This window comes from Jeotgalicoccus meleagridis (assembly GCF_903994045.1).
Lineage (GTDB): Bacteria > Bacillota > Bacilli > Staphylococcales > Salinicoccaceae > Jeotgalicoccus > Jeotgalicoccus meleagridis.
Map to the genome: position 1 here is coordinate 1 of NZ_CAJEWD010000006.1, position 57,083 is coordinate 57,083.

Sequence of the window (57,083 nt, forward strand, 5' to 3'; positions counted from 1 at the left end):
GCCAGGATCAAACTCTCCATGATTGGAAAACTTGTCTAAGCTCTCGTGTGATAATTCAATATCACTGTTTTGCGTTTGTCTTGTGCGCCTCAAGTAACTTCTTAAAGAAGTCTGTTTTTATCGGAATTAAACGTTGACATATTGTCATTCAGTTTTCAATGTTCTGTTGAAACTTTATTTCGTATTACTGTTATTACTATACACTATGCTTTTTAAAAATGCAAGTGTTTATTTAACATTTTTTAATATTTTTTAACACGTCTGTAATGGTAAGTCCGATTACATTATGTTAGGCGCTCTTGAAACAAGCGACTTTTATATAATACCAAGCATTTCATTTTCCGTCAACACTTTTTGTAAAGATTTTTAAAATTAATTTTACAATGCATAAACGTTTTGAAAGTGTTTAGTTCTATAAAATGAATACTTGATATATACTATCATATTTCATTAATAAAGTATAGAATAATTTTAGAGGTGACATATATGAGAAAACCCGGCAATAAAATAATGCGTATACGTGGTTGGGCTCTTGCTATGGTATTCATTGGTATGGCAGTCATGTATCTCGGTATCTTCTTTCGAGAAACTCCATGGGCTATGTTAATATTCCTTATATTAGGAACAATTCCTATCCTAATTAGTTTCGTTATTTACTTCTGGGTAGGAATGATTAGTGCTAGAACTGTTACTGTCCAATGTCCCAACTGTGAAAAATATACTAAAATTCTAGGTAGAGTTGACTATTGTCAGCATTGTAAAGAACCTTTGACTTTAGATAAAGAGCTTGAGGGAGAGGAATTTTCACTCGACTACAATGTTAAACATCGCCGAGAGAAGAAAATAGCAGAATTAAAAGAAGATCAGAAAGAGAAATAAAAAGGATTCGCACATCTGTGCGAATCCTTTTTAATTGAAATCCATCTAAGTTTTTATAATTCCTCTATTATATAGTAGAAACTATTTTTCTTTTTGACATTCTGGGCATACACCATAGATTTCTAACCGGTGATGACTAACTTCGTAATCCGTAACTAATCCTGCTAAATGCTCAACTTCTTCTAGAGCGGGATATTGAAAATCTGTGATCTTTCCGCATTCACTACAAATGATATGATAATGTGGCACAGAATTAAAATCAAAGCGACTTGAAGCATCCCCATAAGTTAATTCTTTAACAAGACCAGTCTGCTTAAATAATTTTAAATTATTGTAAACTGTCGCAACGCTCATGTTTGGGAAGTCGCTAGACAGTGATTGAAATATATCATCAGCAGTAGGATGCACTTCACTCTCAACCAAATAATTGAGCACAGCTTTACGCTGCGGAGTAATTCTCACGCCAGTCTTCTTAAGCGTTTCGAGCGACTCACTGAATAGGTCATGATGATCATCTACCATCTTCATATGACTGATCCTTCCTTCTATATTTTTATACTAATATTAATATTGTACTTGCAAATAGAAAAGATTGTCAAATTAATCTTTTAGTAACCCTTGTTATAGTCAATTAAATTGATCAGTTCGGTTGAAGTTTTAAATATTCCCAAATTCTCTTTAAAGATATCAAAGGCTCTATATAAGTACATATCAGTCTTAGCAGAACAATGTGGAGTAATTGTAAGATTGTCAAAATCATAGAATGGACTATCACTCGGAAGTGGTTCTTCATTAAATACATCGCTCATCACATGTGCAATATATTTTTCTGTTAATATTTCCTTCAAAGTATCATCAGTCATAATATCTCCTCTACCGATATTGATGAAGATAGCATTACTTTTCATCACTTTAAAAATATCTGCTGTTAAGAGATTTTTCGTCTTGTTAGTAGATGGTAAGATATTGACTAAAATATCAGCGGTCACTACTTTCTCATTTAATTCATTCATACTATGAACAAGATCGAAGCCTTCAATACTTCGGCCATTAGTATTATAACCCACCGTTTTAACACCTAGAACTTGTAATACCTCTGCAAGTCTACTTCCAATATTGCCAGTCCCTAAAATATGTGCTTCTTTACCATATAATTCTTCTGATTTTGAGTAATTAATCCACTCGCGATTTTCCTGAGCTCTGTTTAAATACGAAAGATTTTTATAGTAATCTAAAATGTATCCTAAGGCAAACTCAGACATTGGAACTTTATGAATGCCAGAAGAATTTGTGACTAAAGCTTCATTAAAGAATTCTTCAGGTATCTCATCGACACCAGCACTCATCACATGCAACCATTTCAAATTGGGAAAAGCGTCCGCTTCTCCATCTTTTAAATCCCCACCGTAAGTAACAAAAATCTCAGTATTAATCTTATCGTCATCAGTTAGTTCGTCTTTTTTCTTAAAAGTATATTCGTGAGACTCTGTTAACTCTTCGACCATGTCATCTTTTAATCTTACTGTCGATGTTATCTTCATATCTTAACCCTCTTTTAAGAAGCTTTTTAGATCATCCGCATGTTCTTTGGCATTGACTTGGTCAAAACGTTTAAGAATATTAGAATCTTTATCTACAACAAAAGTTGTTCTACTTATACCCATAAATTCTTTACCAAATGCTTTTTTAAGACCATAAATACCTAGTTCTTCTGATAGTTTAAAATCTTCATCCACTAAAAGATCGAAGTTTAAATTGTTTTTTTCGATAAAGTTCTTATGTTTTGTTTTACTATCACCGCTGACTCCGTATACTGTCACACCTAAGTCATTTAATTCAGACATATTGTCTCTTAAATCACACGCTTGAGTGGTACACCCTGGTGTATTATCTTTAGGATAAAAATAAATTACTGTTGTTGATGTTAATGAATCATTAGTGATGACTTCCCCGTCTTGATTCTCTAATTCAAATTTAGGAAATTTCTCCATTTATAATCATTCCTTCATATATTTATTGTCTTACTATTTAATTACCCTCTATAACATTAACTTTAAACCATTCTTGCAACTTAAACAAATAGCCGAATTATGTTATTATATTGAATGAATAAATCTGATGTAAAGTAAGGATGACAATATGTATAAACATACTAAATCTCAACAGTTAAAAGCACAATCCGAAGCCGTAATACTCGGAGGTGTCAATTCTCCATCAAGATCTTATAAAGCCGTTGGTGGTGGTGCTCCCCTTGTAATGGAAAGAGCTGAGGGGGCATATTTTTATGATGTTGATGGCAATAAATATATCGACTATCTAGCGGCTTATGGTCCAATTATTACAGGTCATGCTCACCCTAGAATTCATGAAGCAATCACCGAGCAATCTAGTAAAGGGATTCTTTATGGAACTGGAACAACCTTAGAAATTGATTTTGCTAAAAAGTTAAAAGCTGCAATTCCAAGTTTAGACCGTGTTCGTTTTGTCAACTCTGGGACTGAAGCAGTGATGACAACTATTAGGGTTGCACGCGCCTACACTGGCCGTAACAAAATTATTAAATTTGAGGGCTGTTACCATGGTCACTCTGACCTTGTCTTAGTTGCAGCAGGAAGTGGACCTTCTCAACTAGGTACACCTGATTCTGCAGGGGTTCCAACAGGAGTTGCCGAAGATGTTATCACTGTTCCTTTTAATAATATCGATGACTTTAAAACTGCAATCGAGCACTTTGGTGATGAAATTGCTGGTGTTTTAGTTGAGCCAATTGTTGGTAACTTCGGTATAGTTGAAGCAGAAGATGGCTTTTTACAAGCTGTTAATGATATTGCTCATGATAATGGATCACTCGTTATTTACGATGAAGTTATTACTGCCTTCCGTTTCTCATACGGTTCAGCTACTAATCTCGTCGGTGTGACTCCCGATTTAATTGCAATGGGTAAAATTATCGGTGGCGGTACGCCAATCGGTGCTTACGGTGGACGCTTAGATATCATGGAAAAAGTTGCACCACTTGGAGCTGCCTATCAAGCTGGTACTATGGCAGGTAATCCTTTATCTATGGCAGCAGGGATCGCTTGTTTAGAAGTACTTGAAAAGCCTGGTGTCTATGAAGAACTAGACCGTTTGGGTGAGAAGTTAGAAGAAGGATTATTACACTTAATAGAAAAGTATCAAGTTAAAGCTACAATTAATAGATTAGTTGGTGCCCTGACAATTTACTTTACAGATGAAAAAGTGAAAAATTATAAGCAAGCTGAAAATAGTGATGGTGAAGTATTCGCTAAATTCTTCAGAGGTTTGATTAGCCGTGGTATCAATATCGCACCATCAAAATATGAAGCTTGGTTCTTAACGACTGAACATACCGACAAAGATATAGAAGATACTCTCCAAATAGTAGAAGAAGTATTCAAAAATGACCTTTAGGAGTTGGTACCATGCGATTTGGTGCTAGAGTTTTAAAAACAGGTATTGCTGTCGTACTAACATTTTTTCTTGCAAATTATATTGGCTTAACACCGGCACTTATTGCCGGTATTGCCTCTGTTAACGCCTTACAACCTAACGTTTATCGTTCACTAGAAACGACTTGGAACCAATTTAGAGGGAATACAATCGGGGCTATCTCCGCTATTATAATGGTTCTTTTGTTCGGTAGTAACACTTTGATTATCGGTCTAACAGTCATTCTAGTTTTAGCAATGCTGTTATTTTTTAATTTACAGAGTGTATCCACTCTAGGCGTAATCACAGTTGTCGCTATCATGGATGTACCTATAGGTGAAGAAATGGGAACGGGAGATTTCTTAACTGTTGCTGCGACACGTTTCTCACTTGTTATGATTGGTGTCTTAGTATCTCTCCTTGTAAATTTAGTCTTTATTCCACCACGTTATGAAACCAAGATGTATCATAATTGTTTTAATATTACTAATGATATTTTTAAATGGGTCCGTCTAGAATTCAATGCAGTGAGTGAATCACAAGTTGTAAAAAAAGACCTTGCTCAATTACAAACAAGAGTTACTAAGTTAGAGACAATGTATTCATGGTATAAGGAAGAGCGTAACATTTTTAAAAAGCAGAGCTTTCAAAATTATCGTCAAAAAGTACTGTTTAAGCATTTAATTGCCTCAACAAGACAAGCTTATAATTTTTTAAATCGACTGAACAGACATGAAAACGACTATTATCATTTAGATGAAGATTTAAAAAACCACATGAGATTAGAAATGGATGAACTCATGGCTTACCACGAACAAGTTTTCATGAAGTTTACAGAAAAGATTAAACCAGAGACTTCTGAAATCTACATTGAAACTACACATCAATACGATGATAGTTTAATGTCTCACTTCTTACAAAATTACTCTCGCTTAACTAATGAAAACGATAAAATTCAATACGAAAATATTTTAGAGGTTATTACAAGCCTCCATGAGTATTCACGATCCGTTGAACGTGTTGACCGCTTAACAAACAGTTTCTTCTCTTATCACAATGATGAGAATAAGATTGATATCCAAGATGAAACTTTAGATATATAAAAAAACGCAATCTATAAACGAAGTGTATCCCTTAACTTTAAAAAAGGATTTCACTCATTATAGATTGCGTTTTTTACTTTTAACTTATTTCCAACCGTTATCAGCGACTGGCTTGCCCTTAAACTTACTAACATGAGGATTACCTGACACTATAAAGCGATATAAATAATCTACCGCTTCTTCTTTATTATCAATGCCGATTCTAGGAGTTTCCGCAATTGTATCAGGTGTTTTACCTGGCATTATACATAAGGTGTCACCATTGATTTTTAAACCATTATGCAAATTCCTTTGAATTCCTAGAGCTTTTGTAAGTTTCCCAGGTCCATCTGTTAAATGATCAGTTCTTCCCCGTCTTTTTTCCATAACTTCTATTCCTCTAGACGGTTCTATACCACGAATTAAAACTCCTTCAGGTCTATCCACTGTCGTCACAAAGTTCATGCAACTATGACCATGCATAGTATAAACATAAATATGGCCATAAGGTTCGAACATCATATCGTTTTTCTTAGTCACCTTACCTGAAAAAGTATGAGCTGCCTTATCCTCTAAACCTAGATAAGCTTCTACTTCTGTAATATAACCACCGGTTTCTTCTCCATCAATATAAGTAACGATCTCTTTACCGAGTAAATATTTTGCAGCTGATAAAGTATCATCACTTAAGAAATCGAGTTCTAATAGTTTCATATCACACCTACAATCCCTGTATGTCATACAGATTTCTGTACACACCATCTTTAATCATCAAGTCACTATGACTTCCCGTTTCTACTATCTCACCATTTTCAATCACAACAATCTTATCTGCGTGAGTCACTGTTGATAGTCGATGCGCAACAATTAAAGTCGTTCTATCGCTCGATAGTTCTTCGATAGTTTCCTGAATGATTGCTTCACTTTCTAAATCAAGTGCAGATGTTGCTTCATCTAAAATTAAGATTGGTGGATTTTTTAAGAAGACACGCGCGATTGCAATTCTTTGTTTTTGCCCACCTGAGAGCTTCACTCCACGCTCTCCAACAGTAGTTTCATATCCATCTTCTAAGTTCATTATAAAATCATGAGCATTGGCACGCTTCGCTGCTAAGATGACTTCATCTTCAGTAGCTCCTGGTTTTGCTAACATAATATTTTCTTTAATAGAATCCGAAAATAATATGTTATCCTGCATAACAATACCAAGCTTATCTCTTAATGAACGTACTGTGACATCTCTGACATCCTTACCATCAATCTTAATACTGCCACTTGTCACATCGTAAAATCTAGGTATTAAAGAGACTAGTGTCGATTTTCCTCCTCCACTCATCCCAACAAAAGCAACAGTTTCACCGACATTTATATCTAAGTTAATATTATTTAATATTTTATGGTCATTTTCGCTGTATTGAAACTCTACGTCTTCTAAGCGTATATGTCCTTCAACATAACCAATCTCTTTTGCACCAGGCTCATCCTTAACATCATAAGGTACATCAAATAAATGGAATACCCTGTCCATTGAAGCCACACTTTGTGTCAGTGCTGTCGATGATGATACTAAACGTCTCAGTGGACCGTATAGTCTTTCTAAGTAAGCGACGAAAGCTGCTAAGACACCGACTGAAATATTATCATTCAGTACTAAGAAAGTACCATACCCCACAACAATCAGTGGTCCAATATCTGTAATCGTATTAACCACCATGAAACTGTAGGCTGTCCAACGTGAGTGGTCTAAGGCTTTAGTTAAAAAGTTGTTGTTTGTTTTATCGAATCTTTCTTCTTCATGATCCTCAATCGCAAAACTTTTTACTACGTTAATACCCTGGACTCTTTCATGTAAGAAACCTTGAACTTCGGCAAGTGCCTGTGAACGATTTCTAGTTTTTCTTCTCAGTCTGCCAAAGAAGAACCAAACTCCAAAAATATAAATTGGGAAAATAACTATAGAAGCTAGAGTTAGCTGAACATCGAGGTTAAACATGATAACCAAGGCAATAATGATCGTTACTAAGTCCAACCAGACATTCATCAGTCCGGTCATGATAAAATCCTTAGTCTGCTCAACATCATTAATGACCCGGGAGATAACCTCTCCTACCTTGTTATTAGCATAAAATTTAGCACTCAACATTTGCAAATGGCCGTATAGTTTCTTTCTAATATCGTATAATATTTTATTACTAGTGCGCTGTGCCAAATATTGGCGTAAGTATTCAACAGGTGGTCTTAACACCACAAAAATTAGACCAAATATGATGAGTACTTGAATTAACATAGAAATTCTTTCATCATATGGTATGCCATCAGCCAGTATAATATCATCGATAGCATATGCCACAAATAAAGGAATCAATAAGGGAATTCCAAATTTTAAAATTCCTATTAATATGGTTAATGCAATAATACCGTAATAAGGTTTAACAAATTGCATATACCTTCTAATCATCTAATTACCTCCATAAGATAGTAAAACCAATCAGCTATCACCGATTGGTTAGTGTTCATTATTAAATCTTTGTTGCCAAACCTTAATAAAATCTGGAGCAAAAGGTCCTTTTTTTCTTTCAATCCACTGTTGTAGCTCATCGACGTTATGCCTTAGAATTTTGTCTATGTCATTTGAATAATTCATGCGATTGCGATGTAATTTATACTCATCTTCATCCAAGAGATGATATTTACCATCAGGATATACTTTAATATCTAAATCATAGTCGATGTATTTGATCGCTTCTTCATCGGCAACATAGGGTGAGGACAAATTACAATAGTAATATACCCCATCTTCTCTAAACATACAGATGACATTGAACCAAAATTCCTTATGGAAATAAACGATAGCTGGTTCACGAGTCACCCATTTCCGCCCATCACTTTCTGTGACAAGGGTTCGGTTATTACCTCCGATGACGACGTGGTCAGTACCTTTTAATATCGTCGTTTCACTCCAAACGCGGTGGATGCTCCCATCATGCTTATAGCTTTGAATCCTCATTTTCGACCCTTCAACTGGGATGGATTCTTGCACCATAATACTGCCACCACCTTTTATATTTACGTAAATAGTATAGCATAGCAGAATACTATTGAAAAATTTATGAACCCTTTATAAACCATCTATCATCTTGAACATTTTTTGCATGGCGACACTCATCGGTAAGTCACGAACTTTATCGAGCGAGATAAAGTTTTCATGTTGATCTGTTGTACGAACGACATAGCCTTCCATAAACCAAATCTTGTGTGTGAAAACATGTTTATGTTCACCGATTGCATCTGATGGCTGACTCAAAGATAGGCCGTACTTTTCTTCAATTGATTCAAGTGATGTATCAACATCAAAACGCGGTAATTCATACATTCCTTTTAATAAATCACCTTCTTGTTTAAAGAGTAGAACTTCATTTTTATCGTTTAAAATAAAGAATACATTGTAATAGTACTCTGCTTTTTTCTTAGCTTTTTTCTTAACAGGATAGTTCATCACTTCCCCCTTTTTAAATGCTTCACAATGTTCCCTAACAGGACACACTACACATTTAGGGGTGCGCGGCGTACAGATTGTTGCACCGAGTTCCATTAAAGCTTGATTGAAATCACCCGCTTCTAATGGCATATCACTTTCGATAAAGTTTTTAATATCTTTTTGAACACTGACTTTAGTCGTATCTCTATTATCACGATTTAAACGAGTCATAACCCTTAATACATTACCATCGACTGCTGCCAACTGGTTGTTAAATGCAATACTTTGTACCGCTCCACCAATGTATGGTCCTACACCTTTTAAGGAAAAGAATTCTTCTGGTTTACTCGGAACTTTCGAATCATATTTTTCTTGAACTTCTTTTACAGCATGATGAAAATTTCTTATTCTATTGTAATAACCAAGACCTTCCCAGTCCTTTAAAAGTGCTTCTTCATCAGCATTTGCAAGCGCATCTAGGTCCTTATATTTTGTTATAAATTTCTCGAAATAGGGTATAACAGTAATAACTTGAGTTTGTTGTAACATGACTTCACTTAGCCAAATTTTAAATGGATCGCTAGTTTCTCTCCATGGTAATTGTCTTTTGTTTGCCTGATACCAATTTAGTAATGTATCATTAAATTTTGTCCTTTTAAACATGAAAACATCCTTACTTATTATAATAAACGTTCATCATTCGATAGGAAGTGGAAACATGGATACCTTAACACACACTTTAATGGGTGGAACCATCGTAGGTCTAGCTCACCTTGATCCGAGTATTGAACCAGTCTCGGCAGGTTTCATTACAGTGGCAGTCGGTGCATCCTTGATACCCGATATAGATACAGTAATGAAACTTAAAAATAATGCTGTTTACATTAAACATCACAGAGGTATTACACACTCATTGCCATTTACTTTTATTATCTGGCCACTCCTAATCGCGACACTTAGTCATTTTATTTTTAATTTGCCTTTTATAAATATGTATTTTTGGTCCTTATTTGCAGTCTTCCTGCATGTTTTTTCCGATATCTTTAATGCTTATGGCACACAAGCCTTGAGGCCATTTAACCATAAGTGGATTCAACTGGGTTATATAAATACCATCGATATTCCAATTATCGTCATGCATATATTGTACTTTATCTTATGGTTTGTAGGCTTCGATCCAGTCAAGCTGTTTATACTGTTATACGCAGTAATAATCATCTACTATATTAGCAGATTTATATATCAAAAATACTTAATCACAAAAATTGTTAAACAACTACCAAATGATGATATTAGCAGAGTCTTTGTCATGCCTACTATAAGATATAATGAATGGCGTGTCGTTGTTGTTGCCGAAGAGTACTACTATGTTGGGCGTACTTTTAAAGGCCAAATTGTTTTTTATGACCGCTTTGAAAAAATTAGACCTTTAGAAGGCGAATTATACGAAGCAGTCAAAGATGATGAAAACTTCAAGTCCTTTACTTTCTTTTCTTCAATTTACAGATATGAAGTTAAGGACATTGATAGTAACACTATAGAGGTAAGATATATTGATTTAAGATATCTTAAAGATGGCCATTATCCTTTTGTCTGTATTATGCTCTTAGACAAGGATGACTACGATGTCCAATCAAGTTATACAGGTTGGGTCTTTACGGAAAGTAAATTACAAGAAAAAATCACTTAAAAAGACAGCATGCCTAACTTTTCGGCATGCTGTCTTTATTGTTGTATAACTGAATCTTCATCTTGTTATATGCTTCAAACATCCATAAATATAAAATAAAGACTTGCGTAAAGTACAGTACATCGTATGGCAGTCTGTTCAAGGACCAAGCCTGACTAATTGTATTGTTTTGAATGCCGTTAATAACATAGTAAAAAGGATTTAAACTCAGTAAATTTAAGAGCCAGCCTGGTAATTGCTCAGGTAGATAAAATATTGGCACTACAATTAGCACAATAGCAAATAGTAAAATATTAATCTTGTTTGTATTCAAGCGCATTGAAACACCTAAAAACAGCATAGTAAATGGAATAGTAAGTATTAGCCCTAGCGAAATGTAATAGATGAAAGTATAAATATTTAATAACCAATCATCTACGAATAAACCTGTCACAGCACTATACAGCGTGAGAAATATAATAAAGATAATCGTCTGATAAATCATAGCAGGTAATATTCTTAAGTAGAGCGGAATATAATTCACCTTTAAAATAGAGTCCTTTACATACGCATCGTTCTTATTTAAAATTACCATGCTAAATATCCAGACCGTTGCCATAAAGCCTGTCAGACTGTACAACAGACGTATCATTGTTGGTTCTTCAAGTGATAAAAAGCCGATAATCAAAACAAGTAATCCGACAATATATATTAATAAGGGTGATAGATTGTACAGAGTAAATCTATCAGCTTGTCGGAAGACTCTTCTTAACAAGTATTTAAATCTATAGTCCATGTCCGACACCTACCTCATCATATAATTCCATTTATTTGCTTGACTATCATATATCATGAATCCACCATCAACTCTAAAAATAGTCACATCGCTTGAAAGCTTTTTATCTTCTACAATACTATTATTTTCGATACCATCAAATTCCATAGAAAATACTGTATTGCCACGGAAATGATATGTAATTGGAATGCCGGCCACTTTGCCCTGGTATTCATCAAGACTGTCGAAAGTAATGTTTTGCTCTAAAAACTCACGGTCTCCATTTAAGTAATTAGAATAGAACAGATAGTTATTTTGAATGACAGGATCTGTATATTGTAAGAGATCCATAAAATCACCTTCAGTATAAAGACTAGCAGGGTTAAAGTATATGACTTCATCGCGTCCTACTGTTTCCTTCTGATCTTTATTCTGTATTGTATAGGTGTCCTCTGTTGAAGATACGACCTCAACTAGAGTATATGGTGGTAACTCTTCTCCACCGATGGTTAGCCCGTCTCGATCACTAAAAGCATATGCTAGTCTTTCAGAGTCACTGACGTCTTCAAATTGGTTCTCTTCTGTAAAAGTGGGTTCTTCCTTGATAAAAGTAATATTCATAAAAATGACTAAAATCGCAACCAACATTATAAAAACTAAAACCATAGTCACAATAATTTTTTGGATATTCACATTATCTAAGATGGAGGCCTGCTTTCTGCCTAACCTCTTATATTGATCGCTAAAATCACCATCTTCAAAAATACGACGCTTCCACTCTAAATCAAATAAAGCTTCTTCGTCTACATTTTTTATCTTACTTTTATCTTTTAAGTATTTGCTGTATATTTCAACACCGCGTTCGACACTGCCTTCAAAGCGAATTTGACCATAACTCACCCATGTAAAGTAGTTTGCCATCTTTTCAATTGCTTCTATAGAACTTTCTAAGAGCAGCACACCACGACCATTTTTTTCATGTTCATTTACGACACTTTGAAATTTCTCTGGATCATCTAAATCCTGATAAAAATCATTGTAAATGATGACATTAACATTTACGTGAGAAGATATTTCCAAAAGTATATGTGCAAGTTGTTTTCGACTTAAATCTTTAACTGCTTTTTTTAAATTATTTCTGATTATCGCTTTACTAAGCAGCTTATCAATCACTACTGTATATTCTTTACCGCCGAGGTATTCCTCAAACATTTCTTCTATAAACAGACCAAGTTCAAAATGATTATGAGTATGATCATTGACATCCAAACTTAGGACACTGGTGTATCTAGTTATCTTACCTTTACTTGGATTGAGCGTTCCTGTTAATACTTCTTTTATATAAAATAGAGTCTCTTTTTCTGAAAGAAGGCCGAGCACTTCACCCGAGTAGAGGTGAATATTAAGATCTTTTAAATAGATCGTTCCCGCATTGCCAAGCATGCGTTTTTTAAAATCTCCAGCTTCTTTACTATAGGATATGTCTAAGCCTTTAAGCAGTATATTATTCTTCATTAGCCAACCTTTTTAGGAAGTTGTAGTAAGCTAACAGGGATACCAGTCTCTTTTTCATCACCATTAACAAAAAAGCCCCAAGCAAAAATACCTTTAACATACTCAACTTTGAAGTAGTGATCCTCTTGGCTAATCACTTTATAGATCTTTCCTTTTTCGATTAATGACAAATCGATTAAATAACATTCAGCAATAAGTACTTGTCGCTCCAACACACGGTATTCATTTTCTATACCCATCATTTCCGCACGTCTCATCTTTTCACGTTTTGTCTGAATATAGTGATTTAATTCTTTTCTGGTCATTTGTCCAAGAGATTCATTCATCATCTATTCCGCCTAACTTTTCACTGATTTTATCATAAGAGTAACCTTTACTCATCATTGCTGCAATCATTTTCTGTTTGAGTTTAAGACCGCTTTCTCTTCTCTGATATTTATTATAATATTTTTCAAAATCTTTCTCAAAATAAGTATCTTCATCAAAGTCATCATCAAAAACTATTAGCTCTAGATGATGTTTTTGATAGCCTCTTGTAATCAACTTCTCTTTAAGTTTTTCTTTAAATTGCCTGTAAGAACCTCGATGAGACCTAAGAAATTTATCTTTCAATTTATTCATTCTGTCACTGTCAATCATATTATCCAGAACTTCACGCTCTTTTTCGATTAAATCATTACTAATTCCCTGTTTTTTTAATTCTCTAACAAGGTGCATTGGTCCTTTGTCACTTGTATTGAATACAGTGTTTCTAAAAGCCTCTGCATAGGCTTTATCATTCAAATAACCTTCATCTTGTAATCGATAAACTGTCTGACGAACCAACTTTTGTTCGTAATATTCACTTAAGTGTGTTTCCAGTTCTTTAACCGAGCGTAACTTATAGCTTATATATTTGAGTGCACTAGTGTATGCCCGGTCGTATTCTAGACTTTCCTTTAATGTTTCGAATTCATCTTCTGTTAGTTCTTTACCGGGAACAAGCAAATAACGTACAAGTGATTCCTCATGAACTTTTAAGCTTTGTCCGTCATCAAAATACACCTGATACATTTCTTTTTTTGATTTAACAATGCGTTTAATTTCCATTACATTCACTCCAGTAAATCAGAGGAAAAGAAGCTCGACAGTGATTGACTTTGCTCTTTTCTTTCTAAGCGTCTCTTGGCTCTTTCTTCACCTGTATCTTTTAGCCATTGCAATCTATCATTATCCGCTTCAATCTTAGGAACTTCAATGGTTTGATTGTCTTCTCCAATAGCTACAAAAGTTAAAAATGAAAAAGCGGCTAAAGTTTTCCCAGACTCTCTTGTCAGATCCTCTTTTGAAATTTTAACCATCACTTCCATTGAACTACGACCTGTATAGGTTACCATTGCTTCTAGAATAACAATTTCACCAATGTTAATCGGTTTTAAAAAGTCCATTGAATCAATGGATGCAGTTACAACACTTTCTCTACAATGACGTCTTGCACTAATAGCAGCAATATCATCTACGTATTGCAAGAGACGTCCTCCAAATAAAGTGCCATGTGAATTGGAATCCGGCGGTAATACATTTGCAGTTTTAACTGCGTATGATTCTGACATTAATTTTTTCATTATAATTTATCCCCTTATGAAAAAAATAGAGGAGATAATTATCTCCTCTACCTCCGATGATTTATATTTTGCGTTCAAGTGCTTCCTCAGGTGTGTCAATTACAAGTGCATCTTTACCACGGAATGCTTGTGACAAGAAGTAGTAAAGTACCGCAGCAAAGCCAAGAATTGCAAACATAAATGATAGTACAACCAAGAGCATGAGCCAACTACCCATGAGACCCCTCCTCATTTAATCTATTAGTCTAGTTAATTACTTAAATTGTATCATATTTCAAAAGTCTTTGTGGTAATTTTTTAAAAAGCCCAGTTTCCTTGTTTGAATACTAACGATTCATTTCCTTCGGCATCCAGTCCATAGATATTCAGGTCCTCTGAACCAATCATAAAGTCTACATGAGTAATTGAATCATTAAGCCCCTTTTGATCTAGTTCTTCTCTGGACATATTTTTACCATCCTGGATTGAGAAGGCATAGGCTGAACCTAAAGCAATATGACAAGATGCATTTTCATCGAATAAAGTGTTATAGAAAAGAATACCTTTATTAGATATTGGAGAATCATGTGGTACAAGTGCGACTTCTCCTAATCGTCTTGCACCTTCATCTGTGTCCATAATATTTTTTAAGATGTCGTAACCTCTTTCCGCCTCATAGTCTACGACTTCCCCATCTTTAAAAGTTAATTTGAAGTTGTCTATGATATTACCACCATGACTGAGCGGTAAAGTATTTGAAACATAGCCATCGACTCTGTTTTTGTCAGGTGCTGTAAATACTTCTTCAGTTGGCATATTAGCCATAAAACTTACTCCGTTTGAATCTGTGCTCGATGCACCAGCCCATAGATGATTCTCTGGTAAACCGATTGTTAAGTCTGTTCCTGGTCCCTCATAACGAAGGGCTGTAAATTGTTTGTCATTTAAGTAATCTACTTTTTCATGGAGTGTTTTATCGTGTTCAATCCAAGCTTCAACTGGATTATCTACATCAGCACGTACAGTATAAAGAATGAGATCTAATAGAGCATCCACCGCTTCATCGTCGGATTTCTCAGGGTAGACTAGTCTTGCCCATTCGACAGATGGGTAACCAGCTACACACCATGAATGATAGTCGCTTTGAGTTCTTGCAGAAAATTCTTTAAAGGCTTTACCTGATGCGACTTGCATGGCCATCAGTTTATCACTAGCTATATCTTTAAGTAGTTCTGGTGAGCTCGAGATAATACTTAAGAAACCTGCTTTTTCATCGCTGTAATACATGCGCTCAGCTACATCAAAATCATGGATGGAAGATAACTCACCTTTAGACTTGTACTGTGCATTTAAGCGTGATAAAGTATCATCTCCTAAGGATACTCTTACATCTTCAGAGCCTCTTTCATAGGCAATCTTAGTCACTAGTCTAACAAGCGGTAGAGCGTCCGATGTTGCTCTAATATAAAGTTTCTTACCGTCTTTAACATTAATACCTACATCTACTAGGAGTTCTGCATATTTGTATAATTTTTCTTCAAGATTAGTCATTTTTTCACTACTTTCTTAATTTTGATAGTTCTTCAATAATTGCAGATTGTTCAATGGCAGAGATTTGTTTACGAGACTCTAACATATTTTTAATGTCATTAAGTTCTTCTACTTTATTGTCGCTATAATCATCTGCTTTAAAAACACCTTTATTGACTACATTTAAATGTTTAACTATATCATTTAAGATCTGTTCCTTATCCATGCAATTCCCCTTTCACTATGTCATAGTCTATAATAACAAAGTTTAAAATAAATATATATTATCTTAACAAGTATATAAAAGATTCTTTTATTACTTATTAGCTTAAATTATGAGCTGAAAAAGTTTATAATGTGGGAAGATAGGATATAAAGAATACAAAGAAACTAAAGGAGAATCTGTTATGAAAAATAAACTTTTACCAGCTATAGTAATTGGTGCCGCAGTTGGCGGGGCTATCGCGCTCTTAGATAAGGGAACTCGTGAATCTGTAGTTTCAAATTCTAAATCTATTAAACACTATGCAACAAATCCTGATGATTTAAAAACTCGTTTTACTGAACCATCAACAGGACAACCTTCTAAAATTGACATGATCAAAGATGAAGTACTGTTCTGGAAAGACACTATCGAAGAAATTCGTCGCAACAATCCAGAATTGGAACAAGCAATTATGGATGCAAAAGATACTTTCCAAAACAATAGAGAGAAAAAATTAAATTAATAACATAAGGACTATTAAAAATAGTCCTTTTATTTTAGTAGAGGTGAGCGTATGTCAAAAGATGAAACATCCTCAAAATTACTCAATCAAATTAAATCAAAGACTGAGGAAGATAAGAAAAAAAGTGACATTTTTGTAGATAAAGTTAATTTCAAATCAAAAGATGCACCTAAGGATAATGAACATCTTTACGTATCTAAAATTAATAAACCGGCTAAAGTTAAAGATGATCCAAGCTTTATAAATTCATTACTATTTCGCTTTGGTTTAGATAATACATCAGGTATGGCAGCTCAATTAGCTTATTATTTTCTGTTAGCTATATTCCCAATGCTTATATTTTTACTATCTATCGTTCCGCTTTTTCAAATTGAGCCAGATGTCATTACGGGCTTTATTCAAGACTATGCCCCATCTGAAATATCTGGACTTTTAGAAGGTATCATTGGTGACGTGTTACAAAACTCTGGTGGTGGCACTTTATCACTTGGTTTAATTTTAACACTTTGGTCTGCCTCAAATGGGATGACCGCCTTAATGAATGCTTTTAATGTGGCTTATGATGTTGAAGATAACCGAAGTTTTATACACACTAAATCACTTTCAGTTTTCTTCACTTTAATTTTATCAGTGTCTATTATCTTAACCTTTGTGCTGATTGTTTTTGGAGGACAAATAGGTGATTTAATGTTTGGAGTCATTGGACTTGATGACGAATTCCAATACGTTTGGAATTTAGTGAGAAGCCTATTACCGTTACTACTAATATTTGTAGTATTTTTCATCATGTACATGACAGCACCGAATATCAAACTGAAAATTAAATCCGTAATTCCAGGAACCTTATTTACAACCATTGCCTTTCTATTAGCGTCATGGGGTTTTAGCTTCTATGTTTCTAATTTTAGTAACTACTCTGCAACGTATGGTTCAATTGCTGGGGTCATTATTTTAATCTTCTGGTTATATATAACTGGTGTTATAATTATCTTAGGCGCACAAATTAATTCTATCTTGCATAAGAGAGCTTTAAATCAAGAGCAAGAGGCCAATACTACAGAGGAAGTGTCAGTTTAAGTGACGTTACTAGAAGAATTTTTGAAAAGAAATGAAGATTTTGTTAATAACCAAGAATATAAAGCTTATGCTACCGATAAAACACCTAACAAAAAAGCTGTGTTTTTAACTTGTATGGATACAAGACTATCAGAACTGGCAACCAAGGCGTTTGGACTCAAAAATGGAGATATCAAACAACTTAAAAATGCCGGTGCGGTTGTGTCTCATCCTTATGGTAGTACAATGCGTAGTATCTTAGTCGCTGTTTATGCCCTTGGCGTAGATGAAGTGTTTATCATGGGGCATCACGACTGTGGTTTCGGAGCTTTAAAACCACAGCCAGTCATGGAAGAAATGAAAAAACGTGGAATCAGTGATGATACCTTCAATACACTTGAACACTCAGGTATTGATGTATCAGATTGGCTAAAAGGTTTCGACAGTGTAGAAGAAAGTGTTAAAGAAACAGTCAACAACGTTAAAAATCATCCACTACTTGCTAAAAGCATTCCTGTTCATGGTTTAATTATGGATCCAGAAACAGGAAAAGCAGAACTTGTCATTAACGGTTATCAAGCAACTGAAAATTAAATAAAAAAGGAGAAATCAAATTTGATTTCTCCTTTTTTAATCTTCAATTAAAGTTAAAAGTCTAGGACCATCGGCTGTTACTAAGATTGTATGTTCTTTTTGTGCAACATAACTGTTATCTTTCGTTTCAAATGCCCAGTCATTTTTACCATCTGTAACGATCGTTGCCTTAGAAGATATAAATGGTTCTACTGCAATCACCATACCTTCTTTAAGAATAGTTCGATCTGTAGGGTCATAATAATTCATAACGTGTTGAGGCTGGTCATGTAGACTCTTACCTACACCGTGACCTGTTAGATTTTTAATCACTGTTAAACCATTTTTACGTGCTGTGTTAAAGACTGCACGTCCAATTTGAGAGACTTTAGCACCTGGTTTTACTTTTTTCATTGCTTCATCAAAAGCCATTTCTGCAACATCGATGACTTTTTGTTTTAGTGGATCATCAACTTCACCCACGACAAAGGAAATTCCTGTGTCTGAATAGTAGCCGTCTTTCACTGCAGACACGTCAACATTGACGATATCTCCGTCTTTTAATTTCCTAGGACCAGGTATACCATGCGCAACCTCCTCATTAATGCTAATGCATGTATAGCCAGGGAAATCATACTCGCTAATTGGCGCGCTCTTCGCACCATGTTCTTCTAAAAGTTTACCGGCAAAATCGTCCAGCTCTTTAGTCGACATACCTACTTTGGCATGGGCAACAGTTTCTTTCAAAACTCGGCCACAAATCTGACCAATTTCTAATAATTTGTTAAGTTCTTCTTCTGTTTTTACAATCATTTTTATACCTTCTTACCTATAGTCTTCTTTTTCATTATAGCAATAGATACTACAATATAAAATCATAAATGGTTAGATTCCTATATAGTGGCTTAGTCAAATTCGATACAGATACTCCTATTAGCCGAATCGGAACATCTTGATCTTTAACTTCGTGATACAAATTATATGCATAATGGTAAATCTCTGGTCCACTTGAAATAGGATCAACAGTCATCATTTGTCGGGTATGAGTTTCAAAATCACCCGTCTTAATTTTCACTGTGACAACATTTGCTACCATACCTTTATCGAGTAATCTTTCACTGACCTTCTCAGATAAGTTTTCTAAGACTAAGAGAATTTCTTGGTCATCATTTCTGTCATAGTTAAAAGTAGTCTCCTTACCGATAGACTTTCTCTCTCTTTGAACAGTTAGCTCATTGGTACCTATACCACGCGCCTTATTATAAAGACTCGCGCCTCTTTTACCAAAAATAGCAGTCAGCTCACTCATACTCTTATCATACAAATCTTTACCAGTTTTTATATCAAGCTCAAACATTTTTTCTTCGGTCACTTTTCCTACACCTGGAAACTTCCCTATTGGTAATTGGTGTAGGATTTCTAAGACATTGGAATAGTCAATGACTGTCGTTCCTCTAGGCTTGTTCATGCCGGATGCTATTTTGGCTAAGTATTTATTATAAGAAATGCCAGAACTTGAAGTCAGCCCTGTCTTTTCAAAAATTTCACTTTGGATTGATAGTGCGATACTTCTAGCAGAATTTTGTCTGTCCACTAAATTTGTAATATCCAAATAGGCTTCATCCAAACTAAGCGGTTCAATTTCTTCAGTATATGATAAAAATATTTCTTTTATTTGATTTGAAATTTCCTTATACCGTTCAAATCTTGGATGCACAAATATACCTTCTGGGCATAACTTATGAGCAGTTTTTGTTGGCATAGCGGAATGGACACCGAACTTTCTAGCTTCGTATGATGCAGTCGCAACCACTCCTCTATTAAAGGATCGTCCACCAACAATAACTGGTTTACCTCTTAACTTTGGATTATCGTATTGTTCTACTTGTGCAAAAAAGGCATCCATATCTATATGAATGATTCTTCTTTCCATGATATTCACCCAAATCTATTATAACAATACACGAACAAATGTTCTACATATATTCTTCTCTTGGGTCATTTTCGTAAAGACTCATCCCTACTTCTGTATCCATGGCGTAGTCTAAATGTTTATGTTTCAATATTAAAAAGGCATAATATATATCACCTGCACAAGCACCAGTATGAAGTGCAATGTAATACTTATATGCAGGATTAGGATATAGAAACATTAAAACAACCATAAGGATAGTTAATATGAAGAAGGGCATTAAGATAATTACTAAAAACTGCTTTCGACTAAAAATCGTTCCCGGCGAGCTAGCGTAAGCCATACCCGCCTTAAATCCAAACTTCACTTTTCGTTTTGGATTAAAAATCTTAAAAAATAAACCGTGTATACCTTCATGCACAATGATAATTACAATAAATAGTGCGATAATAAATAGTACTGCACCTACAATACCAAAGTGCTCTCTACCAATTAAAGCACTGCCTGTCGGATGAATAATTAAGCCTTCCACTAAATAACAAACGATAAAAGCCACAAGTGCTAGTATTATTTGTAGCCAAGACATATGTTTTAGTGCAGTTTGATCTTTAAATATGTTTAATATTAATTTATCCACTTACGATTCCTCATTTCGATACATGAAACATATCATAATTATAAACTAATTCAAAAGGAGTTGAGTAGATGAAGTTTACGATTGTTGGAGGTGGTCTAGCAGGTGCAGCACTTGCTTACCATTTAAAAAAATTCGATTGTGACGTCACAGTCTATGATAGAAAAGATAAAGGGCAAGCAACAAAAGCTTCTGCGGGGATTATTTGTCCTTGGGTAAGTCAAAGAAGAAATAAAAAGTGGTATCGTTTAGTTTCTAAAAGCGCAGCTTTTTATCCAAGTTTTATAAAGACCTTAGAAAAAGATAGTCAAATGGACACTGGCTATAAGCAAAATGGCGCTATTTGCTTGTTTAAAGAGAATGCTTTTGAAAAAGCAACTAAAAGAATTCAGAAGAAAGCAGATGAAGATATAAATGTCGGCCAGGTCACTGCCTTATCTAAAAATGAGCTTAAAGATTTACATCCATTCTTAACAACAACTTATCCTGGTTTATTTGTCGAAGGTGGCGGACAAGTTAGAGGACAAAAGCTCCTTCTTGCCTTAAAAACCGCCTTCCTTAAACTTGGTGGTCAGTGGCTAGAGACTGATTATCCAGCCGATCAAGAGCATGACGGTTATACAATTTATACAACAGGTGCCTGGGGAATAGAACAGAATTTCCTCCCTAAAATCTCTCATCAAAGAGCAGAAATTATGCATTTTAATATAAAAGATAAAAGTAAAGAGACACCAGTCGTTATGGCCTTAGGCCCAACTTATATTGTTCACTTAGAAGATAATCGTTATGTCATTGGCACGACACACATTGATACAGACTCATTTCTTACAGAACCCACAGAAGAAAGCTACCAATATCTTAAAGAGGAATTGTATAAATACTTTCAAGAAGATGAGGTAGAAATCGTCAAGATGGACGTCGGTTTAAAACCTTATACAAGAGATTTTTTACCCTTCATTGGCTTTGTAGATCAACACACTTTTGTCATCAACGGCATGGGCTCGACTGGTCTTACTGCGAGTCCCTTTGTCGGTTCAGAAGTCGCAAAATTACTCTTAGGAAAAGAGACAAATTTAGACTTCAATGATTATAATTATATCAATAGTGAAACTTAAAAAAGAGTTTGAAAATCTTAGTGATTTTCAAACTCTTTTTTAGACGAAAAATATAATAATTGCTACTACATAATATAAAAAGATGAGCGTATTTATAAGAAAAACTACCAACCATACTTTCCCTTTTCTATATCTAAAATTAACATAAGAAAAAAGGGTGCCGAGACATGCGAACAAAATTTGCAAAAACAGGACAGCGGAACCATCTACAAATATTGCTAAAATGATAATCAATACTGGAATAAAAGCAGAGAAAAATCTTAACATAGCGTTCCCCCTCTATATTACCAACTTCTATGCAGCAATCTTGCTAGATGGTAATCTTCTCTTTTATATAATTTATACATAAAATACATCAATACTAAAAGACCTGTCTCTAAGTCACTGACTTCTTCAACATAAATATTACGATCATTCATAGTCGCAATTAAGTCATTATTTTTATACATAATTAAAGTGACCTCTTTGTCATCTTTAAAGACGTAAGATTGATCATTAATTACGCCATCAACTTGGAAGTTCATAAAGTTTCGTAATTTCTTTTCTTTTAGAGTAAAGTGCTCACCTTGGCATTCTACTGTATATTTAGCAACGTTTAAATCTTTAAACCGTCTCAGTTGTAACCCTAATATTACTTCTAGCCCATTAGCGTGCTTAAAGCCATAAGTATTTTTATCATCACAACCTGATACTGTTGCTTTAAATATATCTCCGACAAACTCATTATTACTATTTAGAATTTTGATGCCTTGATAATCTTCTTGATCGATAACTTTTGCGTACAACTGCTGCACAAAACACGCCTCCTGTCCCATCAATACGTTAATATTAGTTTACCACAACTATAAAAAAGAGTATCCCCCAAGACTTGGTGAGATACTCAAAAATATTCTAAATTTATTTAGCTTCTGCAGCTAAGATAGTGTCTCTAATATCTTCTTTTAAAAAGACTGTCTGGTCTTTGATATTCGATGGAATACGATAGGATTTCTGATTCATTACTACGTATAAGGCTTGATCATTCGATCTTGTTTCTCTCCAAAAAGGATGTTTAATGAATTGTGGTGTCGTATGACCCACTCCGATTTCTAAGAACAAGGTCTTATCTTTATTGTGTGTGTTAAGGAAGGCATTATAATTATCTCTACGTTTATTAAAATACGCGTCCTCTACCATACCTTTTTCTGCAGTTCTCTTATTTTTCTCCATTACTGCACCACATTTAGGACAGTGTGGAATCAATTCACTTGGGACTTTTAAGTCTTTTTGTTCTCTTACCATGCGTCTGATTAAATCATCATCACGGTAGGTTTGATCGTGACAAAATTCTGAGCACTGCATACGGCCATACTCACCTTGATAGTAGATGACTTTCGACATATCGTAACCAGCTTTATAAAATGCATTATCTGCATTTGTTGTAATCACGCGATGTGCTTTATTTGCTAGTAGATTTTTTAGTGCCAAGTAACTCGTTCCTGCTTCTTGGTCTAAGTAATTTAAGACGATGAATCTACTTTGAAAAGCCCAGTACTCTTCCCAAGTTGGGAATTTTTGAAGGCTTGCTTGTAACATATCTAGCCAACCATATTTTTCGATAAAATCCTCAAAGTTTTTAGTAAAACGCTCGCCGATATAAGTGAAGCCATCTGCAGCAGACATTCCTGCACCAATACCTACGACAACAGCATCTGCTTCTTCTATCAATGCTTTTAATAGATCACTCTCTTTTTTATCTTGTTCTAAAGACTTCCAAATTGCCATTTAAGTGCGCTCCTTATGCTAAAAGTTCTTGATATATATCATAATCTTCATCAGTAAAAACATTGAAGACAACTTTAATCTCTGACTGTGTCTCATCTATATAATCTCTAACCGCTTCAATAGCAGCAGTAGCCGCTTCTTTTTTAGGATAACCAAATACACCTGTTGATATACTACAAAACGCAAGCTCTGTCATGCCATACTCTTCTGCTTTTTCTAATGAAGCACGATAACATTTTTGTAGTAATTCTCTCTTCATTAAAGACACATGATTATTCTTTACTACAGGTCCAACTGTATGGATGACATAATTTGATGGTAGGTTGTAGGCTTTTGTAACTTTTGCTCTCCCTACTGCTTCTTTTCTCTTTTGCTCATCCATTATTTTTTTACAAGCTAAACGAAGTTGCAGTCCTGCTTTTGTATGGATGATGTTGTCTATACAGTTATGGTTTGGGATAAAACAACCCAAGAGCTCACTATTTGCAGCATTCACTATACCATCTATTTTTAAATGAGTGATGTCACCTTGCCATATATAAAGATTATCTTTAACTGGTTCTAGATCATCAAAAAATGTAATGTTTTTTGCATTCTCTTCTTGTAAAAATGCATCCTGAACATGCAAATATTCCTGACTAATCGGTCTCGCTTCTCTTTCATTGGCAAGGCCTCTATACATGGAGTAACGTTCTTCAAATGATTCAGGGATTCTTTTATCTATGCCCTGTTCTTGTAGCATATAAGATATCAAAAAATGTAATCTTTGTGTTTGGGTCATCATTTTATCACCTAGAAAAAAGGCCCGTATTCATTCTTGACTTGAATACAGGTCCTTTATTTATTATATTTAAGCGTCAGCTAAAGCGTTGAATTCGTCTTCGTTAACATTCGTTAATTTAACAACCCAGCTCTCTTCTGGTTTACTAGAGTTTAGTAAAGTTGGCTCATCACTTGCTTTGTCGTTAACTGCGACAACTTTTCCTGCAAGTGGTGATGCTAAGTCCAAGACAGTTTTTGAAGCTTCAAGTTCTAACAGTGAGTCATTCTTATTAACTTCTTCTGCTTTTGTAAATTCTACAAAACCAACAGTACCGATATCATCCTGAAGTTCAGGTGTCATGATTAATGTGTACTCATCTCCACTTTTTTCAACCCATAGATAATTTGCAACTTTTCTCATTATTCTATTCAATCCTTTACTTTAAGTTAAATTCTTTAGCAATCAATTCTAGAGCACGATGACGATTTTCAGCACCAGGCATTAAAGGAATTAACATCAGCTCATCTGGTTCTATTTTATCGACTAAAGCCATGAGCTGCTCTTTGACGCTCTTAGCATCACCAACCACCATGCGCGTACGATTTGATTTTATTTTCTCTACATCTTCTTTAGTATAGTTGTATTTTCTTGCAGTTTCAACCGAAGGAAAGCTCTTAAATTCACTAAAGTTATTCTTACCCAAGAGCCATACATCTAAAGCTTCAGCAAGTTCATAAGCTTCTTCATTCGTATCATGCACAACAACGAAAGGTGCAATCATTGTCCCTGGTTTAGACATTACTTTTGAAGGTGTGAAATTTTCACGATATATTTTAAGAGAACGCTTGCCTAAATCTGTCTTATCACTTGAAGCATAAGGAAAGAGACCGAACACATAACCAATTCCGAGTTGACCAGCCATCTTAGCTGATTTCATGCTTGTACTTAGTACCCACATTTCAGGATTACTATCTCCAGTTGGATTTGCTGTAACATGATTCAAGTGATGGTCTGGATCATCTTCATTGGTCACAAATTTCTTTATATCACTTATGTGAGTTTTATAAGGAAGAGGCGTATCTTGAGTGTGCATCGCCTCTTTTACTTGAGGTGTCCCACTATTATTTCCAATACCTAAGTCAATTCGCCCGGGATAAAGATTTTCCATCATTCTAAAATTTTCAGCGATCTTAAGTGCACTATAATGAGGAATCATTACTCCACCAGAGCCTAGTTTAATAGACTTTGTTTGACCTAATAGATGCATCATCATCATTTCTGGACTTGAACTTTGAAAGGCATAGACATCATGATGCTCTGCCATCCAAAATCTATGATATCCTAATGCTTCTGCTTTTTGAGCGAGTCTTACAGTTTCCTTTAAAGCATCTTCTGCTTTTTGGTTCTCATCAATCACCGCATAATCCAATACGTTAATTTTCACTAGTTTCACATATCCTTTATATACATAATATGTTAATCATTATTCATTATAGACATGCTAAATTTTATCGTCAATCTACTTGCTTTTCTCCTTGACGTCATGTAATTGACTTTGATTTGAACACTTGATAACTTTAAATTAAATGCTTAAATAAAAGTGCTTAAAGGAGTAACAAGATGAATAAAAAATATGCTCCACTTTTCGAAGATTTAACACTACCAAATGGCAGTGTTTTAAGTAACCGCTTTGTCCTATCTCCTATCATTACGAACTCTTCTACAATTGATGGGCATGTTACAAAAGAAGATGTACTTTATCATGAAAGACGGGCAAACTCTGCACCGATTCAAGTTACGGGTGCGGCTTATATCGAACCCTATGGTCAACTGTTTGAATATGGTTTTAGTGTTTCTGATGATAGTACAATTCCAGGCTTAAAAAAACTTGCAACAGCTATGAAAAAAGATGGTGCCAAGGCCATACTACAACTTACACATGCCGGTCGATTTGCTAACCAGGCAATACTTGATTTAGGTGTGGTCTACGGCCCAAGTTTTATGGAACTGAACACCCCAATTAAACATCAAGTACTCAGTATGACTAAAAGAAAAATTGACTTGGTCATTAAAGATTATGCTGATGCCACAAGACGAGCAATTAAAGCAGGTTTTGATGGTGTTGAAGTTTCTGCTGCACAGAGATTGCTCATACAAACTTTTTGGTCTAAGTTTTCTAACCAAAGAGACGATGAATATGGTGTGAACTCCTTAGAAGACCGCTCTCGTTTCGGCCTAGAAGTGATTCAAGCTGTAACTGATGTCATTAAAAATGAAGCACCAAAAGACTTCATCTTTGGTTTTAGAGGTACACCTGAAGAAACTAGAGGTTCAGAAGTTGGATATAGTGTAGATGACTTTCTGTATTTTGTAGATGAAATCGAAAAAATACATCGCCTCGACTATTTAGCAATCGCCAGTTGGGGACGAAATATTTACTTAAATGAAGTCAGAGCTGATGGGCCTTATAAAGGCAAAATCATAAATCAAGTGGTTTACGACCATGTAAAAGACAGAGTACCTATGATGGCAACAGGTGGGATTAACTCACCTGATAAAGCACTAGATGCTCTAAAACATGCTGACATGGTTGGTGCCTCAAGTCCCTTTATCACTGAACCAGACTTTGTAAATAAGTTAGCGGATGGTAGAGAAGATGAAATTACTTTACAGTTTACGGTTGATGAGATTGATGATTTAAAAATTCCTAAGTCTGCCTTTAAAGATATCGTGAAGATGATGGATTATGGTGAGGGCTTACCGAAAGAAACAAGAGACGAATTAAGACGACTCGCTGATGAAAAATGAGAAAAGGACCTCTATTTTTTGAGGTCCTTTTCTTATTACTTGTTATGTTGTGCTTCGATTTTCTTTTTCTGTGCTAATAAATTTTGAAATTCTTGTTCTAAGTCTGGAGTTACTTCCAAGCTTAACCTTGAGAGCACATCTGCTATCTTGTTTTCTATTAACATTAATTCCTCTTTGATTTTATCTCTTTTATGTTCTGTATTTCTATTTATAAATTCTTTAAACGTACCGTCAAATACTTCCACTTCTTGATCTTCAATAGAAAAAATCTGAGTTGCCACATTTTCTAAGAGCGTTCGGTCATGACTGACAAAGATTATGGTACCTTGATAAGTTTGCATTAATTCTTCCAGTGCTTGAAGTGAATTGATATCTAAGAAGTTAGTAGGTTCATCTAGCACTAAAACATTCACATCACTTAAGAACAGTTTCGCTAGAGCGAGTTTTACTTTTTCTCCCCCACTCAAGACATTAACTAATTTAAAAACATCATCATTAAAGAAATGCATTCTAGCGAGTACAGTCCGGATTGTGGTCTCATCCTGACTAGAACTCAACTTTACATTGTCTAAGATGGATAAATGGTCCTCTAAAATAGTCAATTGCTGTGTAAAGTAAGCTATTTTAACTGCAGGAGAAATTGTGATTCCTGGAGTCTGTTTTAGAATCTTCTCTAACAAAGTCGTCTTACCTGAACCATTAGGACCAATAATTCCTAGCTTTTCTCCACTTGAAATATTGAAGCTGAAAGCTTGCCATAAGGTTTTGTTGCCAATGGAACCTGATACTTCTTTCCCTCTAATGATAATTCGATTTTTCAAAGTCTCTTCCTTATAGACTTGCATTCTTATCGGTTCTTCCTTAGCTGGCTTCTCTACTTTTTCTAATTGTTCTAAACGTGTTTCTAAAGCAGATGCTGTCTTTCTTAGCTTTTTCTGTTTATTAGCATAATAAGGTTTAGCCCCTATTTGCCCTGTTTCAGATGCAGATTTTCTTGTCGGTGCCTTAGTTGCCCTAGTCGCTTTTTCTTCTTTAGCTTTTATTGCCTCTTGAAGTTGTCTCTTTTTCTTTTCGTACTTTTCGTATTCTAAATCATGATGTCGTTTCAATTTTTCTTTTTCTTCGATATAAGTTTGATAACCGCCTGCAAAGACTTTAATCTTTTTATCTGCTACTTCCCATATTTCATTACACATTGTTGATAAAAATTCACGGTCGTGAGACACGATAATCATTGCACCAGGAAATTCATTTAGTTTATCTTTTAACCAGTCGATATGCTTAAAATCTAAGTGGGTCGTAGGTTCATCTAAGAGTAGTAACCCAGCTGATTGATTAAGGGCATCTTGAATATAGCTTTGGGTAATTTCTCCTCCACTTTTTTCATCACTGATTCTCTTTAGTTGAGGTACAATTTCAATTTTTGTATTTCTCTCAATTACCCCTTCTTCAGGGATCACACTGCCTTCGATAATTTTTAATAAATTTGTCTTACCACTTCCGTTATCCCCTACTAAGCCAATAATCTGTTTATCACTTACATGAAGATGGTCTACTTCAAATAATAGGCGAGCACTGACATAGTGCTTGATGTTCGTTAGTTTTAATAATTGCATAATATCTACTCCTTTATTAGGAGGTAGAAAAAAACCTCCTATTTCTTTATAGAATAGGAGGTTTTATACGTAGAGATGAAAATATAAGGGCAGAATTTCCCCATATATCCAAACACATGTATGATTTCCAATCCTATTCTAAAAACATCCATAACAAATAAGCTATCTTTCATAGACTTATTAGTTTGTCTTGTTTTTGTGACTAGGATTAGAACTTCATGTGCTTAGCTCACCTCTTTCTTAGATTACACATAGACTAACATTCGGTGAAAAAGTTGTCAATTCAGCTTAAATATCAATACTCAAAAAAATAAAATCGAATTATTTGAATTAACTGAAATATCTTGATATACTTAATTTGAATAAAGTTAGTTCATTTTTTCACAATATATTATGAAGGAGATTTTTAAATGCAAAAAAGAGTATTTATTTCCCCCAAAAAATATATCCAAGGTGCTGGTATTCTCAGTACTATAGGTGAAGAAGTTGCGAAAATCGGCTCTAAAGCTTTAGTTTTATCAGATGAAAACGTATGGAATATCACAGGTGAAACGACTGAAAAAAGCCTTAAAGACGCTAATATAGATTTTCATTATGAAGCTTTCTCAGGAGAATCGTCTAACAATGAAATCGAGCGTCTTTCAAATGTAGGTAAAGAAAACAGTAGTGATGTGGTTATTGGAGTTGGCGGTGGGAAAACGATCGATACGGCCAAAGCTGTAAGTGACTCTATTGGTGTTCCTGTCATCATCGCACCTACAACAGCTTCGACTGATGCACCAACTAGTGCACTATCAGTTATTTATTCTGATGAAGGGGTTTTTGAAGGCTATAAATTCTATGACAAAAACCCTGATTTAGTTTTAGTAGACTCAAAAGTTATCGTCGGTGCACCAATTCTCTTGTTCGCTTCAGGTATGGGAGATGCTATGGCAACACTTGTTGAATCAAGAGCATCTAGAAAACGTAATTCTGTTACCATGGCTGGAGGTAAAGCGACACTTGCTGCTGAAGCAATTGCTGAAAAAGCTGAACAAACGCTCTTTGAACAAGGACCTGCAGCATATAAAGCAGCTAAAGAAGGCTTAGTCACACCTCAAGTTGAAGCAGTAATCGAAGCTAATACCTTACTGTCAGGATTAGGCTTTGAAAACGGTGGTATTGCTGCAGCTCACGCAGTCCACAATGGATTTACAGCTTTAAGTGGAGACATCCACCACTTAACTCACGGAGAAAAAGTGGCTTACGGTATTTTAACTCAACTCGTTTTAGAAGGTTATCCAGAAGAAGAAATCCTACGTTATGCTGACTTCTTTAAAGCAATTGAGTTACCAACAACATTAGCAGACTTACATCTAAAAGATGTAGCTTATGAAGATCTCTTGAAGATTGGAGAACTTGCAACTGCTGAAGGAGAAACTTCTCATAATATGAACCCTGAATTAACACCTGAACAAATTGCTGATGCAATCATCGCAGTTAATGCGATTACAACTTCTTAGATAATACACGAGCCCAGACTGAGATCAGTCCGTGCTCTTTTTTGTTTTATACTAATTTGAACTTACATTAACTGGCGCACCATGTTCAATGGTATTACCAATTGTACAACCGCGTTTTGCAATTAATACTAATTTTTCTTTAGTCGCATCATCGACATTACCTTTAAATTCAATCTCTACATCAATTTTCTCAAGTCTCGATGGACTTGTGTTTGCCTTTACAGCTGAAGTTTTGATTTCATAAGAGTCTACTTCGATATCTCCCCGATCTAATACAGCGTCAAGAGTCAATGCCATACACATAGCAACTGAACTTGTTATATAATCAATTGGACTAAAACCTTCTGTTGCACTATCCTGTGCAGCACCAATACTTGTAACATTTTTATCGTTGGTGATTTCATGAGCCTGATCTTTATTTTTTATGAGTTTAATCATGTTACCCCTCCACTTTCTTTTACAACTATTATAGAATGACTGCTAGTATTTAAAAAGCACAAGGCTCAAGACCCTGTGCTTTCATTTATTTCCCCACTCCTATAACTAATTGAATTTCTACTGGTGCATTACCAGGTAAGGATTTAACTCCAATGGCTGCTCTTGAACCAATACCTGCTTCCCCCAAGTTTTCAAATAAGTAATCTGAAGCAATATCTGCAACTTTAGAATGTGATGTGAAATTGTCATCTGCATTGACATAAACTGTCATAGCTAAGACTTGTTTGACTTCTTCATCTTCACTAACCAAAGCAATCGCTGCACTATAGGCATTGTCTATAGCTTGTAGAATCGCTTCCCTATAATTCTCTATTGATTCAGTCGATAAAATTCTCCCACTTTGAATGAGCTCCCCATTCTTTCTAGGTGTCATACCAGCTGTTGAGATAATATTTTCAAAACGCGAAGCGGGCTTATAGTTACCTTGTGGTACAGGCTTATTCATTTTACTCATTTTCTTAACGCCTCCACTACTTGAATAATACGTTTCATCGCATCAACTGCAGCTTGATGATTTTGAGAGAAATTCACTCTAAAACTATTTTCAAAACCAGGACCGAACTCAGTTCCTGGAGTGACTGTTACGCCTGCTTGTACTCTTAATGCTTTAACGAAGTCACCTAATGGCACTTTGATTGCAGGGATTTCAGGAAACAGATAACTGCCTGCTTCTGTTGGACGAACTTTAAAGCCGTCTGCCTCATTTAAAACTTTCACCAAATCATCTCTTATTGCTTGATGACTCTCAATTCTATTCTTCATCCAACCACTTGGTTCATTAAACCATAATTTTAGCACTGCTTGGTTGTAACCACTAGCTCTTAATGAAACAATAGCTTGTAACTTCTCCATACGTTCTATAATCGTTCTTGACCCAAAGGCCACACCTAAGCGGTAACCACTTAAGGATTCTGTTTTTGAAGGACCGATAATTGTAATGACATTTTCTGAATTAATATTTTTATCTGCAATTAAATGTGCATAATCTCTCTCATCAAATAATTGTCGTGAATATAGTTCATCAATAATAACAGATACGCCGTATTTTTCTGCTAAAGCAGCAATTTTTTTAATTTCATCTTGAGAATATATCACACCAGTTGGATTGTTGGGATTAGAGAATAAGAAAGTCTTTACTCCATTCTTAAAAGCTGTCTCAAGTTCATTTAAATCTAACCCCGCTTCTTTGTTAGTATCAAAATAATTTAGTTGCACAGGCACAAGTTCTCCATCAAAGAAATGTACTAATTTTCTATTGGCAAAATAGTCCGGTTCAACGATAGCTACCTTGTCACCTCGTGAGACTAAAGCACCCATGGCTAGAAAAAGTGCCCCTTGAGTTCCAGGGGTTATAAGTAAATTCTTATCCGCTTCCATTCTCCACCCTGAAAAATCAGTGAGCTTAGCAGCAAGATCTTCACGGATATCTAAGCTACCACGATATTCTGTATAAGCCTGTGCACCACCAAGTTCGACACCTTGGTTAAAAGCATCTTTTGTCCCTGGAATAGGCTCATGCGCATCGATATCCCCATGTGAAAAATCAACTGGTGTGCCTGGGATTTTATCTATATTAACAGATAATGAGTCGACATTTTGTCTTACTTCTTGACCAGGTGCAAATTCTGCCCCTAATTTTGAAAACTTATCTTCGATAGATGACATACAATCACGCTTCCTTTTTATGTTTTACATATAATTTTATGACTCTATAGTTAATAATGTTAATAGATAAAAGATCTCATGCCCAATATCTATAATCTATAATGGTATATAATTCTTATTATACAGTTACATAAAGGAGCCTAATCATGTTAAAAAATATGGATTATGTCTATGCAGTATATTTAAATCAAAGTTTTTCTAAGGCTGCAAAAGCTCTATACATATCACAACCTGCCTTAAGCGCAGCAATTAAAAAGGTCGAAGTTGAAGTCGGTACCCCGCTATTTGACAGAGGTACAAATCCAATTAGTTTAACTGAAGCAGGACAATACTATATCGATTCAATCGAAAATATTATGCAAATTGAAGATAATATGAAGCGGAAATTCAAGGAACTGAGTGCAAAAAATAAATTTACGATTAACATCGGTGCAGCTTCCTTCTTTTGTACATACGTCCTACCCAATCTCATACAAGATTTTGAAGAAAATTATCCCCAATACACTATTAACTTATTAGAAGCAAATGCTGATGATCTGATGAAATATTTAAAATCTGGTGTTGTTGATTTAATCATTGATGTTGAAACAAAAGGTGATCATTATCACTTTGACTCACTGGTTTGGGCAAAAGACGATATTTTACTTGTTATCCCTAAACAAGCTAAGATGAACGACAGTCTAAAAGATTATCGTCTTACATATGATACTGTGAGAAGTGGTAACTATCGTGATAACCGTTACTTAAAAGTTAATTTAGATGCTTTTAAAGGCGAAAAGTTTCTCTTGTTAAGAGAAGGCAATGACATGTACAACCGAAGCATAAGGATGTTTAAAAATGCAGGCGTTAAGCCTAAAATATCTATGTATTTAGATCAGATGTTAACTGCTTTTCTTATTGCCTGTAAAGGGGTTGGACCTACTTTTGTCAGAGCTAGTCTGACAAATTATATTGATCTTAATGATGGCGTTTATTTTTATAAGATAGACGATTCAAACAGCTATCAAAACATTAAAATTTATCATAAAAAAAGAAATTCAAGGTCAACTAGCATCCAAGATTTCATTAACTACTTAGGACAACATAAACCAAAAACAATCTAAAAACAGGCGATCAAATTGATCGCCTGTTCTCAATTCATCTAGTTTTTAAAATTTTCTCAGTGACACTTAAAAATGTCTCGATTTCCTCGACCGTTTGACAATGCATCGGTGATACTCTAATAATCCCATCTAAACCGAATGACTCTAACATTCTTTTAGAATAAATACTTGATGCAACTCTTTCATATAGAATGACATTCTCTTGACCGTATAAATCAATGGCTTTTTTGTAATCAATTCCATCTATACTTATACCAACAATAAAGTCTCTTGTTGTTAGATCCTCATAATCTAAATGTACTGTCACACCTTCTAAACTTCTTAAGCCTCTCACTTGATCACTGCCATTTAAGAGTATTTCTAATAAGGCTCTTTCGTGTGCTGCAATCATAGTCATACCAGCTTCATATAGCTCACGGCGATTTGTTGACTTGTTATCTGTTTTACCTAACCAACATACATAATCAACCACTTCACTAATCGCTGCAAAATGTCCAGGTGTTACACTACCTAGTCCAAGTTCTTCATCACTTTTACCGAGTAATCTTTGATGCGGTAAATGAGTCGCACGGTCAGAAACATATGCAAACCCAATACCTCGAACACCAAAGAATTTATAAGGTGCAAAGTTAATTATATCCACATCAATCTTTTCTAAGTCGATCAAGCCGTGTGGTGCGTGTTGAACAGCATCGATAATGATGTATATATTGGGATTAATCTTCTTTGCCTCTTCAATAATTTTCTCAACATCAAGAATTGCACCAGAAATATTTGAAGCATAAATGAAGCTCAGTGCGATTGTATTTTGATCAATCCGCTTGGTAATTTCCTCTACATCTACGCCACCAGTGACTGTATTTGTTGGTGCAACACGGACTTCTTTGTCATATTTATCAGCGTAAAATTGGACCGCGTCATATAAAGATGGGTGCTCAAGATCCGTTGTTACAATATTTGTGCCTGGGACGTTTTCAATCACAACACTACTCAAGTTAAACATAGCTTGTGAAGCAGTATAATACGGTACAATTGCACCATCTTTTGCATTGAAAATTGTCCTAACATCCTCAGTTCCTTTATGCTCTATTTCAGCGAGATAAACTGCAGTTTCATGACCTCTCATGGGATGATCCGGAATTAAATCTATTTCAGCAAATCGTTCATTCGCACGCTTAAGTCTAAAAGAACCTCCTGCATTATCTAAGAACACTCTCTTCTCTTTAGTTAAAGGATCCGTATCGATATAAGCGAATTTCTCTCTAATTTCCTTAAGCAATTGTGAATCTAATAATCTACCTTCTGCCACATGACTCATTATAAAATCCCCTTTTTAATTGTTACATTCATTGTTAGGGAAATTCATAAATACTACAAATACCAATAATCTATATTGTTATATAAATAATTTTATAGATTAATATTGTGAGTTATTTATCTGCCACAATTTCTGTAGTTTTTTCTAAGAGACTCACTACCTCAACATGAGCTGTATGTGGGAATAGGTCTACGGGTTGGACTTTTTTCAATTCATAGCCAAATTCTCTTAACCAAACAATATCATCTGAAAAACTCTCCGGGTTACAAGAGACGTAGACCACTCTATCTGTCCCGAGCCTTCCAATTTTTCTCATGACCTTACCACCTGCACCTGAGCGTGGTGGGTCTAACATCAATAGGTCTGGTCTTCCCCATGTCTCTAGTACTTCATCCATTCCGGTTCTAGCATCTTTAGCAAGGAAGTAAGTATTATCAATACCATTATCTTCTGCATTTCTTTTGGCGGACTCAATTGATGTTTCTACAATCTCAATCCCTGCAAGTTCTTTAACTCGTTTAGCAAATGGTAAAGAAAATGTACCGACACCACAAAACAGATCAATCATTCTTTCATTTTCTTTAGCAGATGCCATGTCTATGGCTAAATCAACCAATTTTTCTGCTTGTGTTGGGTTTGTTTGGAAAAATGTATCAAACCAAATTCTATATTTATAGCCATACATCACATCATATATATAGTCTCTGCCATATAAGGTGTAAGTATCTTCTGATTGTGTACGGTCAGCCATATCTGTATTTACCATCCACATGATACTTTTGATATTAGAGGATGTTTCACATAAACTTTCGACTAACTCATCTACTTTGTCTTTTAACTCATCTTTAGGCTGTTCAGTCGCAAAAATAGCCAACATCATCTCTTCTGTCTCTTGGGAACGTCTGACCATAAGATGTCTGAGTAATCCAGTATGTGCTTCTTTGTGATAACCAGGTAAGTTATGTTTTCTTGCCCAATCAGACACCGTCAACATTGCCTTAACCATTTCCTTATCCGCAATAAGACAAGTGTCTAAATCAATGACCTTTTTAAAGTTACCAAGTTCATGTAAACCAAGTTCACCATTTTGACCGAAAGTAAATTCCATTTTGTTTCTATATTCAAATGGATTATCAGTCATTCCAATCGCGTCTTGAACTAGTTCACTATCAAAACCATTTCTATGTAGTTCTCTTTTAACAAAATCCGTTTTTTCTTTAAGCTGAGCATCATAAGTCCAGTGTTGCCAAACACAGCCACCACATAATTCAAAATGTGGACATGGTGCTTCAATTCTCTCTGGACTTTGTTTAAGGATTTCTTTAGGCATGACCGTACCACGTTTTCTCGTTGGATTTGGTACATCTACCACTACTGTTTCCCCAGGTAAGGTTTGAGGAATCGTTAATTTTATCTTTTTGGGTTTATGTCCCCCGTTATCTCTGTATGCCTCAGCTCGACCTGAACCTTTTTTATCAAAATCGTCGATTGTTACCGTAAATGTTTCTATATGATCATTATTAATCTTAGCCACATATATCCCCTCACACTTATATTCATTCCTATAATTTTACTGATACTACATTCTACTTGCAAGCGAAAAAAAGAAGATACACTTAAGCATCTTCTTCTTTATACATAATCTCCATATTTTTTTCATCAAAACGTTCATTATGTGAGGATACCATAGCATATTTGTTAGCTTTTGGATCCAAGTACATTTTAGCATTATTCACTGCGTTTACTGCATCACTATAAGCTCCTGCAATTAAGTTTACCTTACCTTCATAACGAATACAGTCACCCGCTGCATAGATGCCCGGAACATTAGTAATTCCTGTTGGCGATGCTTGTATATAGAAATCATTTTCTAAGTTTAAACCTAGATGATTTTCTCTAAACAGTAAATTATTTTGGTTGTAGCCATGGTTTACAATGATGGCATCATACGCTTCATTGGTCACTTCACCAGTCTCTTTGTTTTCGATTTCAACAAACTCTAAATTGTCTTCACCTATAACACCAGTTACAACTGATTGAGTACGTATTTTTACCCCATTCTTCTTGAGTCGACTAACTTCCGCTTCATGGGCAGTTAAATCATCACCACGGTAAATAATATGGATTTCTCTCGCGATTGGTGTGAGGTCATTTGCCCAGTCTACTGCAGAATATGAGCCGCCTGTGATAAGGATTTTTTTATCTTTAAAACTCATGATATCAGGTACAGCATAATGTAGTGTCTTACCTTCAAAACGCTCTGCACCTTCAACATCGAGTTTGACAGGGCTAATCATACCGCCACCACCGATAGTAATAATCACGGCTTTAGAAAAGTGTTTTTCACCTTCTGAAGTTTCGATCGTAAAATAGTTGCTGTCTTCTTTACGAATATTTGTGATTGTTGTATTTAATACTACGTCCGGGTCGAAGGTCAATCCTTGTGAAATAGATTTCTTAATTAAATCACCCGCAGCAAGAGGCTCAGTTCCACCGATATCCCAAATCATCTTTTGAGGATATAAGTGCACTTTTCCTCCTAGCTGATCTTGTCCATCTATAATCTTCGTCTTCATTTCTCTAAGACCAGCATAAAAAGCGCTAAATAAACCTGCTGGACCGCCACCGATTACCGTGACATCATATATATTGTCAGACATTATATTACACTCCTTAATTTGAACCCAGTGCTTCTTTCACATCTTCCACCATCATACTATTTGCGATATAGCCGCTATATAACCAACTATCTTCTTTTGTATACTCATACACGTTACCATTTTTCACTGCAGGAATATTTTGAAAGACTTCATCTTCAAATGCTTTTTCACTGTCACCTTCGACATCTGCAATAAAGAAAATATGATCAACATCGAGTTCAGCAAAGCTTTCTAGAGATGCTTCAAGCCAAGGTGTTTCGTTATCAGCTGATAATTCTTCAACTAAGCTCGGCGCTGTTAGACCTAAATCATTATAAAGTACTTCACCACTTGACTTATCTTTATTAGAAATAAAGAAAGAGCCACCAGTATACCAAACCGCAATCGCTGATTCTTCGCCAACAGCATCGTCTAATTCAGTTGAAGTTTCTTCTACGAGTGAATTATATTCATTGATTTTTTTATCTGCTAAATCTTCTTTACCAAACACTTCTGCTACGCGTTTTAATCGATCTCTCCAGTCATCGTAAGATCCGCTATCCACCACAAAAGTTGGGGCTAATTTTTGATAGTTGCTATATTTATCACCAGAAATTGTATCTTTAGAGCTAACTAATAGTAAATCAGGTTCTTCTGCTGCAACTGCTTCAAATGGTAGATCAAAAGGCATCAGTGGTAAATCCTCTAGCCCATGTTCTTGTAGATAAAATTGCTTACTATCTTCACCAACTGTCCACTGAGCAACAGGTGTCTCATCTAAAGTTAGTAAATCATCTTCTAAATATGTACCGATTATTCTTTCTGGATTTTCTGGAATAGTCACTTCATTGCCAGCATCATCTGTTAATACTCTTTCTTCTGTTGCTGATTCTTCTGCACTGTTATCAGCAGAATCTGTTTCTTCGCTAGAATTTGAACATCCAGCCACAATCAAGGATAAACCGAGCATACCGATTAAAAGTTTCTTCATTTATTTTCCCCTATTTCATATATATTGATAATCATTATCAATTAAATTTTATGCTTAATTGCTCCCCCTGTCAATCAATCATGTATGTATTTTTTTCACTTAGTTTCAGACACTTAAACGGTGGTATATAGATAATAAATATAGAGACAATCTTTTCCTAAAGGGATGATTACATGATGAAACCTAGACATCGTGATTTTATGTCAGTTTATTGCTATATTGCAGTTGGGGCATTGCTAGGAATTATTGTCGGTCTTGTTGTTGGTTTAATCTTTGGTCATGTTGGATTTAGTATGTTGGCTGGGCTCGCACTCGGTATCATGATTGGAGCCTTAGTAGAGAACTTTTTCCATACACCAGAGAAAAAAGAAGGATAGCATTTATGCTATCCTTCTTTCGTTTGGAAAGATTCTTTCTAACAGTCCTTGAAAATCATCTTTTGAAAAAATAACTGGTACTGGGTACATAGGGTTCGCTTCTTTATGAGCAAGTTTTGACAGTTCATAGATTTCTTTACTGTGGAGAGCGTTAATCGGCAGTTCTATGTTTAAGTCTTTGTTGAGCGTTCTAATACTGTCAATGAATTTTTCAGCCTTTGTTTTTGTGTCGTCTTCTGAGTCGGCAACTTTTGTTATGTCAGCGAGTTTTGCTAACTCTTCATGAACTTTGCTACCGTATTTTTCAAGAACGAAAGGTAAAATATAGGCGACGAGTTGACCATGTTGAATATCGTAACGACTCTCTAGTGCATGAGCTAGAGCATGTGCATTGCCAACTCCGGTTTTTGCAATTGACTTACCAGCAAAGTATGCCGCTCTTTGCATATCAGTTCGAGCTTTAATATCAAAACCGTCTTGATATGAAGTTAATAAATTATTAAAGATTAATTCAGTTGCTTCTTCACTCAAGTTTCTTGTTTGCTTGGTGGAGTATTTACTAAGGTATGATTCAATTGCGTGACTTAAAGCATCCATTCCTTCATATGCAGTGATATCCTCAGGGAGGCTAAGTAATAGTTCAGGGTCTAGGACTACTAACTTTGGCATTAATTTTGAATCTACCACTGTATATTTTACGCCACTATCATCATCTGTAAGAATAGTAGAGATTGTTGCTTCTGTACCAGAACCTGCTGTTGTCGGTACAAGAACGCTATAAGGTAACTTGTTTTTGAGTTTAAATAAGCCTTTAAATTGCTTTAAATCTTTAACATCATGACTGGTAAAAATGCCAGCTGCCTTAGCACTATCTAGAGATTTCCCGCCACCAAAACCGATGATTGCCTGACAATCCTTTTCAGTAAATACCTTCGCTGCTTGTTCTCCATTTGAAGCTGTAGACATTTCATTATTTCTATAAATGAAATAAATAATATTCCCATCATCTAATTGTTTTAAAAAAGAATCTAAAAGACCGGTTTTCATAACAATATGATCCGTTACGATTAACACTCTATCTATATTTTCTTCTGCCAATTTTGGCGCTAATTTTTCAATACAACCTACACAGTTAATGACTGTTGGAGGGTTCCAATCTAAGAAATTCGTCACCATCTTTAATGAAAGTTGATAGGTGCGACTTAGGAATTCTTTTAGCATCGTCATACTCCTTTCAAGCGAACAACTTCTCCGCTTGAAACACACTATACTCCCCCATTCCTAAATTTCAGTGAAAGAAAAATGATAAATAGATTAAATTTTACTCACCTTTTAATTTTTCTTGACATCTATACAGTCAGACTATATAGTTTAACTATACAGTACAACTATATAAAGGAGGTCTTTATAGTGAGGCCAAAACTTGTCCCTTTATCAGAGACCATGCATTTAATTTTGCTCGCGCTCAGAGAACCATTACATGGCTATCGTATTATGCAATTAGTGAGTGAAATGAGTAAAGGTGAAGTCAATATTGCTGCTGGCACACTTTATGGTGCCTTAGAAAATCTTAAAAAACATGGTTATATTGAACTTTTATCTGAACCTAGTGACAGAAAAAAAATATATCAAACAACAAAACTTGGAAAAGAAATTCTAGCTAATGAGAATAAGAGATTAAAAGAAATCGTGACACTTTATGAAAAAGGAGTCGAAGGTGATGAAAGTTTATAAGTATTTTGTAGATCCAAATAAACAAGAGAAATGGTTAAACAAAATGAATGACAAAGGATATAAGCTTATCAAAAATCCTATGGATTTTATCTTTATCTTTGAAGAAAGTGATACGGACTATGTGACTCGCCTCGATTACCGAGATAGAATGAGTATGGAAGGTTATAGTGAATACTTGTCTATACATGAGGAATTAGGATGGGAACATGTAAGAGGCGGACGCTTCGGAATGACACCTCATACTTGGACTAAAGTTAAAGATGGTAACGATGAACTTTTTTCTGACAAAGAATCTAAAGTTAGCTTTTATAAAAGAGCGACTTCATATACAGGAACTTTTGCCATTTTATTCATGGTCTACACCTTTATATTTTTCAACTCGTTTGATGGAGAAATATTTTTAACTCCAGGATTATTTGATATGGAGGGCATTATGTTTTGGAAAGCTTTCCTTTTTGAATTACCTTTTGCACTTATGAGAGCTGTGCCACCATTTATCTTTTTAATACTAGCGGTTATGTTTTTATACGCATATTCGAACTTAAACAAAGCTAAGAAAGAAATAGAAAATGATTTATAAAACATTAAGGAGTGTAGCGGTGATTAATCGCCACACTTCTTAATAATTCTAGATTAAACTGATCTTTACTGAACCCATTTCACTTTTAAATTCCGCTTTATAGCGTGAATCTACAGTTGAATTTTTAGACAAGTCATTACGTACCTTCCCTACATTAGCCTTGGCAATCACTTTTGTATTTGTAGGTTCTTTTTTATATTTAACATTTACTGCACCCATCTTACTCACTGCTTTGATATTGCTATCTGCTGTAAGTCCTGATAAGTTCACACTGCCAAGTTCAGAAATTAGATAATAAGATTCTGATTTCACATCTTCTAAAATAACTTTACCCATTTCGGTTTTCATATATAAATCTTTAAATTGACTAGATTTTGAAATCAAACGGCCCATCGCTGACTTAATCGTCGCATCTTGCCCTTTTATATTATCTATTTCTATCAAACCTTCTGAGCTATGGACATTTAACAGCCGTACATTTATAGCTGACAAGGAAATTTTTCCATGACTGAGATTAATCTTTAGCGCATCTAACTCTTTTGGCCAAGTAATAGTTAGCTCATCGTTTCTCATCTGTTTTCTCTTTTTCATATAATCAAAGATCGTATGTACTCTGACATTTTTCTTTTGACCAGTATGAAGCAGTGTTAACTTATTATCATTAATTTGGTAGCTCAAATCACCTTTATGTGAATAAGATATGAATTTAAAGCCGAGTTTGTGCCCCGCTTCTACCTTAACATCAACGGATGTTCCGCTGATTGATAAATTTTTAATATCATGTTTACTGACGATGGAGGCAAAATCTTTTGTCACAGCTTGAATCGTATCTTCGGGGACTTCAGGAATTTCTTCTTCTTTCTTCGCATCTTCTTCAACAACAATATCTCTAATATATTTCTCAGCAACCTTTTTAGGGTCATCTAGTACTTTTAATAGGTCTTCTTCACTATCACCTAAAGCTTTTGCTTTTTCAATTTGCGATTTAAAATCCTCGATTGACTCAGCTCTTTGTTGTTCAGACAAAACACCGAGTTCTATGTTTAATTCCTTGATAAAATTATCTAACGACATAAAATTCTCCTGATTCTTAACAGCTTATTTTTCAATCTCATTATGCATATTTTGCATTTTTTCTTCGACATCTGAAATTTGTCTCGCACATTCTAACAAGGCTGTTTGATATGTTTCAGTATTTCTCTTGGTATTCTTATAGCGCATCTTGTGTTCCAGGCTCGCCCACATATCCATGCCAATCGTTCTAATCTGTAATTCTACAGGCGTATGTGCAATTTTTTCTGATAAAAAGACCGGTATCGATACGACAAGATGAAGACTGCGGTAGCCATTCTCTTTAGGGTTTTCTATATAATCTTTTCTCTTTAGTAGTTTAACATCTTCTTGTTTTAAAAATAGTGATTCTAAGACGTAGATATCTTCAATGTAGTTACAAATGACTCTTATGCCTGCAATGTCTAAAATATTTTCTTTAGCAGTTGCTACATTGATTTCAAGGCCTTTTCTTTCCAATTTACTAAGTAAACTCTGAGTACTCTTAACTCGTCTTTCCATATGGTGGATCGGATTATGTTGATGAATCACTTGAAATTCATCATCTAAAATTTTTAATTTAGTTGTGACCTCTTCTAAGGCAGATGAATACACATGGTTTAATTCAACAAAATCAACCAAGGTGTCAAAATATGCTAGAGAATTAAATCCCTCTGTTTCTTTGAGTTTTTTCGACATCGATTCCTTAATTTCTACTAAATCCAAAGAAGGCTTTCGATCAACGTACATGACTGACACTCCTATAAATGCTATTTTATCTATTATAAAACTTTTTTCATTTATATTCCAAAATTCATATATTTCTATTATTCAGAAAAAGAGTTATGATAAAGCTATACAAGGGGGACTACATATGACATTAAAATTATCTGATATTCAAGAAGCTCAAACCCGCATTGCACCGTACACTTTAAAGACACCATTATTACGACTACACAACTTAGAAGAGTATCTGGGCTGTGAAGTTTACGTTAAGCTTGAAAACATGCAATTAACAAAAGCTTTTAAACTACGAGGCGTCATGAATACCTTATTACAACTGTCAGATGAACAACTTAAAAAAGGTATAATTGCTTCATCGTCTGGCAACCATGGCCATGCCATTGCATATGGTGCAAAAATGCTTGGTATTAAGGCAATAGTTGCCGTTCAAGATACCGCGCCTACTTTTAAAAAAGAGAAAATTTTAGAACACGGTGCAGAGATTATTCCTACAACTGTTGAAGAACGCTTTAAGCTAACTGAAGATTTAGCAGAAGAACATGGTTATGAACTCATTCATCCTTTTAATGACTACCGAGTTATGGCTGGTCAAGGAACGATTGGTTTAGAAATATTAGAACAATTACCTGATGTTGATCAAATATTTGTACCCGCTTCTGGTGGCGGAATTTTATCAGGTATCGCTACTGCAGTTAAAGAATCAGGCAGCAGTGCTAAAGTGCATGGTGTTGAACCATTTAACTTACCGAAATATAATGTGAGCTTAAAAAATGAAGAGATTACAAAAGTTGAAAACAAAGGTACCATAGCTGATGGCTTAGTTACAGTCGTACCTGGGGATAAAACCTTCCCTATCGTTGAAAAATATGTGGATGCTTTCCATACTGCAACAGAAGAAGCAATGAAAATGGGCCAAAAATTACTGTTGATGGAAGGAAAAATCTTAGCTGAAATCTCATCTTCTGTTGGCATAGGTGCTGTTTTAAATAAAGAAATTGAAGTGAATCCAAAAGATAAAGTCTGCTTTGTTATCACAGGTGGTAATCTTGGATTTGAACAGTTAGATTACATTAAAGATATCGATTATAAGTAATCATAAATTTAACCCGTCTCTAAAATATTAAGAGACGGGTTATGTTTATATATTTTAATAATTTCTTACATCAAAGATGTAAACCAGACACCTAGAGACGTTCCAATATAGTTACCAATAATATAACCAAGTGTTCCGATGATTAAAATCGGTCCAACAAGTTTGGTCCATCCTCTAGAAATGGCCATAGCTGCGGCCGTTGTTGGGCCACCAATGTTTGCATTTGAAGCTAATATTATTTCTTCTAAATTAAATTTAAAGAGTTTACCTAAGCTGAATGATACAAGCATATTAATCAAGACAATAATTGCAGCAAACACTAAAATGAGTGGCGCATTTTGAATGATTAATGGAATAGATGCGGGCACACCAATGACGACGAAGAATATATAGATGAAAAATGTACCGAATTCTTGAGATCCTGATATATTCTCAAAATACTTAGGGAATATTGCAACTAAGGCTAATGTCAGTGTTGTTAGCATTAAATAATCATCACCAATAATTCCTCTTAGAACAGTTAGAAAGATATTACTGTCTTCAGGAATTAAGTCCGAGAAAAATCCAGCCAAGCTAAATGATATCGCAACAATCACAAATGCAGTACCAATTGCTAATGCGATATCTTTTAAGGCAATTTCTTTACCTTTCCAATAATCTTTAGCTGCATTTTCATTGACACCATTTGATTCAACTTCATCGATATGTGGTGTCCCAAAACGTTTTCTAAAGAATGAGATCGTCGGAATGGTGATTAAAACAAAGAAGTAAAGTACCATCAAAAGATTATCAGCAACTACTGTAGATGAAACGGTGTCTTGTGGAACATCAAATCGTGTTGCCATAGCAGCAAAGTTTACTCCCCCACCTGTGTATGAAGCACTTAACATGGCACCGATGAAATGGAGTTGTGGTATGACTGTCTTCAGTAAGAAGAAAGCGACGATGGTACCTGCGATTGTACCAACAGTACTGATTAAAAAGATAATCAGCAATCGTTTACTTTCTTGCCAGACCTTAACAATATTCGACTGGAATAAAAGTAAAGGTATCGCAAGTGGCACAACATAGGTCCAGACTGCATCATATACTGGTGACTCAAGCGGAATCACACCTGTGTTACTTAAAATTAAGGCCCCAAGTAAGGCGATAATTGCACCAGATAGTTTTGACGCCCATGAATATTTTTGCTCTAAGATAATTGCGACAGCAGCCCAGCCTATAAGTATGGCCCATAAGACCCAGTAGTTATCTGGACTAATGAGACTGTTTGCTTCTCCCATGAAATTCCCCCTTTATTTTCTTATCTAATAGTTTACTCTAGGCTCAAGATAATGAAAAGAAATTCTTTATAATTACAATAAGCAGTGCACCCACTAAATGAATACACTGCTTTAACTTTACATATTCAATTCTATTAAAATTGGTGTATGATCCTGTCTTGGACCAGAATCGATCATTTCAGACTTAACTACCTTATCTTTAATACGGTCTGATACTAACCAATAGTCAATTCTCCACCCTGAATTATTAATTTTAGACGTTTTGGCACGCTGTGCCCACCACGAATAAACACCTTCAACGTCACCATTTATTAGACGGAATGTATCTGTAAATCCTCTATTCAATAAATTGGTAAATCCTTGGCGCTCTTCATCTGTAAAACCAGCAGAACGACGGTTATTATTAGGATGCGCTAAGTCAATTTCCTTGTGAGCAACATTATAATCCCCTGTTGCTAACACTGGTTTTTCTTTATCTAAGCGCTCTAAGTAATCTGCATATTTTTCATCCCAAATTTGTCGATCTGAAAGACGTTTTAATCCATCTCCAGCATTTGGCGTATACACTTGAGTCAGATAAAAATCATCAAACTCTAAAGTAATCATACGGCCTTCAGCATCCATAGTCGTCGGTGCACCAATTGATGGATAGTGTACTTTAGGCTGAAGATAGTTCTTATATAAAAACATAGTACCAGCATAACCTTTACGGGCAGGTTCTACAGAACTTCGCCACACTACTGTGTAATTCGGAAGATTTTCTTCAATGATTGATATATGTTTTTTACTTGGCCCATTGGCAGACAACTTAGTCTCTTGAATAGCAATGACATCCGCGTCATGTTCTTTGATTGTTCTTAATACTTCTCTAGACAATAGAGCTCTAGCAGACTCACTTGTTAGTGCTGCATTTAATGAATCGATATTCCATGAAATAAATTTCAAAATAGTGCCTCCTGAAAAATCTCTTATGTTTTTACTTAATCTTTATCATAAACAAATAACAATGATATTTCCATTCTATTGGCTAAATGCCTACTTAATCTGTCCGAGAACTTTATCAGCTTGAGCCACAGTATCCTTAATAATATCACTCGCACTTTTACTATTTAAAGTTCGTAGATTTTGTCCACACCATAGAGACATATATTCAATTCTTTTTTCTTTAGCAGCGGATTTTCTAATCGGTTGAGTTAAAGTATTTTGAATAGGATATTGTGGTAGTGCATCTTCATATTTACTCATCTGTTCGATAAACAAATTATTCAAGCCTCGTGCAGGCTTACCACTAAAAGTTGAAGTCACTACTGTAGACACTTCGTGACTTTTTAAAATCGCTTGTTTAGCGATATCAGGTGAGCCACTTTCTAAGCTTGTCACAAAAGCAGTTCCCATTTGAACACCCTCTGCACCAAGTGCAAGTGCGGCTACAAGCCCCCGTCCATCTGTGATGCCACCTGCTGCAATGACTGGAATATTCACTTGATCTACCACTTGTGGAATGAGTGCCATTGTTCCAATCATTGAAGTCTGGTGAGAATCAAGGAAGCTGCCTCGATGTCCACCCGCTTCACTTCCCTGCATTACTATGATGTCTATGCCCTTTTCTTCATTTTTAATAGCTTCATCTACTGTTGTTGCAGTTCCAATCAAAAGAATACCTTTAGATTTTAGTTTGTCTATAATGTCTTGATCAGGTATCCCAAAAGTAAAACTACAGATTTTTATATTCTCTTCAATTATAAGATCAATCTGTTGTTTAAAATTGTCATCAGTCACAGTTTTAACTTCTGGAGTTTCTGTAATATTTAAATCATGTCGGAAGTGAGATAGCCATTCGTTTGCTTGATCAACCTTCGCTTGATCAACTGTGACAACTTCTGGTGTAAATAAATTTACTGAAAACGTCTCTTTAGTTAAGGATTTAACTTTTTGAATCGTATCTTGTAAATCTTTAAGTGTCATGTAACCAGCACCAATACTACCTAAGCCCCCAGCATTTGACACTGATGCTACAAGTTCTGGACTCGTAATTCCACCTGCCATACCCGCTTGGATAATAGGATATTTAATTCCAACTTTTTGGCTAAAACTATTGTCAGACCACATATAAAGCCACCCCTTTTAAAAATTTACTATCACTTATTTACACTATTATCTCATATTTAAAAGCAAAAATTATATATACAATCGTCTATATAGATGGTATTCTATATACTCTATAGGAGGAATGCTCATGTCTTATAAAGAACTATCAGTCATGCTTAAGATATTATCAGACCCAAGTCGATTAGAAATTTTAGATTTATTATCTTGTGGAGAACTGTGTGCAGCTGACATCTTAAAATATTTTCACTTCTCACAACCCACACTCAGTCATCATATGAAATCTTTAGTCGATAGTAATTTAGTCATCAAAAGAAAAGAAGGTAATAAGCAAATGTATCAAGTGAATCATGATGTCTTAGCGAATGTAAGCCAAGGCTTATTAAATATTAATACCCCTAGTCAAACTTGTATTTGTAAAGACATAGAAACTGGTGGGTCTATATCATGACAATTTTAGCAATTGTAATCTTTTGTTTAACTTTAACTTTTGTCATCTGGCAACCTAAAGGTTTAGATATTGGTATTACAGCTCTCATTGGCGCACTCCTTGCCATCGTTACTGGTGTAGTAAGTCTCGCTGATGTTGTGGAAGTTACAGGAATTGTTTGGAACGCCACTTTAACTTTTGTGGCTGTAATTTTAATATCCTTAATCCTTGATGAAATTGGATTTTTTGAATGGTCAGCAATTCACATGGTTAAAGCATCTAAGGGTAATGGTTTAAAAATGTTTGTTCTCATCATGCTACTAGGTGCAATTGTCGCCGCATTTTTTGCCAATGACGGTGCAGCCTTAATCCTAACCCCTATTGTCTTAGCAATGGTGAGGAACTTAGGCTTTAGTCAAAGAGTCATTTTCCCTTTTATCATAGCTAGTGGTTTTATTGCTGATACAACGTCATTACCTTTAATTGTTAGTAATTTAGTAAATATCGTTTCAGCAGATTATTTTGGTATTGGCTTTATAGAATATTTTAGTCGTATGATTATTCCTAATATATTCTCTTTAACAGCAAGTATTCTTGTTCTATGGTTATATTTTAGAAAATCACTGCCAAAAACTGTTGAGATAAACACACTCCCTGAACCAAGACATGCAATCAAAGATATTAAATTGTTCAAAATTTCATGGATTGTTTTAGCTGTATTACTCATCGGTTACCTAGTAAGTGAATTTATTAATATTCCTGTTTCATTTATAGCAGGTACAATCGCTTTAATCTTTGTCTTACTCGCTCGTAAATCAAAAGCAGTACATACTAAACAGGTCATCAAAAGTGCACCTTGGAATATTGTTCTTTTCTCTATAGGAATGTACTTAGTTGTCTTCGGTTTGAAAAATGTTGGTATTACTACGCTTTTAGCTGACGTACTAACAAATATTTCAAACTATGGGCTATTTTCTAGTGTTATGGGCATGGGCTTTATTGCTGCAATTCTATCATCCATTATGAATAATATGCCGACAGTTTTAATAGATGCCATTGCCATTGGAGAAGCAAGTGTTACAGGCATAATTAAAGAAGGTATGGTCTACGCCAATGTAATCGGCTCTGATTTAGGACCAAAAATTACACCAATCGGTTCCTTAGCCACCCTTCTCTGGTTGCATGTGTTAACACAAAAAGGTGTCAAAATTTCATGGGGTACTTATTTTAAAACGGGTATCGTCATCACAATTCCAGTGCTCTTTATCACCTTGTTAGGCTTGTATTTTACTTTAATTATATTTTAGAAAAGAGGATGTATAAATGTCTAAAAAAACGATATACTTCATTTGCACTGGAAACTCATGCCGTAGTCAAATGGCAGAAGGCTTTGGAAAGAAAATTTTAGGTGATAATTGGCAGGTGTACTCCGGAGGTATTGAAGCACATGGGGTAAATCCTAAAGCGGTTGAAGTAATGAAAGAAGTGGGTATTGATATATCCAAGAATACTTCAGATTTAATTGATCATAATATTTTAAAACAAGCAGACTTAGTCATTACACTTTGCAGTGATGCTGATAATAACTGTCCAATCTTACCTCCAAATGTTAAAAAAGAACACTGGGCTTTTGACGATCCCGCTGGAAAAGATTGGTCAGAGTTTCAAAAAGTTAGAGATGAGATTAAGCTAGCAATTGAAGATTTTAAAAGAAGGTAAATAAGATCATGCACCTTGAGATTGTCTGAAATGAATTATAGTAAAAGAGGTTGGACTCAAGTCCAACCTCCTTTACATTTAAATTTTATCTTTATAAAATTGCTGATGGAGTTTATAGACTTCATCTGCTAGTTCCGGCACTGGACCATCAACTTCTGTATCACGAATAATATCTTGTATAGGAAGATTACGAACTCTAGAAGGTTTAACCCCAAGTTCCTTGAACCATTCTACTAATTGTTCAGACGAACTCGCGTATACGATTCTTCCTAAACCAGCCCAAGCATGCGCTGCTGCACACATAGGACAATGCTCACCTGAAGTATATACTGTCGCGTGTTCTCTTTCTTTCTCTGTCATATTATTTGCTGCCCATCTAGCTATAGCAAATTCAGGATGCTGAGTATAATCACCACTAGAAACGCGGTTGTGATCCTCAAAAAGTACGTCCCCATTTTGATCAACAAGCACTGATCCAAAAGGCTCATCATTTTTTTCTAAGGCCGTTTTGGCTAATTCAACACTTCTTCGTAAGTATTTTAAGTCTTCTTCAGTAATCACTCTTAAGTCCTCCTTGTTTTCATCTATTTCTGACACTATTAAACAAAAACTCGTAAACTTTATACTCTTTCTAACATAGTCACTGCCTCAATATGTTTCGTCTGAGGGAAAAGATCCACTGGAACTACTGATTTCGCTTTATATCCATGTTCACTTAAGTACTTCATATCTCTTTGTAATGTACCTGGATTACATGATATATACACAATTTTCTTTGGTTCTACTTCTATTAAGGAATCTAAAAATTCTCTGTGACATCCTTTTCTCGGTGGGTCTACAAAGACTAAATCTGCACTAACACCTGTTTTAACAAGTTTTGGCATAACTGCTTCTGCTTTACCTAAATAGTAATCTGCATTTTCTATGCCATTTAGTCGAGCGTTTTCTTTAGCATCTTCAACAGCTGTATCCACAACTTCTATACCAATAATCTTCTTAACTTTTTTCGAAGCTACCAGTCCAATTGTCCCTATACCTGAGTATGTATCAATGATTGTTTCATCCGCGCTTAAATCAGCAAGGTCTAATGCAATTTGATACAGTTTTTCTGTTTGCTCGTGGTTGACTTGATAAAATGATCGGTCTCGGATTTTAAATTCTTTTCCTAATAAAGTATCTGTAATGTATTCTTGTCCTAAAAGTACGATCGACCTTTTCCCAAATATAACGTTAGTCTTCTCATCGTTAATATTTTGAATCACACTCTTGATATTAGGATATTTTTCTTTTAATGCTTTTGTAATCGATAAAAATTCATTTCTTTTACCATTTGTAATAAATACCACTTGTATTTCACTGTCATCATGATTAGAACGAATGACTAAGTGTCGAAGGAGACCTTCATGTTTCACTTCATCATAAATTGAAGTGTTTTCTTCAATCAATTTTCCCTTAACAAAATTCATAATGTCATTGTGGCTGTCTTTTTGTATATAGCAATGATCGATATCAACAATGTCATGTGAGCGTGGTCTGTAGAAGCCCATCACTAAGTTGCCATCAATTTTTTGTACAGGAATCTGAGATTTATTTCGGTAATAACTATCTTGACCCGTAATCGTTTCTTTGATTTCTAAATTAAGTCCAGCAAGGCCATTGATATTTCTCTCAACAGTTGAACGTTTGAAGTTCGCTTGTTCTTCTTTGTTCATGACTTGAATTTGACAACCTCCACATTGGTAATAATACTCACATGGTGGAGTCTGTCTATTTTTTGAAGCTTCTTTTACTGATAATAGTTTACCAAAAGCAAATTTTGATTTTACTTGTATTACTTTAAAGCTAATGACTTCATCTTTAAGCACATCTCCGATGAAGACTGGCTTTTGATCGATTTTTATTATGCCCATTCCATCATGAGAATAATCTTCTACTCGACCTTCATACACTTCATTTTTTCTTAATTCATTCATATTATAACCTCTTATATTATAAAGTTACTTGAAAAGTTGACAGGCCATCGCCATGGTCTCTCACATGGTTAATAGGTAAATTTTCCAGATGATATTTTCCTTTTGTTGCCGTTACAAATTGATACTCACCTTCTGGGATTAAGGTCATCGGTTGTTTATCTATAAAGTCTTTTTCTCTTTTGATAAAATCATTTAAAATATCTCGAATTGATTTAGATGATTCATACACAATTTCAGCATCTCTTAAAAACGGTGCATAAGCAACTTTATAGTTATTTGCAGGTACTAAAAATTCTTCATCATCCTTAACTTCTATACCCTTATATTTTACTTCTACTAATCTTCTTGCGTCTGAAATTTGATGAGCGGAACTATGATAACGCGCAGGCTGACTTAAATCAAAAGTATAGTCTAAATCAAAAAATGTATCGAAGTTATAGCCTGGAAATCCATCTCTTGAGTGATTTGACTTAATCAATGATGATGCGCCAACTTGATTAAAGGACGAGGCTGACCACTCTAACCATTCTTTTAAAACTTTACCGTTAATCTTAATAATCACTGTTGTATTAGCATGCTTATACAGATCAATTGTGTCTGCAACTGTTAGCTTTCCTACTGGAATATCTGTAAAATCCTTTACACCATCTCGTCCTGTTTTTATAGCAGAATTAAAACCTAAGATGGGTAGATTTTCTTTTTTAACTGCCTCTAAACCTTCAGCAAACCAGACGACAGCTTCTGATACGATTTGTACTGCTCGTGAAGGAATGACTCTAGCAAAATACGTTTGTAAGGCTTCTCTTGTATAACCCACTGTTTCTTCTAGATAGCTAAGGACTTGCTCATGATCATGTTCATAATTCAACAGATAATCATCACTATCCTCAATCGATTCACCACTGATTAATTGACCACTTGCAGATTTAAGACGCTTATCTTCATCGAGATCAAATTTTAAAACCCCAAGATGACTCGCAGACACACCTGGCTGAACCATCGGTACCTCGTTAAAAGTACCTTCATCCATATTTAAACGTTCATCATCGATCATCATGGATTCATGGGGGAAAAGATCATGGGTATGACCTAGTACAATGCCATCAATGCTAGTGACTAAAGCCATTCGCATTGCTTGGTTTTCTCCTAAAGCCACTTGATCATCTTCTTTAGCACTCATACCTGAGTGACTCAAAAGAATAATTAAGTCAGCACCTTGCCTCTTTAGGTCTTCAGCTGTTTTAGTAACTGCTTCAGGCATTGGAGAGACCTTAACTCGTCCAGTAAGATTAAATTTATCCCACTTCATAATCTGTGTTGGGACGACACTTAAAAATCCTATTTTTAGTGGACCGAATTTAGTATCTATAGTTTTAATCATACTTTTTTTAATTAGATTTCCTAAATCTCCATGTAAAAAATCAACATTGGAATTAAGCACCGGTATATTAACTTGCTTATAAAAATCACTTAAAAAAGGCAAACCGAAATTAAATTCGTGATTGCCAAGTCCAATTACATCGTACATATCATTTATTATCGCTGGTAGTAGTGGTGCATCTCTATGCACACTATCATACTCGCTCCACACATCACCCTGTAGTAAATCGCCGTTATCAACAGTTAAGACAATTTCATCGGGATGGTTTTTCTTATAATTTTCTATATAATATTTAAATTTTAAGAGCCCTGTTTCTTTCTTTTCTCCTTTAAAATAATTAAAAGGATAAATAGCTCCATGCACATCTGTTGTCGCAAAAATAGTCAGTTTCAAATTTGACACCTCAGTCATAACCTATATATCTGCTTCTTCGGGATCAGGAAGACTGTATTCAGTTTCTTCTCCATTTAATTGCTCATAAAATTCCTCTGGCACTCTAACCTTTAAGAATTCTCTTCGATTTTGGAAGTGAGCAGGCAGCACGCCTCCAAATTCACCATCTAAGTTTAATTGCACTTCTTCATATGAAGTTACTTTGACATCACGTGCTTTAAAATAATGAATTTTAGGATGCTTGAGATGCTCTCCTCTTGTTGCCATAGTTAGTATATGAGCAAATTCAGCAAGATTAACGTCTTCCAAAATAAGTAAAGTAAAATATCCATCATTCAATTTCGCATCTGGTACAAGCTTATCAAACCCTCCAATAGAGTTGGTTAAGCCTATTAAGAAAAGCATGACTTCTCCTTCAAAAAGCTCATCATCATGTTCAATTCTTAAATTAATACTACGCATTTGTGGAATCAGTTCAATCCCTTTAATGTAATAAGCTAAAGAGCCAATGACCGCTTTTAACTTACTCGGGGCTTCATATGAAACTTCGGTAATTTTACCTCCGCCTGCTATATTCATAAAAAATTTGCCATTCATACTTCCGAGATCTACTTTTGTTGTCTTACCATTCAAAATAATATCTACTGCTTGATCTAAATCATTTGGTATATTTAAAGCACTCGTGAAGTCATTGACAGTACCCATAGGAATGATACCAAGAGCTGGTCTTTCATCAGATTCAGCTAGGCCATTGATCACCTCATTGACCGTTCCATCTCCACCCACTGCAACAATTAAATCAAAGTTTTCTTCACAGGCAAATCTTGCAGCATAGGTAGCGTCATTTGGGCCAGTTGTAGCATGCGTACTTGTAATGTATCCTGACTTTTCAAAACGGCTCAGGACATCACTTAGTTGATTTTTAAACGTCTCTTTTCCAGCAGTAGGATTATAAATAATTCTCGCAGTTTTCATAAATATCCCCTTTAGTGTCTGTCTTATACAATTGTGAGACGATCGCCTTCTTGTTTTATTAATTGAAAAAGACGATATTTTTTATCTTGGTAGTTCAAAGCTGAAATTTCTTTTTTCATATACGATCGCTTTAAGTTTTTAAACTCCATGCTATAGCTATTGTCAGAAGAAATACATTCTGTACAACTTAAAATTTCTTCTTTTTTAAAGCTAGAGTTACTGATAAAAATCAGATTGATATTTAGACCATCTACTTTATTACTGATCACCATCTCATCTCGGAAGTAGTCAGAGTAGTTACTGACCTCTCTGTATCCTTCGGCGATTAAAATATCGCTTAGACTCTTTACATCATCGTATGATTTAACGATAAATAAAATATCTAAATCCGCTTGGAACGGTGAATTTTTTATAGTAGATGATCCAATATGATGAACTTCTATTATTATCGATTTAAAAAAGTTTAATATTTCAAATGCTTGTTTAATATATAGCTCTTTTATATTTGTCCTTAAATTTTTCATAGTCATACAATCATCCTAAAATAATGTCTTGCCTTCATTTTTAATGTATAATAATGTGTAAAAGAATTATGTTGCCAACATTATATCATATTAGTGATTGGCTATATTATTATTTGAGGAGATATCATGAAAAAAGCCCTAGCAATTCTATTACTTGTCTTGTTTGTCGTCGGTTTGTACTTTAACTTTGTGCATACAGGTTCAACTTCTGACAAACAAGCAAATGAAAATCAAGATGCAGAAACAACTACAGACGACAGCACAGAAGAAGAAACAGCTAATGATGATTCAGCAAGTGACAGTGATAGTCAAGAGCAGAATACTAATGACATCGCGTTCAAAGAACCCTCTATCCAGGAGCTCTATGACCAACGTCTTGAAAACAATGAAGCGCTAATTATTGATGTCCTAACCCCTTCATACTACAATAGTGACTTTGTCGATAGATTATCTGAAAGTTTCACAACTGATTCTATTCAAGTCAATCAAGTTGATATGCCAGGTAATACAGTTGAGATGAACGAATTGACAGTCAATGAAAATAGCGACATTGTCATTATGGATGCAATGCAAATTGCAGATTATAATGATGAAGTTTTACCAGAACGTAATCGTGGTAACTTAAGTGATGCCTATATGGATCTTTATAACTCAGATAAAATCGTCATTATATTAGGTAATGCCAATGTTCATGAACATGAAAACCTAATGAACACTTTTAAATGATGATGCTGAATTCTTTGTTAATAACGACTATTTCTATATCGATAATAAAGATGTATCCGTTGAAGACCCATACAACGAAGACGACAATGTATTAAACCCTGAACTTGAAGATGCAGTCATAGAAAACATTCGCTCATATTTATTACAATAAAAAAATTACCGACCAGTTCATAGACTGGTCGGTATTTTTCTTGCTTTATTTATCGTTTTTTAATTTCAGTTAACAAGATCTCATTCACCATTTTAGGGTTAGCTTGACCTTTAGATTTCTTCATAATTTGACCCACTAAGAAACCAATCGCACGGTCTTTACCGTTCTTGAAGTCTTCAACTGACTGTTCGTTAGCATCTAGTACTTCTGTCACCATCGCTGTTAGAGTCTCTGGATCAGAAATTTGTTCCATACCTAAATCCTTAGCGATTTGTTTAGCTGAACCACCCTTATTAATCAACTCACTAAATACTTTTTTAGCTTGTTTAGAAGAGATGGTACCATCTTCAATAATTGTAATTAAGCCGCTTAGATTCTCAGGTGTAACACCCGTTTCAGCTAGCTCCACATTATTTTTATTTAAGTGCTCATTGACACTACCCATTAACCAGTTAGATGCCAGTTTTGGATCTGCTTGATGAGTTTCTACCATGTCGCTAAAGAAGTCAGACATTTCTTTTCTCATCGTTAAGATATCAGCATCATAAGCTGGAAGTTCGTATTCATTTACATATTTCTCACGTAATTCATCTGGAAGTGTCGGAATAGATTCACGCACACGGTTCTTCCACTCGTCATCGATATGAAGATGTAGGAGATCAGGTTCTGGGAAGTAACGGTAATCATCCGCTCCTTCTTTAACACGCATTAAAATCGTTTCTCCTGTTTTTTCATCGTAGCGTCTTGTTTCTTGTTCTATAACGCCACCAGATAACAATACTTTTTCTTGACGTTTCACTTCGTACTCAAGACCTTTTCTAACGAAGTTAAATGAGTTCAAGTTTTTCAATTCAGTTTTTGTACCAAATTCTTTTTGGCCGACTGGTCGTATGGAAATGTTGGCATCACATCTCAGTGAACCTTCTTCCATCTTCACATCCGACACACCAGTATACTGAATGATTGACTTAATTTTTTCTAAGTATTTATATGCTTCTTCTGGTGAACGTAAGTCTGGTTCAGACACTATTTCAACAAGAGCAGTACCTTGACGGTTTAAGTCAACTAATGAATAGTCATCCTTATGCGTAGATTTACCCGCATCTTCTTCTAAGTGAAGTCTAGTAATTCCTATTGTTTTTTTCTTACCATCAATTTCTATTTCAAGTGAACCATGTTCTCCAATTGGTTTATCGAA

The 57,083-nt window shown here is 35.1% G+C and carries 62 protein-coding genes (1 of these 62 running past the window's edge); 19 read left to right on the plus strand and 43 right to left on the minus strand.

Annotated elements, in window-relative coordinates:
- The first annotated feature begins 486 nt into the window (after positions 1–486).
- Positions 487–879, plus strand: a complete 393-nt coding sequence (locus JEOSCH030_RS03825; protein ID WP_185125301.1) for a DUF2614 family zinc ribbon-containing protein — start codon at positions 487–489, stop codon at positions 877–879.
- Positions 880–960: 81 nt separating this feature from the next.
- Here JEOSCH030_RS03825 and perR read toward each other — a convergent pair whose 3' ends face one another.
- The 3 genes from perR to bcp form a co-directional block, all read right to left on the minus strand.
- A complete protein-coding gene (gene perR, locus JEOSCH030_RS03830) occupies positions 961–1,407 on the minus strand; it encodes a peroxide-responsive transcriptional repressor PerR (protein WP_185125302.1) in 447 nt (148 codons plus the stop codon).
- A gap of 80 nt (positions 1,408–1,487) precedes the next feature.
- Entirely contained in the window at positions 1,488–2,420 is a 933-nt protein-coding gene (locus JEOSCH030_RS03835) for a D-2-hydroxyacid dehydrogenase (RefSeq protein ID WP_185125303.1), read from the minus strand.
- Positions 2,421–2,423: 3 nt separating this feature from the next.
- Positions 2,424–2,870, minus strand: coding sequence for a thioredoxin-dependent thiol peroxidase (gene bcp, locus JEOSCH030_RS03840; RefSeq protein WP_185125304.1), 447 nt, complete (start codon positions 2,868–2,870; stop codon positions 2,424–2,426).
- Positions 2,871–3,018: 148 nt separating this feature from the next.
- Here bcp and JEOSCH030_RS03845 point away from each other — a divergent pair, with 148 nt between their 5' ends.
- Both JEOSCH030_RS03845 and JEOSCH030_RS03850 read left to right on the plus strand, forming a co-directional pair.
- Positions 3,019–4,311, plus strand: coding sequence for a glutamate-1-semialdehyde 2,1-aminomutase (locus JEOSCH030_RS03845; protein ID WP_185125305.1), 1,293 nt, complete (start codon positions 3,019–3,021; stop codon positions 4,309–4,311).
- An 11-nt stretch (positions 4,312–4,322) separates the two neighbouring features.
- On the plus strand, positions 4,323–5,432 hold the full coding sequence (locus tag JEOSCH030_RS03850; protein ID WP_185125306.1) for an FUSC family protein: 1,110 nt from the start codon (positions 4,323–4,325) through the stop codon (positions 5,430–5,432).
- Between the two features lie 84 nt (positions 5,433–5,516).
- On the opposite strand, the gene JEOSCH030_RS03855 is transcribed toward JEOSCH030_RS03850, so the two are convergent.
- The 4 genes from JEOSCH030_RS03855 to mutY all read right to left on the minus strand — a co-directional run bounded on the left by JEOSCH030_RS03855 (position 5,517) and on the right by mutY (position 9,552).
- Entirely contained in the window at positions 5,517–6,125 is a 609-nt protein-coding gene (locus JEOSCH030_RS03855; protein WP_185125307.1) for a DNA-3-methyladenine glycosylase, read from the minus strand.
- A gap of 7 nt (positions 6,126–6,132) precedes the next feature.
- Positions 6,133–7,869 (minus strand): ABC transporter ATP-binding protein, encoded by a 1,737-nt coding sequence (locus JEOSCH030_RS03860; RefSeq protein WP_185125308.1) that lies wholly within the window; start codon positions 7,867–7,869, stop codon positions 6,133–6,135.
- 48 nt (positions 7,870–7,917) lie between these two features.
- Positions 7,918–8,454, minus strand: a complete 537-nt coding sequence (ntdP, locus tag JEOSCH030_RS03865; protein ID WP_185125309.1) for a nucleoside tri-diphosphate phosphatase — start codon at positions 8,452–8,454, stop codon at positions 7,918–7,920.
- A gap of 75 nt (positions 8,455–8,529) precedes the next feature.
- Positions 8,530–9,552 carry an A/G-specific adenine glycosylase gene (gene mutY / locus JEOSCH030_RS03870; RefSeq protein ID WP_185125310.1) on the minus strand — a complete coding sequence of 341 codons (1,023 nt, stop codon included), beginning with the start codon at positions 9,550–9,552 and terminating at the stop codon, positions 8,530–8,532.
- Positions 9,553–9,607: 55 nt separating this feature from the next.
- Between mutY and JEOSCH030_RS03875 the strand changes: the two genes are divergently transcribed.
- Positions 9,608–10,579, plus strand: coding sequence for a metal-dependent hydrolase (locus JEOSCH030_RS03875; RefSeq protein WP_185125311.1), 972 nt, complete (start codon positions 9,608–9,610; stop codon positions 10,577–10,579).
- A gap of 13 nt (positions 10,580–10,592) precedes the next feature.
- Here JEOSCH030_RS03875 and JEOSCH030_RS03880 read toward each other — a convergent pair whose 3' ends face one another.
- The 8 genes from JEOSCH030_RS03880 to JEOSCH030_RS03915 form a co-directional block, all read right to left on the minus strand.
- Positions 10,593–11,354, minus strand: coding sequence for an ABC transporter G family protein (locus tag JEOSCH030_RS03880; RefSeq protein ID WP_185125312.1), 762 nt, complete (start codon positions 11,352–11,354; stop codon positions 10,593–10,595).
- 9 nt (positions 11,355–11,363) lie between these two features.
- On the minus strand, positions 11,364–12,848 hold the full coding sequence (locus tag JEOSCH030_RS03885; RefSeq protein WP_185125313.1) for a P-loop NTPase family protein: 1,485 nt from the start codon (positions 12,846–12,848) through the stop codon (positions 11,364–11,366).
- Positions 12,848–13,177, minus strand: a complete 330-nt coding sequence (locus JEOSCH030_RS03890; protein WP_185125314.1) for a YfhH family protein — start codon at positions 13,175–13,177, stop codon at positions 12,848–12,850. Before JEOSCH030_RS03890 ends, JEOSCH030_RS03885 begins: the two co-directional genes overlap by 1 nt.
- A complete protein-coding gene (locus tag JEOSCH030_RS03895) occupies positions 13,167–13,937 on the minus strand; it encodes a RecX family transcriptional regulator (protein ID WP_185125315.1) in 771 nt (256 codons plus the stop codon). Before JEOSCH030_RS03895 ends, JEOSCH030_RS03890 begins: the two co-directional genes overlap by 11 nt.
- 5 nt (positions 13,938–13,942) lie before the next feature.
- Positions 13,943–14,452 (minus strand): acyl-CoA thioesterase, encoded by a 510-nt coding sequence (locus tag JEOSCH030_RS03900; RefSeq protein ID WP_185125316.1) that lies wholly within the window; start codon positions 14,450–14,452, stop codon positions 13,943–13,945.
- A 61-nt stretch (positions 14,453–14,513) separates the two neighbouring features.
- On the minus strand, positions 14,514–14,669 hold the full coding sequence (locus JEOSCH030_RS03905; protein ID WP_185125317.1) for a hypothetical protein: 156 nt from the start codon (positions 14,667–14,669) through the stop codon (positions 14,514–14,516).
- Positions 14,670–14,749: 80 nt separating this feature from the next.
- Positions 14,750–15,982, minus strand: a complete 1,233-nt coding sequence (locus JEOSCH030_RS03910; RefSeq protein WP_185125318.1) for an aminopeptidase — start codon at positions 15,980–15,982, stop codon at positions 14,750–14,752.
- A gap of 7 nt (positions 15,983–15,989) precedes the next feature.
- Complete coding sequence (locus JEOSCH030_RS03915) at positions 15,990–16,187, minus strand: DUF1128 family protein (protein WP_185125319.1); 198 nt, start codon at positions 16,185–16,187, stop codon at positions 15,990–15,992.
- A 181-nt stretch (positions 16,188–16,368) separates the two neighbouring features.
- Here JEOSCH030_RS03915 and JEOSCH030_RS03920 point away from each other — a divergent pair, with 181 nt between their 5' ends.
- The 3 genes from JEOSCH030_RS03920 to JEOSCH030_RS03930 are packed head-to-tail and all read left to right on the plus strand — an operon-like array spanning position 16,369 to position 18,339.
- Positions 16,369–16,689: a YtxH domain-containing protein gene (locus JEOSCH030_RS03920; RefSeq protein ID WP_185125320.1), complete on the plus strand. Its 321-nt coding sequence runs from the start codon at positions 16,369–16,371 to the stop codon at positions 16,687–16,689.
- 51 nt (positions 16,690–16,740) lie between these two features.
- On the plus strand, positions 16,741–17,766 hold the full coding sequence (locus JEOSCH030_RS03925) for a YihY/virulence factor BrkB family protein (RefSeq protein WP_185125321.1): 1,026 nt from the start codon (positions 16,741–16,743) through the stop codon (positions 17,764–17,766).
- Positions 17,767–17,787: 21 nt separating this feature from the next.
- Positions 17,788–18,339 carry a beta-class carbonic anhydrase gene (locus JEOSCH030_RS03930; protein ID WP_407929464.1) on the plus strand — a complete coding sequence of 184 codons (552 nt, stop codon included), beginning with the start codon at positions 17,788–17,790 and terminating at the stop codon, positions 18,337–18,339.
- A 36-nt stretch (positions 18,340–18,375) separates the two neighbouring features.
- Here the strand turns inward: JEOSCH030_RS03930 and map are convergent, their stop codons facing one another.
- From map to JEOSCH030_RS03945, 3 genes are read right to left on the minus strand one after another with little or no spacing between them, the layout of a single operon-like run.
- Complete coding sequence (map, locus tag JEOSCH030_RS03935; RefSeq protein WP_185125323.1) at positions 18,376–19,131, minus strand: type I methionyl aminopeptidase; 756 nt, start codon at positions 19,129–19,131, stop codon at positions 18,376–18,378.
- 49 nt (positions 19,132–19,180) lie between these two features.
- Positions 19,181–20,254: a DNA polymerase IV gene (gene dinB, locus JEOSCH030_RS03940; protein ID WP_185125486.1), complete on the minus strand. Its 1,074-nt coding sequence runs from the start codon at positions 20,252–20,254 to the stop codon at positions 19,181–19,183.
- Between the two features lie 40 nt (positions 20,255–20,294).
- A complete protein-coding gene (locus JEOSCH030_RS03945) occupies positions 20,295–20,867 on the minus strand; it encodes a DUF3267 domain-containing protein (RefSeq protein WP_185125324.1) in 573 nt (190 codons plus the stop codon).
- A gap of 68 nt (positions 20,868–20,935) precedes the next feature.
- On the opposite strand from JEOSCH030_RS03945, the gene JEOSCH030_RS03950 reads away from it, so the two are divergent.
- On the plus strand, positions 20,936–21,979 hold the full coding sequence (locus JEOSCH030_RS03950; RefSeq protein ID WP_185125325.1) for an NAD(P)/FAD-dependent oxidoreductase: 1,044 nt from the start codon (positions 20,936–20,938) through the stop codon (positions 21,977–21,979).
- Positions 21,980–22,263: 284 nt separating this feature from the next.
- On the opposite strand, the gene JEOSCH030_RS03955 is transcribed toward JEOSCH030_RS03950, so the two are convergent.
- From JEOSCH030_RS03955 to JEOSCH030_RS03975, 5 genes are all read right to left on the minus strand, one after another.
- Positions 22,264–22,773: a hypothetical protein gene (locus tag JEOSCH030_RS03955; protein WP_185125326.1), complete on the minus strand. Its 510-nt coding sequence runs from the start codon at positions 22,771–22,773 to the stop codon at positions 22,264–22,266.
- Between the two features lie 103 nt (positions 22,774–22,876).
- Positions 22,877–23,743: an SIR2 family NAD-dependent protein deacylase gene (locus tag JEOSCH030_RS03960; protein ID WP_185125327.1), complete on the minus strand. Its 867-nt coding sequence runs from the start codon at positions 23,741–23,743 to the stop codon at positions 22,877–22,879.
- Between the two features lie 13 nt (positions 23,744–23,756).
- A complete protein-coding gene (locus JEOSCH030_RS03965; protein WP_185125328.1) occupies positions 23,757–24,524 on the minus strand; it encodes a protein-ADP-ribose hydrolase in 768 nt (255 codons plus the stop codon).
- Positions 24,525–24,593: 69 nt separating this feature from the next.
- Complete coding sequence (locus tag JEOSCH030_RS03970; protein ID WP_185125329.1) at positions 24,594–24,926, minus strand: glycine cleavage system protein H; 333 nt, start codon at positions 24,924–24,926, stop codon at positions 24,594–24,596.
- 16 nt (positions 24,927–24,942) lie between these two features.
- Entirely contained in the window at positions 24,943–25,950 is a 1,008-nt protein-coding gene (locus tag JEOSCH030_RS03975) for an LLM class flavin-dependent oxidoreductase (RefSeq protein ID WP_235962216.1), read from the minus strand.
- Positions 25,951–26,126: 176 nt separating this feature from the next.
- Here JEOSCH030_RS03975 and JEOSCH030_RS03980 point away from each other — a divergent pair, with 176 nt between their 5' ends.
- Positions 26,127–27,314, plus strand: coding sequence for an NADH-dependent flavin oxidoreductase (locus tag JEOSCH030_RS03980; protein WP_185125331.1), 1,188 nt, complete (start codon positions 26,127–26,129; stop codon positions 27,312–27,314).
- Positions 27,315–27,349: 35 nt separating this feature from the next.
- Here JEOSCH030_RS03980 and JEOSCH030_RS03985 read toward each other — a convergent pair whose 3' ends face one another.
- On the minus strand, positions 27,350–28,930 hold the full coding sequence (locus tag JEOSCH030_RS03985) for a Vga family ABC-F type ribosomal protection protein (RefSeq protein WP_185125332.1): 1,581 nt from the start codon (positions 28,928–28,930) through the stop codon (positions 27,350–27,352).
- 410 nt (positions 28,931–29,340) lie between these two features.
- On the opposite strand from JEOSCH030_RS03985, the gene JEOSCH030_RS03990 reads away from it, so the two are divergent.
- Positions 29,341–30,432, plus strand: coding sequence for a glycerol dehydrogenase (locus JEOSCH030_RS03990; RefSeq protein WP_185125333.1), 1,092 nt, complete (start codon positions 29,341–29,343; stop codon positions 30,430–30,432).
- A gap of 51 nt (positions 30,433–30,483) precedes the next feature.
- Here the strand turns inward: JEOSCH030_RS03990 and JEOSCH030_RS03995 are convergent, their stop codons facing one another.
- The 3 genes from JEOSCH030_RS03995 to JEOSCH030_RS04005 all read right to left on the minus strand — a co-directional run bounded on the left by JEOSCH030_RS03995 (position 30,484) and on the right by JEOSCH030_RS04005 (position 32,595).
- A complete protein-coding gene (locus JEOSCH030_RS03995; protein ID WP_185125334.1) occupies positions 30,484–30,870 on the minus strand; it encodes an OsmC family protein in 387 nt (128 codons plus the stop codon).
- Between the two features lie 85 nt (positions 30,871–30,955).
- Complete coding sequence (locus tag JEOSCH030_RS04000; RefSeq protein ID WP_185125335.1) at positions 30,956–31,384, minus strand: RidA family protein; 429 nt, start codon at positions 31,382–31,384, stop codon at positions 30,956–30,958.
- Positions 31,381–32,595, minus strand: coding sequence for a pyridoxal phosphate-dependent aminotransferase (locus JEOSCH030_RS04005; RefSeq protein ID WP_185125336.1), 1,215 nt, complete (start codon positions 32,593–32,595; stop codon positions 31,381–31,383). Before JEOSCH030_RS04005 ends, JEOSCH030_RS04000 begins: the two co-directional genes overlap by 4 nt.
- A 146-nt stretch (positions 32,596–32,741) precedes the next feature.
- Between JEOSCH030_RS04005 and JEOSCH030_RS04010 the strand changes: the two genes are divergently transcribed.
- Positions 32,742–33,698 carry a LysR family transcriptional regulator gene (locus JEOSCH030_RS04010; protein WP_185125337.1) on the plus strand — a complete coding sequence of 319 codons (957 nt, stop codon included), beginning with the start codon at positions 32,742–32,744 and terminating at the stop codon, positions 33,696–33,698.
- Between the two features lie 34 nt (positions 33,699–33,732).
- Here JEOSCH030_RS04010 and JEOSCH030_RS04015 read toward each other — a convergent pair whose 3' ends face one another.
- The 4 genes from JEOSCH030_RS04015 to JEOSCH030_RS04030 form a co-directional block, all read right to left on the minus strand.
- A complete protein-coding gene (locus JEOSCH030_RS04015; RefSeq protein WP_185125338.1) occupies positions 33,733–35,016 on the minus strand; it encodes an aminotransferase class V-fold PLP-dependent enzyme in 1,284 nt (427 codons plus the stop codon).
- Positions 35,017–35,128: 112 nt separating this feature from the next.
- The gene (gene rlmD / locus JEOSCH030_RS04020; RefSeq protein WP_185125487.1) at positions 35,129–36,541 is read right to left on the minus strand and encodes a 23S rRNA (uracil(1939)-C(5))-methyltransferase RlmD; all 1,413 of its coding nucleotides are present in this window, start codon (positions 36,539–36,541) and stop codon (positions 35,129–35,131) included.
- A 91-nt stretch (positions 36,542–36,632) separates the two neighbouring features.
- Complete coding sequence (locus JEOSCH030_RS04025) at positions 36,633–37,676, minus strand: NAD(P)/FAD-dependent oxidoreductase (protein ID WP_185125339.1); 1,044 nt, start codon at positions 37,674–37,676, stop codon at positions 36,633–36,635.
- A gap of 13 nt (positions 37,677–37,689) precedes the next feature.
- Positions 37,690–38,646, minus strand: a complete 957-nt coding sequence (locus JEOSCH030_RS04030) for an ABC transporter substrate-binding protein (RefSeq protein WP_185125340.1) — start codon at positions 38,644–38,646, stop codon at positions 37,690–37,692.
- 176 nt (positions 38,647–38,822) lie between these two features.
- Between JEOSCH030_RS04030 and JEOSCH030_RS04035 the strand changes: the two genes are divergently transcribed.
- Entirely contained in the window at positions 38,823–39,023 is a 201-nt protein-coding gene (locus JEOSCH030_RS04035; RefSeq protein ID WP_208454280.1) for a hypothetical protein, read from the plus strand.
- A gap of 3 nt (positions 39,024–39,026) precedes the next feature.
- On the opposite strand, the gene JEOSCH030_RS04040 is transcribed toward JEOSCH030_RS04035, so the two are convergent.
- Positions 39,027–40,244 carry an iron-containing alcohol dehydrogenase gene (locus tag JEOSCH030_RS04040; protein WP_185125342.1) on the minus strand — a complete coding sequence of 406 codons (1,218 nt, stop codon included), beginning with the start codon at positions 40,242–40,244 and terminating at the stop codon, positions 39,027–39,029.
- Between the two features lie 189 nt (positions 40,245–40,433).
- On the opposite strand from JEOSCH030_RS04040, the gene JEOSCH030_RS04045 reads away from it, so the two are divergent.
- Together JEOSCH030_RS04045 and JEOSCH030_RS04050 are read left to right on the plus strand one after the other, a co-directional pair.
- Positions 40,434–40,757, plus strand: coding sequence for a PadR family transcriptional regulator (locus JEOSCH030_RS04045; RefSeq protein ID WP_185125343.1), 324 nt, complete (start codon positions 40,434–40,436; stop codon positions 40,755–40,757).
- Positions 40,744–41,337 carry a DUF2812 domain-containing protein gene (locus tag JEOSCH030_RS04050; RefSeq protein WP_185125344.1) on the plus strand — a complete coding sequence of 198 codons (594 nt, stop codon included), beginning with the start codon at positions 40,744–40,746 and terminating at the stop codon, positions 41,335–41,337. Before JEOSCH030_RS04045 ends, JEOSCH030_RS04050 begins: the two co-directional genes overlap by 14 nt.
- A 48-nt stretch (positions 41,338–41,385) precedes the next feature.
- Here JEOSCH030_RS04050 and JEOSCH030_RS04055 read toward each other — a convergent pair whose 3' ends face one another.
- A complete protein-coding gene (locus JEOSCH030_RS04055; RefSeq protein WP_185125345.1) occupies positions 41,386–42,411 on the minus strand; it encodes a DUF4097 family beta strand repeat-containing protein in 1,026 nt (341 codons plus the stop codon).
- Positions 42,412–42,435: 24 nt separating this feature from the next.
- Complete coding sequence (locus JEOSCH030_RS04060; protein WP_185125346.1) at positions 42,436–43,137, minus strand: GTP pyrophosphokinase; 702 nt, start codon at positions 43,135–43,137, stop codon at positions 42,436–42,438.
- Between the two features lie 124 nt (positions 43,138–43,261).
- Between JEOSCH030_RS04060 and JEOSCH030_RS04065 the strand changes: the two genes are divergently transcribed.
- The gene (locus tag JEOSCH030_RS04065; RefSeq protein WP_185125347.1) at positions 43,262–44,224 is read left to right on the plus strand and encodes a threonine ammonia-lyase; all 963 of its coding nucleotides are present in this window, start codon (positions 43,262–43,264) and stop codon (positions 44,222–44,224) included.
- Positions 44,225–44,289: 65 nt separating this feature from the next.
- Here the strand turns inward: JEOSCH030_RS04065 and JEOSCH030_RS04070 are convergent, their stop codons facing one another.
- From JEOSCH030_RS04070 to JEOSCH030_RS04080, 3 genes are all read right to left on the minus strand, one after another.
- Positions 44,290–45,507, minus strand: coding sequence for a DUF819 family protein (locus JEOSCH030_RS04070; protein ID WP_185125348.1), 1,218 nt, complete (start codon positions 45,505–45,507; stop codon positions 44,290–44,292).
- Between the two features lie 117 nt (positions 45,508–45,624).
- Entirely contained in the window at positions 45,625–46,452 is an 828-nt protein-coding gene (locus tag JEOSCH030_RS04075; protein WP_185125349.1) for an exodeoxyribonuclease III, read from the minus strand.
- Positions 46,453–46,542: 90 nt separating this feature from the next.
- On the minus strand, positions 46,543–47,616 hold the full coding sequence (locus JEOSCH030_RS04080; RefSeq protein WP_185125350.1) for an NAD(P)H-dependent flavin oxidoreductase: 1,074 nt from the start codon (positions 47,614–47,616) through the stop codon (positions 46,543–46,545).
- 127 nt (positions 47,617–47,743) lie between these two features.
- On the opposite strand from JEOSCH030_RS04080, the gene JEOSCH030_RS04085 reads away from it, so the two are divergent.
- Genes JEOSCH030_RS04085 through arsC form a run of 3 tightly spaced genes read left to right on the plus strand, consistent with a single transcriptional unit; the run spans position 47,744 to position 49,762 of the window.
- Complete coding sequence (locus JEOSCH030_RS04085; protein ID WP_185125351.1) at positions 47,744–48,064, plus strand: ArsR/SmtB family transcription factor; 321 nt, start codon at positions 47,744–47,746, stop codon at positions 48,062–48,064.
- Entirely contained in the window at positions 48,061–49,350 is a 1,290-nt protein-coding gene (arsB, locus tag JEOSCH030_RS04090) for an arsenite efflux transporter membrane subunit ArsB (protein WP_185125352.1), read from the plus strand. The genes JEOSCH030_RS04085 and arsB overlap by 4 nt, the downstream gene beginning before the upstream one ends.
- A 16-nt stretch (positions 49,351–49,366) precedes the next feature.
- Entirely contained in the window at positions 49,367–49,762 is a 396-nt protein-coding gene (arsC, locus tag JEOSCH030_RS04095) for an arsenate reductase (thioredoxin) (protein WP_185125353.1), read from the plus strand.
- 78 nt (positions 49,763–49,840) lie between these two features.
- Here arsC and JEOSCH030_RS04100 read toward each other — a convergent pair whose 3' ends face one another.
- Genes JEOSCH030_RS04100 through JEOSCH030_RS04120 form a run of 5 tightly spaced genes read right to left on the minus strand, consistent with a single transcriptional unit; the run spans position 49,841 to position 55,008 of the window.
- Positions 49,841–50,323 carry a nucleoside deaminase gene (locus tag JEOSCH030_RS04100; RefSeq protein WP_185125488.1) on the minus strand — a complete coding sequence of 161 codons (483 nt, stop codon included), beginning with the start codon at positions 50,321–50,323 and terminating at the stop codon, positions 49,841–49,843.
- A 59-nt stretch (positions 50,324–50,382) separates the two neighbouring features.
- The gene (rlmD, locus tag JEOSCH030_RS04105) at positions 50,383–51,735 is read right to left on the minus strand and encodes a 23S rRNA (uracil(1939)-C(5))-methyltransferase RlmD (protein ID WP_185125354.1); all 1,353 of its coding nucleotides are present in this window, start codon (positions 51,733–51,735) and stop codon (positions 50,383–50,385) included.
- 16 nt (positions 51,736–51,751) lie between these two features.
- Positions 51,752–53,509, minus strand: a complete 1,758-nt coding sequence (locus tag JEOSCH030_RS04110) for a 5'-nucleotidase C-terminal domain-containing protein (RefSeq protein ID WP_185125355.1) — start codon at positions 53,507–53,509, stop codon at positions 51,752–51,754.
- A 21-nt stretch (positions 53,510–53,530) separates the two neighbouring features.
- Complete coding sequence (locus tag JEOSCH030_RS04115) at positions 53,531–54,484, minus strand: diacylglycerol kinase (RefSeq protein ID WP_185125356.1); 954 nt, start codon at positions 54,482–54,484, stop codon at positions 53,531–53,533.
- 23 nt (positions 54,485–54,507) lie between these two features.
- Positions 54,508–55,008, minus strand: coding sequence for a GrpB family protein (locus tag JEOSCH030_RS04120; RefSeq protein ID WP_185125357.1), 501 nt, complete (start codon positions 55,006–55,008; stop codon positions 54,508–54,510).
- Positions 55,009–55,134: 126 nt separating this feature from the next.
- On the opposite strand from JEOSCH030_RS04120, the gene JEOSCH030_RS04125 reads away from it, so the two are divergent.
- The gene (locus JEOSCH030_RS04125; RefSeq protein ID WP_185125358.1) at positions 55,135–55,734 is read left to right on the plus strand and encodes a hypothetical protein; all 600 of its coding nucleotides are present in this window, start codon (positions 55,135–55,137) and stop codon (positions 55,732–55,734) included.
- Positions 55,735–55,934: 200 nt separating this feature from the next.
- Here the strand turns inward: JEOSCH030_RS04125 and gatB are convergent, their stop codons facing one another.
- On the minus strand, positions 55,935–57,083 hold the 3' portion of the coding sequence (gene gatB / locus JEOSCH030_RS04130) for an Asp-tRNA(Asn)/Glu-tRNA(Gln) amidotransferase subunit GatB (protein ID WP_185125359.1). Its footprint extends 282 nt past the window's final position; only the last 1,149 of its 1,431 coding nucleotides appear in the window; its start codon lies beyond the right edge, outside the window — the gene reads right to left on this strand; it ends in the stop codon at positions 55,935–55,937.

Excerpts from the sequence above, each read along its gene's own strand:
- JEOSCH030_RS03825 (WP_185125301.1), top strand. The coding sequence starts at position 487 with ATGAGAAAACCCGGCAATAAAATAATGCGTATACGTGGTTGGGCTCTT.
- JEOSCH030_RS04065 (WP_185125347.1), top strand. The coding sequence starts at position 43,262 with ATGACATTAAAATTATCTGATATTCAAGAAGCTCAAACCCGCATTGCA.
- JEOSCH030_RS03860 (WP_185125308.1), bottom strand. The coding sequence starts at position 7,869 with ATGATTAGAAGGTATATGCAATTTGTTAAACCTTATTACGGTATTATT.
- mutY (WP_185125310.1), bottom strand. The coding sequence starts at position 9,552 with ATGTTTAAAAGGACAAAATTTAATGATACATTACTAAATTGGTATCAG.
- JEOSCH030_RS04125 (WP_185125358.1), top strand. The coding sequence starts at position 55,135 with ATGAAAAAAGCCCTAGCAATTCTATTACTTGTCTTGTTTGTCGTCGGT.
- JEOSCH030_RS04005 (WP_185125336.1), bottom strand. The coding sequence starts at position 32,595 with ATGTCATCTATCGAAGATAAGTTTTCAAAATTAGGGGCAGAATTTGCA.
- JEOSCH030_RS04025 (WP_185125339.1), bottom strand. The coding sequence starts at position 37,676 with ATGTCTGACAATATATATGATGTCACGGTAATCGGTGGCGGTCCAGCA.
- JEOSCH030_RS03915 (WP_185125319.1), bottom strand. The coding sequence starts at position 16,187 with ATGGATAAGGAACAGATCTTAAATGATATAGTTAAACATTTAAATGTA.
- JEOSCH030_RS03900 (WP_185125316.1), bottom strand. The coding sequence starts at position 14,452 with ATGAAAAAATTAATGTCAGAATCATACGCAGTTAAAACTGCAAATGTA.
- JEOSCH030_RS04080 (WP_185125350.1), bottom strand. The coding sequence starts at position 47,616 with ATGTGGTCTGACAATAGTTTTAGCCAAAAAGTTGGAATTAAATATCCT.
- JEOSCH030_RS03950 (WP_185125325.1), top strand. The coding sequence starts at position 20,936 with ATGAAGTTTACGATTGTTGGAGGTGGTCTAGCAGGTGCAGCACTTGCT.
- JEOSCH030_RS03990 (WP_185125333.1), top strand. The coding sequence starts at position 29,341 with ATGCAAAAAAGAGTATTTATTTCCCCCAAAAAATATATCCAAGGTGCT.
- JEOSCH030_RS03925 (WP_185125321.1), top strand. The coding sequence starts at position 16,741 with ATGTCAAAAGATGAAACATCCTCAAAATTACTCAATCAAATTAAATCA.
- ntdP (WP_185125309.1), bottom strand. The coding sequence starts at position 8,454 with ATGGTGCAAGAATCCATCCCAGTTGAAGGGTCGAAAATGAGGATTCAA.
- JEOSCH030_RS03985 (WP_185125332.1), bottom strand. The coding sequence starts at position 28,930 with ATGCAATTATTAAAACTAACGAACATCAAGCACTATGTCAGTGCTCGC.
- JEOSCH030_RS03995 (WP_185125334.1), bottom strand. The coding sequence starts at position 30,870 with ATGATTAAACTCATAAAAAATAAAGATCAGGCTCATGAAATCACCAAC.
- JEOSCH030_RS04015 (WP_185125338.1), bottom strand. The coding sequence starts at position 35,016 with ATGAGTCATGTGGCAGAAGGTAGATTATTAGATTCACAATTGCTTAAG.
- JEOSCH030_RS04085 (WP_185125351.1), top strand. The coding sequence starts at position 47,744 with ATGTCTTATAAAGAACTATCAGTCATGCTTAAGATATTATCAGACCCA.
- JEOSCH030_RS03910 (WP_185125318.1), bottom strand. The coding sequence starts at position 15,982 with ATGACTAATCTTGAAGAAAAATTATACAAATATGCAGAACTCCTAGTA.
- JEOSCH030_RS04035 (WP_208454280.1), top strand. The coding sequence starts at position 38,823 with ATGAAACCTAGACATCGTGATTTTATGTCAGTTTATTGCTATATTGCA.
- JEOSCH030_RS03880 (WP_185125312.1), bottom strand. The coding sequence starts at position 11,354 with ATGGACTATAGATTTAAATACTTGTTAAGAAGAGTCTTCCGACAAGCT.
- JEOSCH030_RS03980 (WP_185125331.1), top strand. The coding sequence starts at position 26,127 with ATGAATAAAAAATATGCTCCACTTTTCGAAGATTTAACACTACCAAAT.
- arsC (WP_185125353.1), top strand. The coding sequence starts at position 49,367 with ATGTCTAAAAAAACGATATACTTCATTTGCACTGGAAACTCATGCCGT.
- JEOSCH030_RS04055 (WP_185125345.1), bottom strand. The coding sequence starts at position 42,411 with ATGTCGTTAGATAATTTTATCAAGGAATTAAACATAGAACTCGGTGTT.
- JEOSCH030_RS03885 (WP_185125313.1), bottom strand. The coding sequence starts at position 12,848 with ATGAAGAATAATATACTGCTTAAAGGCTTAGACATATCCTATAGTAAA.
- JEOSCH030_RS03905 (WP_185125317.1), bottom strand. The coding sequence starts at position 14,669 with ATGGGTAGTTGGCTCATGCTCTTGGTTGTACTATCATTTATGTTTGCA.
- JEOSCH030_RS03895 (WP_185125315.1), bottom strand. The coding sequence starts at position 13,937 with ATGGAAATTAAACGCATTGTTAAATCAAAAAAAGAAATGTATCAGGTG.
- JEOSCH030_RS03850 (WP_185125306.1), top strand. The coding sequence starts at position 4,323 with ATGCGATTTGGTGCTAGAGTTTTAAAAACAGGTATTGCTGTCGTACTA.
- JEOSCH030_RS03890 (WP_185125314.1), bottom strand. The coding sequence starts at position 13,177 with ATGATGAATGAATCTCTTGGACAAATGACCAGAAAAGAATTAAATCAC.
- JEOSCH030_RS03965 (WP_185125328.1), bottom strand. The coding sequence starts at position 24,524 with ATGACCCAAACACAAAGATTACATTTTTTGATATCTTATATGCTACAA.
- JEOSCH030_RS03835 (WP_185125303.1), bottom strand. The coding sequence starts at position 2,420 with ATGAAGATAACATCGACAGTAAGATTAAAAGATGACATGGTCGAAGAG.
- arsB (WP_185125352.1), top strand. The coding sequence starts at position 48,061 with ATGACAATTTTAGCAATTGTAATCTTTTGTTTAACTTTAACTTTTGTC.
- JEOSCH030_RS04040 (WP_185125342.1), bottom strand. The coding sequence starts at position 40,244 with ATGCTAAAAGAATTCCTAAGTCGCACCTATCAACTTTCATTAAAGATG.
- JEOSCH030_RS04030 (WP_185125340.1), bottom strand. The coding sequence starts at position 38,646 with ATGAAGAAACTTTTAATCGGTATGCTCGGTTTATCCTTGATTGTGGCT.
- JEOSCH030_RS04120 (WP_185125357.1), bottom strand. The coding sequence starts at position 55,008 with ATGAAAAATTTAAGGACAAATATAAAAGAGCTATATATTAAACAAGCA.
- JEOSCH030_RS03845 (WP_185125305.1), top strand. The coding sequence starts at position 3,019 with ATGTATAAACATACTAAATCTCAACAGTTAAAAGCACAATCCGAAGCC.
- JEOSCH030_RS03960 (WP_185125327.1), bottom strand. The coding sequence starts at position 23,743 with ATGGCAATTTGGAAGTCTTTAGAACAAGATAAAAAAGAGAGTGATCTA.
- rlmD (WP_185125354.1), bottom strand. The coding sequence starts at position 51,735 with ATGAATGAATTAAGAAAAAATGAAGTGTATGAAGGTCGAGTAGAAGAT.
- JEOSCH030_RS04070 (WP_185125348.1), bottom strand. The coding sequence starts at position 45,507 with ATGGGAGAAGCAAACAGTCTCATTAGTCCAGATAACTACTGGGTCTTA.
- JEOSCH030_RS03970 (WP_185125329.1), bottom strand. The coding sequence starts at position 24,926 with ATGAGAAAAGTTGCAAATTATCTATGGGTTGAAAAAAGTGGAGATGAG.
- bcp (WP_185125304.1), bottom strand. The coding sequence starts at position 2,870 with ATGGAGAAATTTCCTAAATTTGAATTAGAGAATCAAGACGGGGAAGTC.
- map (WP_185125323.1), bottom strand. The coding sequence starts at position 19,131 with ATGATTGTAAAAACAGAAGAAGAACTTAACAAATTATTAGAAATTGGT.
- JEOSCH030_RS04060 (WP_185125346.1), bottom strand. The coding sequence starts at position 43,137 with ATGTACGTTGATCGAAAGCCTTCTTTGGATTTAGTAGAAATTAAGGAA.
- JEOSCH030_RS04010 (WP_185125337.1), top strand. The coding sequence starts at position 32,742 with ATGTTAAAAAATATGGATTATGTCTATGCAGTATATTTAAATCAAAGT.
- JEOSCH030_RS04000 (WP_185125335.1), bottom strand. The coding sequence starts at position 31,384 with ATGAGTAAAATGAATAAGCCTGTACCACAAGGTAACTATAAGCCCGCT.
- JEOSCH030_RS03920 (WP_185125320.1), top strand. The coding sequence starts at position 16,369 with ATGAAAAATAAACTTTTACCAGCTATAGTAATTGGTGCCGCAGTTGGC.
- perR (WP_185125302.1), bottom strand. The coding sequence starts at position 1,407 with ATGAAGATGGTAGATGATCATCATGACCTATTCAGTGAGTCGCTCGAA.
- JEOSCH030_RS03855 (WP_185125307.1), bottom strand. The coding sequence starts at position 6,125 with ATGAAACTATTAGAACTCGATTTCTTAAGTGATGATACTTTATCAGCT.
- JEOSCH030_RS04050 (WP_185125344.1), top strand. The coding sequence starts at position 40,744 with ATGAAAGTTTATAAGTATTTTGTAGATCCAAATAAACAAGAGAAATGG.
- JEOSCH030_RS03875 (WP_185125311.1), top strand. The coding sequence starts at position 9,608 with ATGGATACCTTAACACACACTTTAATGGGTGGAACCATCGTAGGTCTA.
- JEOSCH030_RS04115 (WP_185125356.1), bottom strand. The coding sequence starts at position 54,484 with ATGAAAACTGCGAGAATTATTTATAATCCTACTGCTGGAAAAGAGACG.